At 44.4% G+C, this 57671-nt stretch carries 48 protein-coding genes and 2 tRNA genes (2 of these 50 running past the window's edge); 15 read left to right on the plus strand and 35 right to left on the minus strand.

Features of this window, described 5'->3' with window-relative positions:
* From AB4513_RS03695 to AB4513_RS03745, 11 genes are all read right to left on the minus strand, one after another.
* Window positions 1–235, minus strand: the start of a protein-coding gene (locus AB4513_RS03695; protein WP_102257751.1) for a phosphopentomutase. Its footprint begins 986 nt before the window's first position; the window shows 235 of its 1221 coding nt (coding positions 1–235); it begins with the start codon at window positions 233–235; its stop codon lies beyond the left edge, outside the window.
* Between the two features lie 76 nt (window positions 236–311).
* A complete protein-coding gene (deoA, locus tag AB4513_RS03700) occupies window positions 312–1640 on the minus strand; it encodes a thymidine phosphorylase (protein ID WP_102257750.1) in 1329 nt (442 codons plus the stop codon).
* Window positions 1641–1748: 108 nt separating this feature from the next.
* The gene (gene deoC / locus AB4513_RS03705) at window positions 1749–2525 is read right to left on the minus strand and encodes a deoxyribose-phosphate aldolase (protein ID WP_102257749.1); all 777 of its coding nucleotides are present in this window, start codon (window positions 2523–2525) and stop codon (window positions 1749–1751) included.
* Between the two features lie 537 nt (window positions 2526–3062).
* Window positions 3063–4325 (minus strand): NupC/NupG family nucleoside CNT transporter, encoded by a 1263-nt coding sequence (locus AB4513_RS03710; RefSeq protein ID WP_009847523.1) that lies wholly within the window; start codon window positions 4323–4325, stop codon window positions 3063–3065.
* Window positions 4326–4529: 204 nt separating this feature from the next.
* Entirely contained in the window at window positions 4530–5342 is an 813-nt protein-coding gene (locus tag AB4513_RS03715) for a TatD family hydrolase (RefSeq protein WP_050546535.1), read from the minus strand.
* The gene (locus tag AB4513_RS03720; protein ID WP_009847525.1) at window positions 5323–5478 is read right to left on the minus strand and encodes a DUF5363 family protein; all 156 of its coding nucleotides are present in this window, start codon (window positions 5476–5478) and stop codon (window positions 5323–5325) included. The genes AB4513_RS03715 and AB4513_RS03720 overlap by 20 nt, the downstream gene beginning before the upstream one ends.
* A 98-nt stretch (window positions 5479–5576) precedes the next feature.
* Entirely contained in the window at window positions 5577–7157 is a 1581-nt protein-coding gene (prfC, locus tag AB4513_RS03725; RefSeq protein ID WP_012604694.1) for a peptide chain release factor 3, read from the minus strand.
* Window positions 7158–7329: 172 nt separating this feature from the next.
* On the minus strand, window positions 7330–7785 hold the full coding sequence (gene rimI, locus AB4513_RS03730; RefSeq protein WP_009847528.1) for a ribosomal protein S18-alanine N-acetyltransferase: 456 nt from the start codon (window positions 7783–7785) through the stop codon (window positions 7330–7332).
* Complete coding sequence (locus AB4513_RS03735; RefSeq protein ID WP_009847529.1) at window positions 7778–8176, minus strand: DNA polymerase III subunit psi; 399 nt, start codon at window positions 8174–8176, stop codon at window positions 7778–7780. The genes rimI and AB4513_RS03735 overlap by 8 nt, the downstream gene beginning before the upstream one ends.
* Before the next feature lie 155 nt (window positions 8177–8331).
* A complete protein-coding gene (locus AB4513_RS03740) occupies window positions 8332–8835 on the minus strand; it encodes a GNAT family N-acetyltransferase (RefSeq protein WP_009847530.1) in 504 nt (167 codons plus the stop codon).
* A complete protein-coding gene (locus AB4513_RS03745) occupies window positions 8819–9346 on the minus strand; it encodes an SCP2 domain-containing protein (RefSeq protein WP_009847531.1) in 528 nt (175 codons plus the stop codon). The genes AB4513_RS03740 and AB4513_RS03745 overlap by 17 nt, the downstream gene beginning before the upstream one ends.
* 257 nt (window positions 9347–9603) lie before the next feature.
* On the opposite strand from AB4513_RS03745, the gene AB4513_RS03750 reads away from it, so the two are divergent.
* The 3 genes from AB4513_RS03750 (at window position 9604) to AB4513_RS03760 (ending at window position 13721) form a co-directional block, all read left to right on the plus strand.
* Complete coding sequence (locus tag AB4513_RS03750) at window positions 9604–11643, plus strand: bifunctional diguanylate cyclase/phosphodiesterase (RefSeq protein ID WP_009847532.1); 2040 nt, start codon at window positions 9604–9606, stop codon at window positions 11641–11643.
* A 167-nt stretch (window positions 11644–11810) separates the two neighbouring features.
* On the plus strand, window positions 11811–12824 hold the full coding sequence (locus AB4513_RS03755) for a peptidase U32 family protein (protein ID WP_009847533.1): 1014 nt from the start codon (window positions 11811–11813) through the stop codon (window positions 12822–12824).
* A gap of 18 nt (window positions 12825–12842) precedes the next feature.
* Window positions 12843–13721 carry a U32 family peptidase gene (locus tag AB4513_RS03760; RefSeq protein WP_009847534.1) on the plus strand — a complete coding sequence of 293 codons (879 nt, stop codon included), beginning with the start codon at window positions 12843–12845 and terminating at the stop codon, window positions 13719–13721.
* A gap of 84 nt (window positions 13722–13805) precedes the next feature.
* On the opposite strand, the gene AB4513_RS03765 is transcribed toward AB4513_RS03760, so the two are convergent.
* From AB4513_RS03765 to rlmE, 17 genes are all read right to left on the minus strand, one after another.
* On the minus strand, window positions 13806–15143 hold the full coding sequence (locus tag AB4513_RS03765; RefSeq protein ID WP_009847535.1) for an MATE family efflux transporter: 1338 nt from the start codon (window positions 15141–15143) through the stop codon (window positions 13806–13808).
* An 89-nt stretch (window positions 15144–15232) separates the two neighbouring features.
* Window positions 15233–15640 (minus strand): MarR family winged helix-turn-helix transcriptional regulator, encoded by a 408-nt coding sequence (locus AB4513_RS03770; RefSeq protein ID WP_009847536.1) that lies wholly within the window; start codon window positions 15638–15640, stop codon window positions 15233–15235.
* Between the two features lie 166 nt (window positions 15641–15806).
* A complete protein-coding gene (gene nlpI / locus AB4513_RS03775; protein ID WP_009847537.1) occupies window positions 15807–16730 on the minus strand; it encodes a lipoprotein NlpI in 924 nt (307 codons plus the stop codon).
* Between the two features lie 124 nt (window positions 16731–16854).
* A complete protein-coding gene (pnp, locus tag AB4513_RS03780) occupies window positions 16855–18975 on the minus strand; it encodes a polyribonucleotide nucleotidyltransferase (protein WP_009847538.1) in 2121 nt (706 codons plus the stop codon).
* Window positions 18976–19335: 360 nt separating this feature from the next.
* Complete coding sequence (gene rpsO, locus AB4513_RS03785; RefSeq protein WP_004734493.1) at window positions 19336–19605, minus strand: 30S ribosomal protein S15; 270 nt, start codon at window positions 19603–19605, stop codon at window positions 19336–19338.
* Window positions 19606–19823: 218 nt separating this feature from the next.
* The gene (truB, locus tag AB4513_RS03790) at window positions 19824–20777 is read right to left on the minus strand and encodes a tRNA pseudouridine(55) synthase TruB (RefSeq protein WP_009847539.1); all 954 of its coding nucleotides are present in this window, start codon (window positions 20775–20777) and stop codon (window positions 19824–19826) included.
* Window positions 20777–21190: a 30S ribosome-binding factor RbfA gene (rbfA, locus tag AB4513_RS03795; RefSeq protein ID WP_009847540.1), complete on the minus strand. Its 414-nt coding sequence runs from the start codon at window positions 21188–21190 to the stop codon at window positions 20777–20779. Before rbfA ends, truB begins: the two co-directional genes overlap by 1 nt.
* A 135-nt stretch (window positions 21191–21325) precedes the next feature.
* The gene (gene infB, locus AB4513_RS03800) at window positions 21326–24016 is read right to left on the minus strand and encodes a translation initiation factor IF-2 (protein WP_009847541.1); all 2691 of its coding nucleotides are present in this window, start codon (window positions 24014–24016) and stop codon (window positions 21326–21328) included.
* A gap of 22 nt (window positions 24017–24038) precedes the next feature.
* Entirely contained in the window at window positions 24039–25526 is a 1488-nt protein-coding gene (gene nusA / locus AB4513_RS03805; protein WP_009847542.1) for a transcription termination factor NusA, read from the minus strand.
* 35 nt (window positions 25527–25561) lie between these two features.
* Window positions 25562–26017 (minus strand): ribosome maturation factor RimP, encoded by a 456-nt coding sequence (gene rimP, locus AB4513_RS03810; protein WP_004734501.1) that lies wholly within the window; start codon window positions 26015–26017, stop codon window positions 25562–25564.
* 237 nt (window positions 26018–26254) lie between these two features.
* Window positions 26255–26331 (minus strand) — tRNA-Met (locus AB4513_RS03815).
* Between the two features lie 53 nt (window positions 26332–26384).
* A tRNA-Leu gene (locus tag AB4513_RS03820) sits at window positions 26385–26469 on the minus strand.
* Between the two features lie 16 nt (window positions 26470–26485).
* Window positions 26486–26818, minus strand: coding sequence for a preprotein translocase subunit SecG (gene secG, locus AB4513_RS03825; RefSeq protein ID WP_009847546.1), 333 nt, complete (start codon window positions 26816–26818; stop codon window positions 26486–26488).
* Window positions 26819–27096: 278 nt separating this feature from the next.
* Window positions 27097–28437, minus strand: coding sequence for a phosphoglucosamine mutase (glmM, locus tag AB4513_RS03830; protein ID WP_009847545.1), 1341 nt, complete (start codon window positions 28435–28437; stop codon window positions 27097–27099).
* Window positions 28438–28458: 21 nt separating this feature from the next.
* Entirely contained in the window at window positions 28459–29289 is an 831-nt protein-coding gene (folP, locus tag AB4513_RS03835; RefSeq protein WP_009847544.1) for a dihydropteroate synthase, read from the minus strand.
* 89 nt (window positions 29290–29378) lie between these two features.
* On the minus strand, window positions 29379–31337 hold the full coding sequence (gene ftsH / locus AB4513_RS03840; RefSeq protein ID WP_102257748.1) for an ATP-dependent zinc metalloprotease FtsH: 1959 nt from the start codon (window positions 31335–31337) through the stop codon (window positions 29379–29381).
* Between the two features lie 107 nt (window positions 31338–31444).
* On the minus strand, window positions 31445–32074 hold the full coding sequence (gene rlmE, locus AB4513_RS03845) for a 23S rRNA (uridine(2552)-2'-O)-methyltransferase RlmE (protein WP_009847548.1): 630 nt from the start codon (window positions 32072–32074) through the stop codon (window positions 31445–31447).
* A gap of 114 nt (window positions 32075–32188) precedes the next feature.
* Here rlmE and yhbY point away from each other — a divergent pair, with 114 nt between their 5' ends.
* Entirely contained in the window at window positions 32189–32485 is a 297-nt protein-coding gene (gene yhbY / locus AB4513_RS03850; protein ID WP_004734509.1) for a ribosome assembly RNA-binding protein YhbY, read from the plus strand.
* Window positions 32486–32609: 124 nt separating this feature from the next.
* Here the strand turns inward: yhbY and greA are convergent, their stop codons facing one another.
* Window positions 32610–33083, minus strand: a complete 474-nt coding sequence (gene greA, locus AB4513_RS03855; protein WP_009847549.1) for a transcription elongation factor GreA — start codon at window positions 33081–33083, stop codon at window positions 32610–32612.
* Between the two features lie 515 nt (window positions 33084–33598).
* On the opposite strand from greA, the gene AB4513_RS03860 reads away from it, so the two are divergent.
* Window positions 33599–34645 carry a porin gene (locus AB4513_RS03860; RefSeq protein WP_009847550.1) on the plus strand — a complete coding sequence of 349 codons (1047 nt, stop codon included), beginning with the start codon at window positions 33599–33601 and terminating at the stop codon, window positions 34643–34645.
* A gap of 112 nt (window positions 34646–34757) precedes the next feature.
* The gene (gene dacB / locus AB4513_RS03865) at window positions 34758–36191 is read left to right on the plus strand and encodes a serine-type D-Ala-D-Ala carboxypeptidase (protein ID WP_009847551.1); all 1434 of its coding nucleotides are present in this window, start codon (window positions 34758–34760) and stop codon (window positions 36189–36191) included.
* 108 nt (window positions 36192–36299) lie between these two features.
* On the opposite strand, the gene AB4513_RS03870 is transcribed toward dacB, so the two are convergent.
* Both AB4513_RS03870 and tyrS read right to left on the minus strand, forming a co-directional pair.
* Window positions 36300–37145, minus strand: coding sequence for a magnesium transporter (locus AB4513_RS03870; protein ID WP_009847552.1), 846 nt, complete (start codon window positions 37143–37145; stop codon window positions 36300–36302).
* A 426-nt stretch (window positions 37146–37571) separates the two neighbouring features.
* A complete protein-coding gene (tyrS, locus tag AB4513_RS03875; RefSeq protein WP_004734518.1) occupies window positions 37572–38759 on the minus strand; it encodes a tyrosine--tRNA ligase in 1188 nt (395 codons plus the stop codon).
* Between the two features lie 129 nt (window positions 38760–38888).
* Here tyrS and AB4513_RS03880 point away from each other — a divergent pair, with 129 nt between their 5' ends.
* On the plus strand, window positions 38889–40178 hold the full coding sequence (locus tag AB4513_RS03880) for a peptidoglycan DD-metalloendopeptidase family protein (protein ID WP_009847553.1): 1290 nt from the start codon (window positions 38889–38891) through the stop codon (window positions 40176–40178).
* Between the two features lie 96 nt (window positions 40179–40274).
* On the opposite strand, the gene AB4513_RS03885 is transcribed toward AB4513_RS03880, so the two are convergent.
* The 3 genes from AB4513_RS03885 to erpA all read right to left on the minus strand — a co-directional run bounded on the left by AB4513_RS03885 (window position 40275) and on the right by erpA (window position 45179).
* The gene (locus AB4513_RS03885; protein ID WP_102257747.1) at window positions 40275–43364 is read right to left on the minus strand and encodes an efflux RND transporter permease subunit; all 3090 of its coding nucleotides are present in this window, start codon (window positions 43362–43364) and stop codon (window positions 40275–40277) included.
* Window positions 43365–43374: 10 nt separating this feature from the next.
* The gene (locus tag AB4513_RS03890; RefSeq protein ID WP_012604711.1) at window positions 43375–44499 is read right to left on the minus strand and encodes an efflux RND transporter periplasmic adaptor subunit; all 1125 of its coding nucleotides are present in this window, start codon (window positions 44497–44499) and stop codon (window positions 43375–43377) included.
* Between the two features lie 338 nt (window positions 44500–44837).
* The gene (gene erpA, locus AB4513_RS03895) at window positions 44838–45179 is read right to left on the minus strand and encodes an iron-sulfur cluster insertion protein ErpA (protein ID WP_004734539.1); all 342 of its coding nucleotides are present in this window, start codon (window positions 45177–45179) and stop codon (window positions 44838–44840) included.
* Between the two features lie 296 nt (window positions 45180–45475).
* Between erpA and hemL the strand changes: the two genes are divergently transcribed.
* Window positions 45476–46771 (plus strand): glutamate-1-semialdehyde 2,1-aminomutase, encoded by a 1296-nt coding sequence (gene hemL / locus AB4513_RS03900; RefSeq protein WP_009847556.1) that lies wholly within the window; start codon window positions 45476–45478, stop codon window positions 46769–46771.
* Between the two features lie 140 nt (window positions 46772–46911).
* On the opposite strand, the gene AB4513_RS03905 is transcribed toward hemL, so the two are convergent.
* The gene (locus AB4513_RS03905; protein WP_009847557.1) at window positions 46912–47037 is read right to left on the minus strand and encodes a hypothetical protein; all 126 of its coding nucleotides are present in this window, start codon (window positions 47035–47037) and stop codon (window positions 46912–46914) included.
* 76 nt (window positions 47038–47113) lie between these two features.
* Between AB4513_RS03905 and AB4513_RS03910 the strand changes: the two genes are divergently transcribed.
* The 7 genes from AB4513_RS03910 to AB4513_RS03940 all read left to right on the plus strand — a co-directional run.
* The gene (locus tag AB4513_RS03910; protein WP_009847558.1) at window positions 47114–48199 is read left to right on the plus strand and encodes an AI-2E family transporter; all 1086 of its coding nucleotides are present in this window, start codon (window positions 47114–47116) and stop codon (window positions 48197–48199) included.
* A 110-nt stretch (window positions 48200–48309) separates the two neighbouring features.
* Window positions 48310–49332, plus strand: a complete 1023-nt coding sequence (rsmC, locus tag AB4513_RS03915) for a 16S rRNA (guanine(1207)-N(2))-methyltransferase RsmC (protein ID WP_009847559.1) — start codon at window positions 48310–48312, stop codon at window positions 49330–49332.
* Window positions 49333–49549: 217 nt separating this feature from the next.
* On the plus strand, window positions 49550–52939 hold the full coding sequence (locus tag AB4513_RS03920) for a response regulator (RefSeq protein ID WP_009847560.1): 3390 nt from the start codon (window positions 49550–49552) through the stop codon (window positions 52937–52939).
* Window positions 52940–53648: 709 nt separating this feature from the next.
* Window positions 53649–55331, plus strand: coding sequence for an ABC transporter substrate-binding protein (locus AB4513_RS03925; protein WP_009847561.1), 1683 nt, complete (start codon window positions 53649–53651; stop codon window positions 55329–55331).
* 169 nt (window positions 55332–55500) lie between these two features.
* Window positions 55501–56487 carry an ABC transporter permease gene (locus AB4513_RS03930; protein WP_009847562.1) on the plus strand — a complete coding sequence of 329 codons (987 nt, stop codon included), beginning with the start codon at window positions 55501–55503 and terminating at the stop codon, window positions 56485–56487.
* A gap of 2 nt (window positions 56488–56489) precedes the next feature.
* Entirely contained in the window at window positions 56490–57515 is a 1026-nt protein-coding gene (locus AB4513_RS03935) for an ABC transporter permease (protein ID WP_009847563.1), read from the plus strand.
* Between the two features lie 2 nt (window positions 57516–57517).
* Window positions 57518–57671: the start of an ABC transporter ATP-binding protein gene (locus tag AB4513_RS03940; protein ID WP_009847564.1), read on the plus strand. 830 nt of this gene lie beyond the right edge of the window; 154 of the gene's 984 nt are visible here — the first part of the coding sequence; it begins with the start codon at window positions 57518–57520; the stop codon falls past the right edge of the window.

A 57671-nucleotide genomic window follows, 5' to 3' on the forward strand; every position in this document is an offset into this window, starting at 1 on the left:
CATCCATACCAGGAGCAAAGCGACCTGTAGACTCTTTGTGAGCCATAGCTAAACCTAGCTTAGACAGGTTTGGCAGCGTTAGTGGACCTTTACGATCCGCATTGTCTGCAAGACCTTGATCACAATGGTCAGCAATGTGACCCATAGTGTCTGAACCTACATCACCGAATGTGTCCGCATCTGCTGTTTCGCCGATACCGAATGAATCTAAAACTAAAATAAATGCTCTTTTCATTTTCTTCACCAACTTATTGCTCTTTGCACCAGAACTCTGTTTATCGGCATACACAAGGTATGCCGATACCTGTTATTTACACGTCTTCAGAACGAATCTGACGGTAAACGTCTGGCGTTGCTGTATATTCTCCACCCACAGTGATTGCATTTTGTAATGCTTTTGCAGCTTCTTGCCACTGTTGTTCATTGCGAGCATGAATCATTGCTAATGGTTTATCGTCGCTTGCTACTTCACCAAGGCGAATGAAGCTATCAAAACCGACTGCGTAATCAATGCTGTCTGTTGCTACGCGGCGACCACCGCCCATACCAACGACAGCCATACCAATTGCACGCGTATCCATCGCCGATACTACACCGCTTTCTAGCGCATACACTGGTTTAACAATTTCTGCTTTTTCTAGGTAGTTATCGTAGTTCGTTACGAAATCAGTTGGACCACCAAGGCCCGCTACCATTTTACCGAAGCACTCTGCTGCTTTACCGTTATCCAGTACTGCCATCAGCTTTTCACGCGCTTCGTCTGAATCTTTTGCAAGGTTACTCAGAACCAGCATTTCAGCACACGATGCCATCGTAATTTCTAGCAAACGAGGGTTACGATATTCGCCGGTTAGAAATTGAACCGCTTCACGTACTTCTACTGCGTTACCCGCTGAAGAAGCCAGAACTTGGTTCATGTCCGTTAGGATTGCCGTTGTTTTAGTACCCGCGCCGTTTGCTACTGCAACGATAGATTTTGCTAACTCTTCAGACGCTTCGTAAGTCGGCATGAATGCGCCTGAACCTACTTTTACGTCCATCACTAGAGAATCAAGACCAGCAGCCAATTTCTTAGACAGAATTGAAGCTGTGATCAACGATATGTTGTCGACTGTTGCCGTGATATCTCGAGTCGCGTAAACGCGCTTATCAGCTGGCGCTAAATCGCCAGTTTGGCCGATGATCGCTACGCCAGCTTCTTTGGTTACAGCACCAAACACATCGTTGGTTGGTGTAATATTGTAACCAGGGATAGATTCAAGTTTGTCTAGCGTACCGCCAGTGTGACCTAAACCACGACCAGAGATCATTGGAACGAAACCACCACATGCTGCCACCATAGGGCCAAGCATCAGAGAAGTTACGTCACCAACACCACCAGTAGAGTGCTTATCAACGATTGGGCCATCAAAGTTCATGTGGCTCCAGTCAATCACCATGCCCGAATCACGCATTGCACACGTCAGTGCGATACGTTCTGGCATCGTCATTTCATTAAAAAAGATAGCCATTGCGAATGCTGCAATTTGGCCTTCAGAAACCGTGTTTTTAGCCACGCCTTGAATAAAGAAGTTAATTTCTTCAGTCGTTAGGACTTCACCATCACGTTTTCTGCGAATAATTTCTTGAGGTAGATACATTAGTGCCTCCCAAACTCTAGTGAGTATGGTTTGTAGGGAAAGAGGTAATATGGAGTGACTTAACACCACTCCATCAAACAGACTTTATTGTTATACCCGATAGGGAAATTAGTATGCTGCTGGATCAGCAGTTTGGTCTGTCACTTCTAATGTATTAAGAAGGTTAGTCAGTAGGCTTGAAGCGCCAAAACGGTAGTGCATGTTGTCTGCCCACTCAGCGCCTAGTAGCTCATCAGCCATTGCAAGGTAAGCTTGAGCATCTTCAGCTGTACGTACGCCACCAGCTGGTTTGAAACCAACTGTTTTAGCTACGCCCATGTCACGAATAACTTCAAGCATCATGCGTGCGTACTCAGGAGTCGCGTTTACTGGCACTTTACCTGTTGAAGTTTTGATGAAGTCTGCACCTGCTTCGATACAGATTTGAGAAGCTTTCTTGATCAGTGCTTCTTCTTTAAGTTCACCTGTTTCGATGATCACTTTAAGCGTGATGTCACCACAAGCGGCTTTACACTGTTTAACTAGCTCAAAACCCACTTCTTCGTTGCCAGCAATAAGAGCACGGTATGGGAATACTACGTCAACTTCGTCTGCGCCGTACGCTACCGCTGCTTTTGTTTCAGCAACAGCAATTTCGATGTCGTCATCACCATGAGGGAAGTTAGTTACAGTCGCGATGCGTACTTCTGGAGTACCTTGCTCACGCAACGCCTTTTTAGCTGCTGGGATGAAGCGAGGGTAAATACAGATTGCAGCGGTGTTGCCAACTGCAGTCTTCGCGTCATGACAAAGTGCCACTACTTTTTCAGTAGTATCGTCGTCATTTAGCGTAGTTAGGTCCATAAGTTTAAGTGCACGTAGAGCTGCTGCTTTTAAATCGCTCATTTCTATCTCCGATCAATATATTCAAATAGTTAACTACTTCACCATCCATCCAGTATAGATGGATATTTTAGTAATGCTCAGTAGTCACAAATGAACGGACTTGGTTCCCTGAAGACTTGATAACTTTCGCTACCAATTGCAATCCTTGTCACCGCACAGTACCAGTTTGGTCTATGGCACAACAAATCAGTCATGTTGTGTCTAACATCTATAGTGTATTGCTAATATAGCGTATTGCTAAGTTTGGCTTAATCCCAGAAGAATAACGTTCGAGCTAATCTCAATGTTACTTTCTTGCCAGCAGAGACATCCTATCCCTTTAGCTAATACATTATAGGTATCCATCAATAAATTGTAGTGCTCCTTAGAACGCAAACGGTTTGTATCTCAAAAAAACATTCTAGACCCATTTTCGACTCCAAGCATTCACTCATGCTAATGCTCAAAATCACTAGGCCCAAAAACAAAAAAGCCCCGCAGCAATTTCTTGCTACGGGGCGATATTATTATGGCGTCTATATATCGATTTCTAACTGATTAGAAAGACAGGAAGAAGCCAGCAATTGTTGCTGCCATCAGGTTAGATAGAGTACCAGCTACAACCGCTTTAACACCCATACGTGCGATGTCGTGACGACGGTTTGGAGCAATACCACCTAGACCACCTAGAAGAATCGCAATTGAAGAAAGGTTTGCGAAACCACATAGAGCGAACGAGATAATTGCTTGAGTCTTAACAGACATTACTTGACCAGTCGCTTCAACGATTTGAGCGTTTTCACCGATGTACGGTACGAAGTTTAGGTATGCAACGAATTCGTTAACAACTGTCTTCTGACCAATGAAAGAACCAGCAATAGTTGCTTCTTCCCATGGAACACCAATGATGAATGCTAACGGTGCGAAGATCCAACCTAGAAGAAGTTCTAGAGTTAGGTTTTCCATACCGAACCAACCACCGATGCCACCTAGGATACCGTTGATAAGAGCGATTAGACCGATGAATGCTAGTAGCATTGCACCAACGTTAAGTGCTAGTTGTAGACCAACTGACGCACCGCCAGCAGCTGCATCGATAACGTTAGCAGGCTTGTCGTCGCCACCGTCGATGTCTGAACCTAGGTTCTCGTCAACTTCATCAGTTTCAGGCTTGATGATTTTAGCGAATAGTAGACCACCAGGTGCTGCCATGAATGACGCTGCTACTAGGTACTCTAGAGGTACACCCATAGATGCGTAACCCGCTAGTACACCACCAGCAACAGACGCTAAACCACCACACATTACTGCGAATAGTTCAGAGTTAGTCATTTTAGGAACAAATGGACGAACAACTAGAGGCGCTTCCGTTTGACCAACGAAGATGTTTGCAGCTGCAGACATAGACTCGGCGCGAGAAGTACCTAGAGCTTTCTGAAGACCACCACCAAGAACCTTGATTACAACTTGCATCGCACCAATGTAGTAAAGTACAGAGATAAGAGCAGAGAAGAAGATTAGTGTTGGTAGAACTTGGAATGCAAAGATGAATCCGATACCGTCAACTGAGAAGTTAACAAGGCTACCAAATAGGAAGCCAGTACCATCTTTACCGTAGTCGATCACGTTTGCTACACCAGCAGAGAAACCTGCAAGTAGATCACGACCCCAAGGGATGTAAAGTACGAATGCACCAAGTGCGAATTGGATAGCGAAAGCGCCACCCACTGTTCTTAGATTAATTGCTTTGCGGTTGTCGGATAGTAGTACTGCGATTGCAATCAGTGCAACCATTCCGACGAGGCTCATAAACAGGCTCATAGTTTATGACTTCCTTATTAGTTATTTATTGGCGTGTTACAAAATGGGGCTATAAAGCGGAGGCAATTATACTCATGCGACCACTAATAAAGTAATGCCGTCCTCACACTTTCGTAGAAGATTCATGTACCATTCACACGTAAATGTGAGCCGAATCACAAGCCAAGTGCAATTTACGCAAACGATAAACAAAAACCTTCGATTTTATTCACATATACCGAATGCGCGATGGCTATTTTGCCAAATTTGCGCTGCAACCGATTGCTTCGGTTCTTTTCTAAGCAAAAACAGTTCATTTAAGATCGTAACTAAATACTTGGAATGATTAACATTTCCTTGTTTTCCATGCATGGGCATATCCGGGGCATCCGTTTCTAATACCAGGCACTCAAGAGGCAGTTTTGAGATAGTGGTGCGTGTTTTTTGTGCTCTTGGGTAAGTAATCGTTCCACCGACACCAATATAGAAACCAAGCTGAATCCACGCCAAAGCCTGCTGTTCGCTCCCTGAAAATCCATGAATCACGCCACCCAAAGTAAATTTATACTGCTTTATTAGCTCAATAAGTCGGTTAAAAGACTTCCTTTCATGGATGATTAAAGGCAGCTTAAACGCCTTAGCTAGCTCTATTTGTTGAATGAAAAAACGCTCTTGTTTCTCCCGTGCAACATCGACAAAAAAGTCGAGACCACACTCTCCTATCGCAACACATTGACTGGTTTTTGATGAGAGTAATTGGCGAAGTTCCGAAAATTGCTCGTCATTGGCTTGCTCTAAAAAGTAAGGATGAAAGCCTAATGCGTAATAAACATTAGGGTAAGATTGAGCGATTTCATCAAGCTTCCTCCAGTTACTTTGGCCAATAGAAGGGATGATTAACTTCTCGACTTGCGCCTGTTTCGCTTCTTTAACGTAACCTTCAATACCTTTATCAAGTGAAAAACCTTGCTCAAAAATGTCAAAGTCCGCATGGCAATGGGTGTCAAACAGCGGAAATTCACTTAATTCTGGTGTCATCTTCCCTACTCTCTGTTTGTTGTCCTTGAGGGTCACGGCGATAAGCCACGCAGCTGCGCTTATTTTCAGGCGTTAAGCCAAGCTCTTCGCACCACTTATCGTATTTCTTAATCCAAGCTTTTATCCAACTGAACATACTTACCTTAAGCCTCTAACCTCAAAAGACACGAATAAAAAAACGCCTATTGCAGAACAATAGACGTTTTTGTTTAACTCGAATAGAGCGCAGAGTAATTAGTGCTCGCGCGTCGCTCGGAACTGAACTTCTGGGAAACGTTCAGAAGCTAGGTTCAAATTCACCATAGTCGGTGCGATGTAAGATAGGTTATCACCACCATCTAACGCTAGGTTAGCTTGGCTCTTACGTTTGAACTCTTCTAGTTTCTTAGCGTCATCACATTCAACCCAACGTGCAGTTGCAACGTTCACACCTTCGTAAATCGCTTCAACGTTGTATTCCGCTTTCAAGCGCGCTACAACCACATCAAACTGAAGTACACCAACTGCACCAACGATCAGATCGTTATTTTGCAAAGGACGGAATACTTGAACCGCGCCCTCTTCAGAAAGCTGAACCAAGCCTTTTAGAAGTTGCTTCTGCTTCAATGGATCGCGCAGACGAATACGACGGAATAGCTCAGGCGCAAAGTTAGGAATACCTGCGAACTTCAAGCTTTCGCCTTGAGTAAAGGTATCGCCAATCTGAATTGTGCCGTGGTTATGCAGACCAATTATGTCACCCGCGTATGCTTTTTCAGCACGAGCACGGTCACCCGCCATGAAGGTTACTGCATCAGAGATACTGACGTTCTTACCAGTACGAACATGGTTCATCTTCATACCTTGGTCGTAAGTACCCGATACGATACGCATGAATGCGATACGGTCACGGTGTTTTGGATCCATGTTTGCTTGGATCTTAAATACGAAACCAGAGAACTTCTCTTCAGTCGCTTCAACATCACGCTCATTTGCTTGACGTGTTTGAGGCGCAGGAGCCCATCGAGTTAGGCCATCAAGCATATGGTCAACACCGAAGTTACCCAATGCAGTACCGAAGTAAACCGGAGTCAATTCGCCAGCAAGGAACAGTTCGTGATCAAACTCAGGACATGCGCCGATAACCAATTCAAGTTCTTCACGAACGCTGCTCGCCAGATCTTCGCCAACAGCTTCGTCTAGTTCAGGGTTATCTAGACCTTTGATGATGCGAACTTCTTGGATCTCATGGCCGTGGCCAGATTCATACAAGATCGTTTCATCACGGTGAATGTGGTAAACGCCTTTAAACTCTTTACCACAACCGATAGGCCAAGAGATTGGAGCACAAGCCATACCTAGCTCGCTTTCCACTTCATCTAGCACTTCCATTGGGTCACGAACATCACGGTCAAGTTTGTTCATAAACGTTACGATTGGTGTATCACGTAAACGCGTTACTTCCATCAGTTTACGAGTACGATCCTCGACACCTTTTGCAGCATCGATAACCATCAAACAAGAGTCAACCGCGGTTAATGTACGGTACGTATCTTCCGAGAAATCTTCGTGTCCAGGAGTATCGAGTAGGTTGACTAGACAATCGTTGTATGGGAATTGCATTACAGACGTAGTTACCGAGATACCACGTTCTTTTTCCATCTCCATCCAGTCAGATTTAGCGTGCTGGTTAGAGCCACGGCCTTTTACGGTACCCGCTTTTTGAATCGCGTTTCCGAATAAAAGAACTTTTTCAGTAATCGTGGTTTTACCCGCATCCGGGTGAGAGATAATCGCAAACGTTCTACGTTTGCTCACTTCTTGTTGGAAAGACATAGTCGCCCTTTGCTGATCTAAAGCGTAAAAAGGGCAAGTAGATAATACTTGCCCTTGAATTCTGTGTGCGGATTATACAGAAAGCGTGTCACTTTCTAAAGGGTCAGTTTACACCCTATTTTGTGGCTAATTCCGGAGCTAGCGGTCTAGTTCACGAAAAGACGTAACATGACTAGCTAAAAGACATAAAAAGATAGCTCATAATGATGGCGTCTTCGTTGCCTTGCTTGGTTGGATAATAGTTACGACGGCGGTCGACTTCATTAAAGCCAGCCTTCTCGTAAAGATTAAAAGCATTCACATTACTTTCGCGAACTTCCAGCCAAGCACTTTCCGCGTCAGCTTGTTCACACATATCGAGAAAGTGCTCAACCAAAGCCTTACCGTAACCTTTGCCTTGCTGCTTAGGGTCAACCGCTATCGTCAGCAAAGTAACCTCACCGACAATGTTCTGAGCATAGAAATAGCCGACCACTTGCCCATCGACTTCTAAAACACGGTGGCTGCCTCCACGACTATTAAGATCACGGATCATATTTTCAGACCAAGGATGAGAATGCGCGGTCTGCTCAATTTGCCAAATTGCGTCTAGGTGTTGTTCTGAAGTGGGTAAAAGTTGATTAGTCATAAGCACAAATTTGTTGCCATAAGTCGCGGCGATGTTGGTTATTACCGTTAATGTCAGACAGTAATGGAGATTGAAGTGTTTTTGCCTTCAGTTCATGGGCAGATTCGCAACCAGCAAACCATACCCATTCAACCGAACTTAAATCCACAGCAGACAAGTGTTGCGGTTGAAGGTGTAAAGCTTGAGATAAGTCGAGCTTGATACTTTTGAGTACTCGCTCAAACATCACGGCGAGATCATCCTGAGGTTTTTCTGGTGAAACCAACAGTAACTTGCAATCATTCGATAACAGAGTCAATTCAGATTCATAACCAGCCAAACGCTCTGGGTGACTTAACTCCCATTGGCTAATGCCCATCTCTTGTAGATATTGCGCGTGTGTTTGTGACATATCTAGCGGTCGTAACCTTTGGTTTGTTGGTATTAATATTCTTCGAGTGAACTTAAACGGTGCTCATTGGGGCTGATACTAACAAAAAATAAAGGAGCATCAAGCTCCTTTATTTAGACTAAATCAGTTTGTATCTTATTGAGTGGTAAATCAGCTTATAAGTCGTTGAACTCTGGGCTGTAAGCAATTTCACCAGAATGCCCAGCAAACGCCCCTTCTACCAACTCAATCGCTTGAAAAGCGCCTTCAGGCACATCCCAAACACAACTCAGGCCAAATTCGCTCGCCGCCTTGAAACCAAAACGACCGTAGTAAGCAGGATCACCGAGTACAACACAGGCTGGGTAACCAAAATCTACCAAAGTAGAAAATGCGTCTTCAACCAGTGATTTGGCAATGCCTTGATTGCGGAACTCTTCTTTCACGGCGAGAGGTGCGAGCCCCTGCCAGTTATGATCGTCACCATCAAGAGTAAGAGGGCTAAACATCAGGTGACCAACCACCTCCCCTTCATCAGAACAAGCCACCAGCGATAGCGTTAAATGGCTATTCTCACGCAAGCTCATAACCAAATTAGCTTCTGCATCCGTTTCAAAAACAGATTTCAATAAACGATCGATGACAAGTATATCTGCCGGTGCTTCAGTTCGAATAAGCATTCATTACCTCACTTTGTGTATCTGGGGATTGTACTCCCTTCTGCACAAAATCAGCTAATTGATTTAACAAAGTTTTCATAGGAGTCGGCAATAAGTCTAAATCGACGCTATCCATCAAATTTTTCACTTCCAAGCCTAGCTCGGTATCGCCCTCAATAGACAGTCGACGTTGGAAGAAAAGCGTATCTGGGTCTTCTTTTCGCCCAGCAATCAACACGAGATCATTTAGATTGCCACTAAAACTCACATCTTCATTGACCTCTTTATCAGCGACAACTAGTTGCTCATTTTTGTAGCTAATACACCAACTTAACCCCATATCTTTTATTGAAACTTTAAGCCACTTGTCTTCTAAGAACTCAAAATCACCATCCTCTAAAGCCTCCTTGAATACATTTTTCAATGCTTCTAATAAGGCTTTTTTTTGTACTGATTTTGGTAATAACTGGACTGGAGATCGCAAAATTGATGCGGCATTTTGAACTAGTTGAGTGCGTATCTTGTTTATCACGTGACTTATCCGTAACTTTGTCAATAATATAGAAAGCATCATAGATGATGTTGAGATCTCAGTTACTGTTATGTATCAAATTAATTCAGTTTGATGCTCGACCTTTAATATATTGATAATCACAGTTATAGTAACTCTGGTCATGAAAATCACAGCGAATCGCTGCACTCACAAGTAAACATCGATAGCTGAACAAAAAGCAATCAATGTTTATCGATAGTGAATATTCAAGCTCTTGGAGAATTGGTAGTACTTTGATGCCTCCCCAGCAACTACAACATTGGTTTACACAGCTTACTGCAAACAGCCCGTTCTTTTTTGCGGTACTTGATGCTCAACATAACTATTTTATGGTGAATGAGCGTTACTGTGATATTGCTGGTTTAAGTAAAACAGAGCTTGTAGGCATGAATGACCGCCAAACCTTGGGCGAGCAATTCTATCAACACCTAAAGCCTTACTATGAGCGTGCATTCAATGGCGAAACGATTGAGGCCGAAATCACCCTAAACGAAACGGCTTTAGACACTAGCCTTCATTTCAGCCTATCTCCGCTTACCAATGGTAAAAAGACTGAATACATCATCTTTCACGCCTTCGATACATCTGAAAACCAAGTACTTGTCCGTTCTTTAGAAGAGTCTGAAGCGAAATTCCACAAGCTATCTCACCTGCTCCCAGACGGATTGCTATTAGTTGAAAACGACTACATTCTGTCTTCGAACCCTGCAGCTGCGCGCTTACTTGGTTTTAACTCCACCACAGAATTGATTGGCGAAGAGTTAGGCCGATTATTTATCGATGAACAAACCAAAACAGTCTTTAATAATGACCTCAGCTCCATTATTTCTGAGTCTGGCTTGGTTTGTTTAACGGGTGCTCGATGTGGCTTTGAACGTAAAGTTCAGTTAAATATCGACTCGACGGTCATTCTTGGAAGCAGTACCCAACTCGTACTTATTCAAGACGCTCAAGAAACAACAAAACAATACACCCCCGCTAACAGTGAAGATGCCTACATCGATACACTGACTAAGCTCTACAACCGACTTGGGTTTACCAAAAGCCTTGAGCAGTTCATTCACAACAAGACCCCTGTTGTGATGCTCTACTTAGACATCGATAACTTCAAAAATATCAATGACTCACTTGGCCACCACATCGGTGATAAAGTGATTAAAGAGGTCGCATCTCGCTTAAAACGACAACTGCCTCGTCAAGCTATTATTGGCCATTTAGGCGGTGATGAATTTGGTATTATTCTACCTGAGCCTGAACACCCACGAACACCTGAAATACTCTCTGAAAAGATCATATCTCTGATCAACCAACCCTTCGATCTCCACCATTTTAGCAAGCGTTTAGCCTGCTCGATTGGTAGTGTGAGCTTTCCTCACGATGGCAGTGACGCACGTATCTTGCTACAGAATGCTGACACCGCAATGTATGAAGCTAAGGATCGTGGACGCAACCGCCTGATCAAGTTCAACGAACAGATGAACAAAGAAGCGCGAATGCGACTGTGGCTTGAGATAGAACTGCAAAAAGCACTGCAACAGAACGGGCTTGAGGTTTGGTACCAACCAAAAGTAAATGCGCGTGACTTCACCATTAACGGAGCAGAAGCTCTGGTACGTTGGAAACACCCCGTAGAAGGTTATATTAGCCCTGCCGCATTTATTCCTGTAGCGGAACGAGCTGGCCTTATTGAACAACTTGGTCGTGTGGTAATGCGCGAAGTATTTGCCACGGTGAAACGTTGGAAGATGCAAGGTATTTTACCTGGTCGCGTCGCGATCAACCTTTCACCAGAGCAGTTTGGTAATCCAAAATTGATTGATTTCATGGAGAAGTTGCTGCGTTCTACTGAGCTAGATCCAAGTGCGATTACCTTTGAGCTTACAGAAAGTGCCGTAATGAGTGATAGTGAGCACACGCTTCAAATGCTGAACGCGATTAAGAGACTTGGCTTTGCGTTATCCATCGATGACTTTGGTACGGGTTACTCTTCTCTATCTTACCTTGCTCGCTTTCCGATTGATGAGCTTAAAATTGACCGGGCTTTTATCTCAGATATCGATACCTTACCAAAGCAAATTACCGTAATTGAAAACATCATCAACCTTGGGAAATCTCTCGATTTAACCGTGGTTGCAGAGGGTGTCGAAACCAGTGAGCAAGCAACCCTGCTGTCTAACCTCAACTGTGGTTCAATTCAAGGTTTCCACTTCTATCGCCCTCAACCAAAACAAGAGGTTGAAGAACTGTTCGCCCAAAACCGTCGTCACAAGAATTAATTAAACACGCCCTCCAACACCAAGCTAAAGCGTAAATTCGCCATTCGTCAGTACCTCAAATGGGGTAAAAGCAGATTTATCCATCTAAACCTGCCTTACATCAATTCCGTCATTCATAATTCTTCATAAAATACTCGCTTCAATTTTATTCTATTGGTAGTGAGCAAATGGAACTCTTATGCCCAGCGGGTAACTTACCTGCTTTGAAAACCGCTATTGATTGCGGTGCGGATGCTGTCTATATCGGATTCAAAGACGATACGAATGCCCGACACTTCGCAGGACTTAACTTTGCGGGTAAAAAGCTCGATCGTGCTGTGCAGTATGTGCATGACCGCAACAAGAAAATTCACGTTGCCTTAAATACTTTTGCTCACCCAAACGGCTTCGAACGCTGGACTAACGCTGTAGATAACGCCGCCGCACTAGGCGTTGATGCGCTGATCATCGCTGACATTGCGGTGCTCGAGTACGCTGCAAATAAATATCCAGAACTAGAGCTGCACTTATCAGTACAAGCATCTGCGACCAATGCAGCCGCTATCGACTTCTATCATAAAAATTTCAACGTTAAGCGTGTGGTATTGCCGCGCGTATTGTCGATCCATCAGGTCAAACAGCTTTCTCGTAACATCACTTCTGACGTTGACCTCGAAGTATTCGCTTTTGGTAGCTTATGTATCATGGCAGAAGGCCGTTGCTACCTCTCTTCATACATGACGGGTGAATCGCCAAATACGGTTGGGGCATGTTCTCCAGCAAAATACGTTCGCTGGCAAGAAACGGATGGCGGACTTGAATCTCGCTTGAACGAAATCCTTATCGACAAGTATGAAGCAGGTGAGAACGCAGGTTACCCAACGCTATGTAAAGGCCGATTTGAAGCAGAAGTAGATGGTGAGCGAAAGCGTTATCACGCACTTGAAGAGCCAACTAGCCTTAACACACTATCTATGTTGCCTGAGCTTTTCGCCGCGAATGTTGCTTCTGTGAAGATTGAAGGTCGCCAACGTAGCCCTGCTTATGTCGAGCAAGTCACTCGCACTTGGCGCGCAGCCATCGATCGCTACTTAGCGAACCCTGAACAATACCAAGTGGAACAAGCTTGGAATGCGACACTGGCGAATGTATCTGAAGGTACACAAACCACGCTTGGCGCTTACCACCGTAAATGGCAATAGAGCCAAATGGAGAACTCAATGAAATACGCATTAGGCCCTCTACTTTATTTTTGGCCAAAACAAGATGTTGAAAGCTTCTATGAGCAAGCAAAATCAAGCTCTGCCGACATCATCTACCTCGGTGAAGCGGTGTGCTCAAAGCGCCGTGAGATGAAAGCAAAACACTGGATGGACATAGCAAAAGAGCTGTCTGATTCAGGTAAGCAAGTGGTACTTTCAACCATGGCATTGCTAGAAGCCCCAAGCGAAGTCAACATCATGAAGAAGTACATTGATAACGGTGACTTCGCCATTGAAGCCAATGATGTATCTGCGATTCAACTGGCAAGTGAAAGTAAGGTGCCTTTTGTTGTTGGCCCTGCGGTGAACACCTACAATGCACGCACTCTGAACCTGTTCTTGAAACAAGGTATGACGCGTTGGTGTATGCCCGTTGAGCTTTCTCGCGAGTGGCTAAGCAACGTAATGAAACAGTGCGAAGAGCTTAATATTCGTAATAAGTTCGAAGTAGAAGTGTTTAGCCATGGCTACTTACCTCTTGCTTACTCTGCACGTTGCTTTACAGCCCGAGCAGAGAACAAAGCCAAAGACGATTGCGAAACCTGCTGCATCAAATACCCAACAGGTCTACAGGTCGAAAGCCAAGAAGGCCAATCGGTATTTAACCTTAATGGTATCCAGACGCAATCAGGTTACTGCTACAACCTAGTCAATGATCTACCGAGCATGCATGACTTGGTCGATGTCGTTCGCCTGAGTCCATTGGGTATCGACACTTTCTCTGAAATCAATAACTTCAGAGCGAACGAGCAAGGTCAAAAACCAATGAAGATTGAAAGCCGCCAGTGCAATGGCTACTGGCATCAGCTTGCGGGTTTAGACGTTAAAAACATCTAGTTTCTAGAGTTAAACCCATCAGCCACAGAGACAAAAAGGTCTAGCATTCGCTAGACCTTTTTAATTCTACTTAAGAAATACGACCTATGCCGCCGCTGTATTCATCGGTGAGACATCGAGCTTCTTTACATCTTTGTAGAGCATCACCATCACCACCACGCTTAGCGCAATATTAGACAGTGGGTACGCAACCCAGATCCCCGGCACACCGTACAACTTAGGCATAATGTACAAGAAAGGTAACTGGATAAGCATATTACCTAGCATGACAAACATCGCTTTACTGCCTTTGTTGACCGCCTGATAGTAAGCACCCGCTACCACTAAGAAGCCATCAAGCGCCAGTGCAAACATGTGCAATCGAATACCCAACACGGTGTACTCAACTAGCTGAGGTTCATCTGAGTTAAAGACTGACACAAACTCTCGTGGGAACGCGTTCAGAAGCAGCACGAACGCCACACCAATCAATACCGAACTCATCATCGCAATCTTAAGTAGCTTACGGATATTCGCTTGGTTACGCGCACCATGGTTATAACTCACCAATGGTTGCATGCCGTTGGCGATACCTTCAGCCGTGAGATAATAAACCGTCACTATGTAGCCCAAAATCGCGTAAGCACCAATCATCAACTGGTCGCCATATTGAGAGAACAACGCATTGTGCAGCGCAACCATCATCGAACCGTAAGCGTACATAAAGAAGCTTGATGTACCAATGGCAAAGATTTGTGGAATCACATCAAGCTTCAGTCTCAGTTCATTCCAACGCAAGCGCAGGTTTGCTCGACGTGAGAAGAAGTAAGCTAACCCCAAACCTGTTACTACAAACTGAGCAATCGCGGTTGCCAATGCAGCACCCTTCAACTCCCAACCAAGCTGAGCAATAAACAGATAATCCAGAGCTATATTGATCACCGCACCGACAATCATCAGTATGGTGGCCAAGTTCGGGCTGTCATCGTTACGCAGTAAAAACGGCATCGCGATCGAACCTAGCGTGAAGACACTCGCGCCAATCAGAATGTGTAAGTATTGTAGGCCAAGTTCATACACTCTCCCTTCTGCGCCCTGCCAAAGCAAGAAGTTATCAGCAAACAAAAACAGCAATGCAGAAACAATAGGTGTTATCGCCAACAACAAGGTTAAACCTGTTGCTAAGATCTCCTTAGCGCCTTGAGTATCTTTTTCACCTTGGCGAATCGAGACAAGCGCACCTGTACCTACACCCACCAACATACCAATACCGAGAATCGAACCAATCACAGGCCACGCAACATTGATACCTGCAAGTCCATCAGCCCCCACATAGCGGCCAATGAAGATGCCATCCACCACTTGGTAAAGGCCATTAACCAACATGGCAGCCACAGTAGGGATTGTGTATCGCCAAAACTGACGACTAATTGAGTTACTCATTTCTTACTCTACTTTCATCTGTGAGTCGCATATCAACAAGATATGACTCGAAAAATTAGTTAACAAGGCTAACTAAATATCTAAATTATTTACTTCAAAGCTTTATTTAATAATAGGTTTAGCTGCTGAGACTCTTGCTCAGACAAACGACTTTCCAATATCTGTGCCATGACCTGATAGATCTTACTTTCTTCTTCTAAGCCGACTTCAGCTTTGCTGGTCAATACGACCAACTTAGACCTCGCATCTTCGAGCGAAGCTTTACGCTCAACAAGCCCCTTTCTCTCTAGTCTCTGAACCATAGTGGTTGCTGAAGGCTTGGTCACCTGCATCTCAATCGCAAGATCAGTCAATCGAATCGGTTCAGGAGAAGATTGAATGACCTTCAAATAGTCATACTCATTGAAGCTCAATTGGCAAATAGGATCTTCATTTACCTGAGTTCGCCATATCTTAGAGGCGAAGCGCTCAATCTTTTCTAAATTCTGGTTCAGCATACTCACCTAATCAAGAATGGCATTTAGTTAGCAAGGCTAACTATTTTAGTGTTGTTTAAATAAAAAGCAATCAAAAACGAGCCCCCCCCCCCACCACCTGTTTATAAAAAAGGAACATAAAAAAACCGCTGACAGGCAGCGGTTCTTCGGAATCAAAATATATCGTTTACTTTGTGTCGGCTTTTTCTTCGGCCTCAGCCAACTTAACTTTTGCTAAGTGCTCGGCTTTAAGAGTAGTAAATATACGGCTTAGCTCTAAGAAAGAGTAACGATGCTCTACATATTCATACACATTGAAAGACACTGACAACTTGTACAGAGAGATCGCATTCGCGTAGTCCCCATTCATGTGGTAACGCTTAGCAAGGTAGAAATATGTCTCAGTTAGGCGCTGCGCAAGTAACGTGTTGTCACGAGTACCGGTCAAGATGGCCTTAAAAGCCTGCTCTTCAGTAATGTCATCAAGCATAATCGCGACTAATACCCAACCCCACTGCTCATCACGGCTCTCGTAACGTTTTTGCAAATCAAGCTTGGCTTGCTCTGGCGTGAGTTCGTGCTGAATGATATACAACCAAAGCGCACGGAATGGATCACTTGGGTCATCGGTATAATGCTTCGTCATCTCTTCATTGGCTAAATCATAACGTTCGCCGTAGTAGAGTGCGATAGAGCGGTTTCTTTCTGCGTAAGAGTTTGCAGGATCAAGCTCTAACGTAGAATCAAAAGATTCATAAGCCGCATCAAACTCCCCTACCTGCGTAAAGTAAACCCCCAAAAGGTTGAAGATATCAGGTTGAGCAGGGTTCAATGAAAGAGATTGGTTGAAGTCGAGACGTGCTAGATCACGCAGGCCAACACTATCGTAGTAGTTACCACGTTCAAACAGCATCTTAGATCGAACTTCATCATTCAAGTCCGGGCGCTGTAATAATTGACTAAGACGTGCAATTTGAACCTCTTGCTGAACGCTTGGTTGCAGCGGTACAGCCATTGGTGGATAAACCCAACGTGAGGTGTTATCTGATGTTGTCGCACAACCTGTCAGTACAAGCAGTAAACACATACTCGCGGTTTGAAACCATTTCACAAATAATTACTCCTGTTATGACCGCAATAAAAAAGGGGAGCGATATGCTCCCCTTTATAACATGCTTTTTTACCAATGGGTTAGAAATCACTAAAAAGCGATAGTCCCATTAATAGGCTAAGAATTACTCAGCAGCAGGTGCTTCGCCTTCAGCTGGCGTTTCAACTGCTTCTTTCATGCTTAGACGTACACGGCCTTGACGGTCAATTTCAAGAACCTTAACTGGTACTTCTTGACCTTCAGTTAGGTAGTCAGACACTTTCTCAACGCGCTTATCAGCGATTTGAGAGATGTGTACTAGACCATCTTTACCTGGAAGGATAGTAACGAATGCACCGAAGTCAGCTAGACGAGCAACTTTACCTTGGTAAATGCGGCCAACTTCAACTTCAGCAGTGATCTCTTCGATACGACGGATAGCTTCTTTAGCAGCTGCGCCTTCAGTAGCAGCAATCTTGATTGTGCCATCGTCTTCGATTTCGATTGTAGTACCCGTTTCTTCACAAAGAGCACGGATAACTGCGCCGCCTTTACCGATAACATCTTTGATCTTATCAGAGCTGATTTTCATTGTGTGGATACGTGGAGCGAATTCAGAGATATCTTCACGAGCACCAGAGATAGCTTCATCCATTACAGAAAGGATGTGCTTACGTGCACCTTGCGCTTGGTTAAGAGCAATTTGCATGATCTCTTTAGTGATACCTTCGATCTTGATGTCCATTTGAAGTGCAGTGATACCAGCGTTAGTACCTGCTACTTTAAAGTCCATATCACCTAGGTGATCTTCGTCGCCAAGGATGTCAGAAAGAACAACGAAATCGTCGCCTTCTTTAACAAGACCCATTGCGATACCCGCAACAGAAGCTTTGATTGGAACACCAGCATCCATAAGTGCTAGAGATGTACCACATACAGAAGCCATTGAAGAAGAACCGTTAGATTCTGTGATTTCCGATACAACACGAACTGTGTATGGGAATTCGTCAACAGAAGGCATTACTGCTTGGATACCACGTTTAGCAAGCTTACCGTGACCAATTTCACGACGCTTAGGAGAACCAACGAAACCAGTCTCACCTACACAGTATGGAGGGAAGTTGTAGTGTAGAAGGAAGTTGTCTTTCTTCTCACCCATTAGGCTGTCGATGATTTGTGCATCACGTTGTGTACCAAGCGTTGCAGTAACAAGTGCTTGAGTTTCACCACGAGTGAATAGAGAAGAACCGTGTGTACGTGGAAGAACACCAGTACGTACGTCTAGCGCACGAACCATGTCTTTTTCACGGCCATCAATACGTGGGTTGCCAGCAATGATGCGGCTACGTACTACGTTTTTCTCTAGAGAACCAAGCATGCCGCGGATTTCGCGCTCATCTAGGTTTTCGTCTTGTGCAATTAGAGCTTCAACAGTGTCGTTCTTGATTGCGCCAACTTGCTCGTAACGAGCCATTTTCTCAGTGATCTGGTACGCGTCAGATAGACGTGTTTCAGCTTGCTCAGCAACTTTAGCTTTAAGCTCAGTGTTAACTGCTGGCGCTTCCCAGTTCCAAGATGGAGTTGCAACTTCAGCAGCAAACTCGTTGATTGCTTTGATTACAACTTGTTGTTGGTCGTGACCGTAAACAACAGCTGAAAGCATTTCTTCTTCAGATAAGTTATCTGCTTCAGATTCAACCATAAGTACTGCGCCTTCTGTACCAGACACAACTAGGTCTAGTTTAGAGTTTTCAAGCTCAGTATTTGATGGGTTAAGAACAAGTTCGCCGTCGATGTGACCAACACGTGCAGCACCGATAGGACCATTGAATGGAGCACCAGAGATAGCAAGTGCAGCAGACGTTGCGATCATAGTGATCATGTCTGGGTTTACGTCAGGGTTGATAGAAACAACCGTAGCGATAACTTGAACTTCGTTTTTAAACGCACTTGGGAAAAGTGGACGAATTGGACGGTCAATCAGACGAGCTGTTAGTGTTTCGCCTTCAGATGGACGACCTTCGCGCTTGAAGAAACCACCAGGGATTTTACCCGCAGCGTATGTACGCTCTTGGTAGTTAACTGTTAGAGGGAAGAAATCTTGACCCGCAACAGCTTCTTTTTTAGCAACAACAGAAACGAATACTGATGTATCGTCCATAGTCGCCATTACAGCAGCAGTAGCTTGACGTGCCATTACGCCCGTTTCTAGAGTAACGGTGTGGTTACCGTACTGGAATGACTTTACAACTGGTTTTTCAAACATTGTATATCCTTCATCTGAAAATCTCTTTTCAGAATAAGTGAATGAATGCTCAGCAATAACTAATCGCGACTAGTAAAAAAAGACGAGAAGTTCAATCAGACTAAACATCTGCTTTTAATAGTCGCGACCTATTGGCCGACATCTGTGACTGTTATTGTTGAGCTAATTAGGGTGCGAAATAATCAAACAATTATTCGCGTGCGAGAGTATAAACTATTTTCTTGGTAAGAGACATTTTCACGATTAAAAATCAGGTTAACCGCACAGAGAACCTTCATTTTTAACATTAAAAATATAACAGGCACAAAAAAAGGAGCATAAATGCTCCTTTTCTTCAAACTGTCTTTGCAGACATCGCTATTAGCGACGTAGGCCTAGACGCTTGATTAGGTCTTGGTAACGAGTAAGGTTTTTGCCTTTCAAGTAATCAAGAAGCTTACGACGGCTAGAAACCATACGTAATAGACCACGACGGCTGTGGTGATCGTGTTTGTGCGCTTTGAAGTGACCTTGTAGGTGGTTGATAGAAGCAGTAAGTAGTGCTACTTGTACTTCTGGTGAACCTGTGTCGCCTTCAGATTGTGCGTATTCTGCAACGATTGCTGCTTTAGTTTCTGCATTCAGAGACATAAATCTCTCCTGATAAGAGTAAGTTTATATTTGTAGCAGCCAATCTCTGATTCAGCCGCTACGCGAGTCGAGGATTATAGGGAAGTTTACGAGTTGGTGCAATAACAATCGAACTGATGAAAAACGAAAAAAGCGAACCATTAAAATTAAGGGCTCGCTTTCTATATTATTGATTCGCTTTTCCAGGCTAAGCGCCAATACCTAACTAGGTTTCAGCGTTATGGTTGTGGCTCTTCATCTCTGAAAACAACCAAACGCTTCGGTGCAACTCGGCCATCTTCAGCAATCTGAGCAACACCAACAAACAGTTTCTCTTCACCACTTGTCATGCGAACCGTACCTTCAGTTGGCGCACCAGAAACCTGAACGGGCATACCGTGCTGAACTAGGTCAGTCAGTTCCGCGTTTAAGTTAACTTCTGGTAAGTCTTCAACGGCTGTGTCCATTGGCATTAATAGTGGATCAAGCAGTTCTTTGGGTGCAATTTCTTGCGCCTGCGCTTGCTCTAGGATCTCGTTCAACTGCTCCAAAGTCACCATACGATCGTACGGATACTTAGCAACACCAGTACGGCGAAGCATGGTCACGTGGGCACCACAACCTAGCATTTCACCAAGATCGTCGGTAATTGTGCGGATGTAAGTGCCTTTTGAACAATGCACTTCCATCTCAACTTCATCACCTTCAAAGCGAAGCAGTTCAATAGAGTAAACAGTGATTTTACGAGATTCACGAGGCACCTCGATACCTGCACGTGCGTATTCATACAAAGGCTTACCTTGATACTTCAATGCTGAGAACATTGACGGAATCTGGTCGGTTTCCCCTTTGAAGCTTGCAATGCAGCGTTCAAGTTGCTCTTGAGTCACGTTAACATCTCGTGTCTCTACCACTTCACCATCAGAGTCAGAAGTATTGGTACGCTCACCAAGCTTAGCGATTACTACGTAGCGCTTGTCAGAATCTAATAGAAACTGAGAAAACTTCGTTGCTTCACCAAGACAAATTGGCAGCATGCCAGTCGCAAGAGGATCAAGAGCACCGGTGTGCCCTGCCTTCTCTGCAAAGTAAATACGTTTTACTTTTTGCAGTGCATCATTAGACGAAATGCCCGTTGGCTTATCTAACAGAATTACCCCGTTGATAGGGCGACCTTTACGACGGCGAGCCATTACTCTTCGCCCTTAGACTGAGTTTCGTCAGTTCGGCCAGACTCTTCTTGCTTACGCTTATCGTCGTTTAAAACTTCACTTACTAAGTTAGACATACGCATGCCTTCTACTAGTGTGTTGTCGTAAGTAAAACGCACTTCAGGCGTTAGACGGTGACGAATACGCTTACCAAGAGCCATACGAACTGGCACTTCATGCTCTTTAAGAGCAGCAAGACATGATTCAGGTGTTTGCTCACCGATACATAGGAAAGTAACGAACACTTTTGCGTAAGCAAGGTCACGAGACACTTCTACGTCTGAGATAGTTACCATACCGATACGTGAGTCACGAACTTCACGTTGTAGGATAAGCGCAAGCTCCTTTTGAAGCTGCTGAGACACACGTTGTGTGCGGCTAAATTCTTTTGACATTTTCTTTTCTCACTTAGAAAGATGGGGGGCTTGGTAATTACCAGCCCCCCATGGTGTATTCAACAACCGATTACCTTATTACCTTTATTAGTAATGTTAGTAACCTTAGTCAATATGTCGAGTCGTACAGACTGATTAGTCTAGAGTACGTTTAACCTCAACGATTTCGAATACTTCGATCTGGTCACCAACGCGAACGTCATTGTAGTTCTTAACGCCAACACCACACTCGTAACCATTCTTAACTTCTTGAACGTCATCTTTAAAGCGACGAAGTGACTCTAGTTCACCTTCGTAGATAACAACGTTTTCACGAAGTACACGGATTGGGTTGCTACGCTTAATCGTACCTTCAGTAACGATACAACCAGCGATTGCACCAAGTTTAGGCGACTTAAATACGTCACGAACTTGTGCAAGACCAATGATTTCTTGACGGAATTCAGGAGCAAGCATACCGCCCATTGCCTGTTTAACTTCGTCAATCAGTTGGTAGATGATTGAGTAGTAACGTAGATCTAGGTTTTCGTTCTGAACTGTATTACGCGCAGTTGCGTCAGCACGAACGTTGAAACCAAGGATGATAGCGTTAGAAGCTGCAGCAAGCGTTGCGTCAGTTTCAGTAATACCACCAACACCAGAACCTACGATGTTCACTTTAACTTCGTCAGTTGACAGTTTCAGTAGAGAGTCAGCAATCGCTTCTACAGAACCTTGAACGTCAGCTTTAAGTACAACGTTAAGTTCAGCAACTTCGCCTGCCGTCATGTTCGCGAACATGTTCTCTAGTTTCGCTTTTTGTTGGCGAGCTAGTTTAACATCACGGAATTTACCTTGACGGTAGTTTGCAACTTCACGCGCTTTACGCTCATCACGTACAACAGTCGCTTCATCACCTGAAGCAGGAACGCCAGAAAGACCTAGAATTTCTACAGGGATAGATGGACCTGCAGTTTCGATGTCTTTACCGTTTTCATCACGCATTGCACGAACACGGCCGTACTCTTGACCACAAAGAACGATATCGCCTTTGTTTAGAGTACCAGACTGAACTAGTACTGTTGCAACTGGACCACGACCTTTATCAAGGCGAGATTCAACAACAACACCAGATGCCATGCCTTCTTTAACCGCTGTAAGTTCAAGAACTTCAGACTGAAGAAGGATAGACTCTAGAAGACCATCAATGTTTGTACCCTGTTTTGCAGAGATGTGAACGAAGATGTTCTCACCGCCCCATTCTTCAGGAATAACGTCGTATTGAGCTAGCTCATTCTTAACGTTGTCTGGGTTTGCACCCTCTTTGTCGATCTTGTTCACAGCAACAATCAGAGGAACGCCTGCCGCTTTCGCGTGCTGGATTGCTTCGATTGTTTGTGGCATTACGCCATCGTCTGCAGCAACAACAAGTACAACGATATCTGTCGCTTGAGCACCACGAGCACGCATAGCAGTAAAGGCCGCGTGTCCAGGAGTATCAAGGAACGTGATCATGCCGTTGTCAGTATCTACGTGGTAAGCACCAATGTGCTGCGTGATACCGCCAGCTTCGCCAGAAGCAACGTGTGCTTTACGAATGTAGTCAAGTGTTGAAGTTTTACCGTGGTCAACGTGACCCATGATAGTAACAACAGGAGCACGACCTTCAGCGATAGCATCGCTATCACGGTCAGCTAGTACTGCTTCTTCAAGTTCGTTTTCTTTACGTAGGATTACCTTGTGACCCATTTCTTCAGCAACAAGTTGTGCTGTTTCTTGGTCGATCACTTGGTTGATAGTCGCCATAGCGCCCATCTTCATCATTACTTTGATAACTTCAGTTGCTTTAACTGACATTTTGCTAGCCAGTTCAGAAACAACGATAGTTTCGCCGATAGCAACGTCAGATTTTGCAACAGTCGCTGACTTATCGAAGCCTTGCTGCATTGAAGTTGGTTTAGCAAGCTTACCTTTACCGCCACGACCACGTTGGTTACGACCACCACGGTTATTGCCAGGTTGAGTTGCTGGAGCTGGTTTCTTCTTGCGACGACGAGGTGCTTTCTCATCTTTTTTGTCTGCCGCATCTTCAGCTTCACGAGCGTAAGTAGAAGTCGTCACATGGTAATCCGCAGATTTCTCTTGCTCTTTCTTCTTCTTCTCTTCTTCAGACCAACGTTCTTGGTTCTCTTCTGCTAACTTACGAGCTTCTTCAACAAGCTTAGCTGCTTCAGCTTCGGCTTTACGAGTTGCTTCTTGCTCTTGACGAGCTTTAAGTTCATCCGCTTCTTTTTTCGCTTGTGCGTTAGCGTCTGCATTTTTTGAATTCATGTCTTTTTTAGCCTTTTCAGCTTGTGCGCGTTGAGCCTTCTCTTCAGCTTCACGTTTTGCATCCGCTTCACGTGTTACTTTTGCTTCGGCTTCGCGCTGTGCTTTCTCTGCAGCATCACGTTTCGCTTGCTCTTCAGCATCGCGTTGTGCTTTCTCTTCCGCTTCACGATTAGCTACTTCCTCAGCTTCACGTTTCGCTTCATCTTCAATAGTGCTGCGCTTCACGTAAGTACGCTTTTTACGTACCTCAACTTGAACATCCTTACTCTTACCGCCTCCAGCGGCAACACTTAGCGTGCTGCGGGTCTTGCGTTGAAGAGTTAAACGAGTCGGTTCTGTTTCACCAGAAGTATCGCCGTGCTCCTTTTTAAGGTGCGTTAGCAATGTTTGCTTCTCTGAATCAGTCACTTGGTCCGACCCTGCTTTCTTCATGCCTGCATCAGCAAGTTGTTCAATTAAGCGGTCAACTGGCGTACCAATCTCTTCACTCAGTGCTTTAACTGTTAATTGTGTCATACCGCTCTCTCTCCTTGCTGAATTATTCTTCGTCGCCGAACCAACAGATGTTACGCGCAGCCATAATTAGCTCGCCTGCACGCTCTGCAGTTAGGTCTTCGATGCCTTCTAGTTCATCAACGCCTTGGTCAGCTAGGTCTTCCAATGTCGCAACGCCTTTTGCTGCTAGCTTGTAAGCCATTTCACGCTCAAGACCTTCAAGTGCAAGTAGGTCTTCAGCTGGCTCAACACCATCGAAAGTTTCTTCTTTCGCTAGCGCTAGAGTTGTCAGTGCGTCTTTCGCGCGGTTACGCAATTCTTCAACGATACCTTCATCTAGACCATCTACTTCAAGAAGCTCGTTCACAGGAACGTAGGCTACTTCTTCAAGCGTAGAGAAGCCTTCTTCAACAAGCATTTGAGCAAAGTCTTCTTCGATATCTAGGTGCTTCATGAAGTTTTCAATAGAAGCAACTGCTTCTTCTTGGTGCTTCTTCTCTAGATCAGCAACAGTCATTACGTTCAGTTCCCAACCAGTAAGTTGAGACGCTAGACGTACATTTTGACCGCTACGACCGATAGCTTGCGCTAGATTGTCAGCTTCAACCGCGATGTCCATTGAGTGCGTATCTTCATCAACGATGATAGAAGCAACATCAGCAGGAGCCATTGCATTGATAACGAATTGCGCCGGGTTATCATCCCAAAGCACGATATCGATACGCTCACCGCCAAGGTCGTTAGATACAGCTTGTACACGTGCGCCACGCATACCAACACACGCACCAACAGGGTCAATACGTTTGTCGTTTGTTTTAACGGCGATTTTAGCACGAGAACCAGCGTCACGTGCAGCACCTTTAAGTTCAATTAGCTCTTCACCAATCTCAGGCACTTCAACACGGAATAGTTCAGCTAGCATTTCTGGCTTAGAACGAGTAACAAAAAGCTGGAAACCACGAGCTTCTGGCTTAACTGCGTATAGAAGACCACGAACACGGTCACCTGGACGGAAGTTTTCACGAGGAAGTTGGTCATCACGAAGGATTACCGCTTCAGCATTGTTACCTAGATCTAGAATCACTGTGTCACGGTTAACTTTCTTAACTGCGCCAGTGACTAGCTCGCCTTCGTTATCAATAAACTGTTCAACGATTTGAGCGCGTTCAGCTTCACGTACTTTCTGTACGATAACTTGCTTAGCTGTTTGAGTCGTAATACGGTCAAACGTTACTGATTCGATATCATCTTCGATGAAACCGCCAAGTTCGATCTCTGGATCATCGTACTTTGCAGCTTCAATAGAGATTTCTTTTGTTGGGAATTCAACTTCCTCAACAGCTTCCCAACGGCGGAAAGTTTCGAAATTACCCGTTTTACGGTCAATCTCAACACGAACTTCGATTTCTAGTTCGCTTTTCTTTTTTGTTGCCGTTGCAAGCGCGATTTCAAGCGCTTCAAAAATACGCTCACGAGGAACTGCTTTCTCATTAGAAACAGCTTCTACTACCGCCAAAATTTCTTTGTTCATTAATCTAGCCTCTTAAGCTCTTCTCTCTAGGAGAACTAAAATTTAGGGATCAGGTTAGCTTTCGCAATATTGCTCAGGACGAATTCTTCTTCTTGTCCTTCAACCAATACTTTCACTGTCTCGCCTTCGATAGATTGGATATCACCTTTCCATTTACGACGGTTGCCGACAGCCATTTTCAAAACGATGCTTACCTCGTGACCAATAAATTGTTGGTAATGCTCAGCTTTGAACAGTGGTCTCTCTAAACCTGGTGAAGACACTTCAAGGTTATAAGCCACTGAAATTGGATCTTCAACGTCCATTACGGCACTTACTTGGTGACTAACTTCAGAGCAATCATCTACATTGATACCATTTGGTGAATCGATGTAAATGCGTAGCGTTGAGTGCTCACCAGCACGAATAAATTCTAATCCAACTAACTCATAACCTGATGCTGCTACTGGAGCGTCAAGCATTTCAGTAAGTTGTCTTTCTAAACCAGTCATTTAACCACTCCAGAAACAAAAAAAGGGCTCAAAGCCCAATTTAAATTCCAAGCAAACATTATCATCTAAATGCATTTATAAATGCTTAGATAACAAAAAACCCCGTATAAGCCGGGGTTTTTGTTGCTGGACCCTTATATGTTAAGTGTCATCATATTTGATATCACACTTAACTCACAGTGAGGTTCACACTGTGCAAACTTGCTACCAATACAAGCTATATAATAGCATTGAAATTGGTTGCGGGAGCCGGATTTGAACCGACGACCTTCGGGTTATGAGCCCGACGAGCTACCAAACTGCTCCATCCCGCGTCCGACTTGTGAGCATTATACGCCCAACAAGATGTTTTACAAGTTTGTAAACATGGTGCCGAGAGAGGGACTCGAACCCTCACACCCTAAGGCACTAGCACCTCATGCTAGCGTGTCTACCAATTTCACCATCTCGGCATCAAATCTTTACAGATTATTGTGGAATTTCGTCGCCTTGCGCCGGAACTTCACTCACTGCATCTTCAGCTTGTTGAATCACCTGACCTTGAGTCGGGTCAATCCACTGTGACTCAGTTTTATGTGTAGACATATTACCAAGCACTAAGCTAAGGATAAAAAATGTAGTTGCAAAAATTGCAGTCATTCGGGTAAGGAAATTTCCTGAGCCACCAGCACCAAACACAGTGTTTGAAGCGCCAGCACCGAAAGAGGCTCCCATATCTGCGCCTTTACCTTGTTGAATCAACACTAGGCCAATTACACCAAGCGCTGCCAACAGGTAAATCACAAGTAGAACTGTAAACATTTTTCCACCTATGTTCCTAATTGTTGAGCCAGCGCCGTTCAAAAAACTATTTTTAAGAACAAGGCTAGCGACCTCCTAACTGAAGGCCGAGCAATACTAGCGAATGCGACGATGACTGACAAGGGGAATTTACTAAAAAATAAGCCTTTACCAAGCAAGTGGTCAAAAAAAGGGCAAAAGGGACACAAAACTCATTTGCGTCCCTTTTTAATCATCACATAACTAAAACCCGGCCCCCACAAGTGAGACCGACTTCGCCTGTTACGGCAAACGTTTTATTAGCAATTCGCTTTTACTGCATCAGCAATTTTCAGTGCAGAACTCTGAACAAGTTCAGCATCTTCACCTTCGACCATTACGCGCAGTAGTGGCTCAGTACCCGATTTGCGTAATAGCACACGACCTTTCTCACCGAGTTCCGTCTCGACTTCAATAACAGCCGCTTTCACAGCCTCTGCTTCTAGTGGGTTTGAATCACCACTGAAACGAACATTTTCTAGAACTTGAGGGTATAACGTCATACCTTGAGAAAGCTCATTCAGTGTCATTTCACTATCGACAACTGAGGCCAATACTTGCAGAGCAGCGACGATAGCATCACCTGTCGTCACTTTATCTAATAGGATAACGTGCCCCGAGTTCTCAGCACCGATCTTCCAGCCTTTAGCTAGAAGTTGTTCCATAACATAACGGTCACCAACAGCAGCACGTACAAATGGAATACCTAATTGCTTAAGGCCATTTTCCATCCCAAGGTTGGTCATTAGTGTACCAACAACTCCGCCTTTCAACTCACCACGGCGCAGTGCATCGCGAGCAATAATGTAAGCGATTTGGTCACCATCAACTTTATTGCCTAGCTCGTCAACCATGATGATACGATCACCATCACCATCAAAGCCAAGACCTAACGCCGCTTTTTCTTCAACGACTTTAGCTTGCAGAGCGCGTACATCAGTCGCACCTACTTCATGGTTGATGTTGGTGCCATTTGGCTCCACACCAATCGCAACAACCTCAGCACCCAGCTCTTTAAATACAGCCGGCGCAATGTGGTAAGTCGCACCATGCGCGCAATCCACCACAATTTTCATACCAGCTAGCGTCATTTTGTGTGGGAATGTACTTTTACAAAATTCAATATAACGGCCTGCTGCATCATTTAGGCGCACCGCTTTACCTAATTCAGAAGATTCAACGCACTCGATATCTTTGTCTAGCTCAGCTTCGATGGCGAGTTCAATCTCATCCGACAATTTAGTACCTTCAGACGAGAAGAACTTGATGCCGTTGTCATAGAAGGGGTTGTGCGATGCAGAGATAACAATCCCCGCTTCAGCACGGAAAGTTTGTGTTAGGTAGGCAACAGCCGGTGTCGGCATTGGCCCCGTAAACGTAGCTTGAAGACCAGCAGCAGCTAAGCCAGCTTCTAAAGCAGACTCAAGCATGTAGCCAGAAATACGAGTATCTTTACCAATGATCACTTTCTTTGTGCCCTGCTTTGCAAGAACACGACCAGCAGCCCAGCCAAGCTTCAAAACAAAATCAGGTGTGATTGGGTACTGGCCCACTTTTCCACGTACACCATCTGTGCCGAAGTAACGTCTTTTATCAGACATATTGATTTTCCTTAATTATGATTAGTGATTGTTATTCATCACTTCGATTATCTTCATCGCTTCCAATGTATCTTCAACATCGTGAACGCGAATAATTTGTGCACCTTTCATTGCTGCGATTGTTGCGCAAGTAACGCTAGCGACCATGCAGTCAGCTGGGACTTTGTCTAGTAGCTTAAAGATCATCGATTTTCTCGACATCCCCGCTAAGACAGGCAAACCAAGCGTATGAAACTTTTCAAGGTGCGCTAATAAATGGTAATTGTGTTCGATGGTTTTACCAAAACCAAAACCAGGGTCAAGAATCAGCTGCTCTTTTGATATACCGACCGCCTCACAAGCTTCGACCCTTTCTTGTAAAAAGTCTTCGACATCTGTTAGAACATCTTCGTAGCTTGGATTGGCTTGCATGGTTCTTGGCTGACCTTTCATGTGCATCAAGCAAATAGGTACATTAGCCTCTGCGGCCACTTCTAGAGATCCGGGCTCTTGCAGTGCGCGTACATCATTGATCAAATCTGCCCCTGCATCAACAGCCTGGCGCATCACCTCAGCTTTGCTGGTATCAATCGAGATCCAAACATCAAACTTGGCGCGAATCGCTCTAATCGCCGGGATAACTCGAGCTAACTCTTCCTCTAAGGACACCTCTGGAGCACCTGGACGAGTCGACTCACCACCAATATCAATAATGCTAACACCAGCCTGAATCATTCGCTCTGCTTGCAGTAAAGCATTATCTAATGAATTGAATTTTCCGCCATCAGAGAAAGAGTCAGGCGTAACATTGAGGATACCCATCACATGTGGGCGGTCTAAAACGAGCGTTTTATTGTGTGCTTTTAATATCATGGAAGGTGGGTCTTAAAGGTAAAAAATATCTTGGGCTAGAAACAGAAAAACCCTGAGCGTACTCAGGGTTTTAATTTAAAGCTTAGCAATTAAGAATCTTTGTTTTGAGCATCATCTGATTCAGATTTAACTTCTTCAACTGTCGACTCTTCAGCTTTTGGCTCGGCTTCTGATTTAGCTTCAGGTTTAGCTTCTTCCTTTGCAGGTTCTGCTTTCGCCTGATCACCCCAACCAGCAGGCTCACGAATGTCAGTCTTACGCTCCATGAGGTCATCAATCTGACCCGCATCGATCGTTTCGTACTTCATAAGCGCATCTTTCATCGAGTGCATCAAATCCATATTATCTTCTAGAATTTGCTTAGCTCGAGCGTAGTTGCGGTCGATAAGAATGCGAATTTCTTCATCGATAAGTCGAGTTGTATCGTCAGAAACATGTTTCGCCTGGCTCATGCCGCGACCTAGGAAAACTTCGCCTTCTTCTTCAGCATAAAGAAGAGGACCTAGTTTTTCCGAGAAGCCCCACTGCGTTACCATCTTACGAGCAATATCAGTTGCACGCTCGATATCGTTTGACGCACCGGTCGAAACTTTGTCTTTACCGTAGATAAGTTCTTCAGCAAGACGACCACCGTACAAGCTAGAGATCATTGATTCTAGATGCTGGCGAGACATGCTTACGCGGTCTTGCTCAGGTAAGTACATAGTTACACCAAGCGCACGACCACGTGGGATGATTGATACTTTATACACTGGATCGTGTTCAGGTACCAAACGACCAACAATTGCGTGACCTGCTTCGTGGTAAGCCGTTGACTCTTTCACTTCCTCAGACATCACCATTGAACGGCGCTCTGCACCCATCATAATTTTGTCTTTCGCAAGTTCAAACTCAACCATAGATACATTGCGTTTGTTACCACGAGCAGCAAAAAGAGCCGCTTCGTTAACAAGGTTCGCAAGGTCTGCACCAGAGAAACCTGGAGTACCACGAGCAATCAGAGATGGTTCAACATCACCTGACAGTGGCACTTTACGCATGTGTACTTTAAGAATCTGTTCACGACCCCGTACATCAGGTAGACCAACCACAACTTGACGGTCAAAACGACCAGGACGAAGTAATGCAGGGTCTAGTACGTCTGGACGGTTAGTCGCAGCGATAACAATAATACCTTCGTTACCTTCGAAACCATCCATCTCAACCAGCATTTGGTTAAGTGTTTGCTCACGTTCATCGTGACCACCACCAACACCAGCGCCACGTTGACGACCTACCGCATCGATTTCATCGATAAAGATGATACAAGGCGCTGCTTTCTTCGCTTGTTCGAACATGTCACGCACACGAGATGCACCAACACCAACAAACATTTCAACGAAGTCAGAACCAGAGATAGTAAAGAACGGTACTTTCGCTTCACCAGCAATCGCTTTTGCAAGCAATGTCTTACCCGTACCAGGAGGACCTACCAACAGGATACCTGTCGGGATCTTACCACCAAGCTTTTGGAAGCGGCTTGGGTCACGAAGGTAATCCACAAGCTCTTTCACGTCTTCTTTTGCTTCGTCACAACCAGCAACATCAGCAAACATCGTTTTGATTTGTTCTTCGCTCATCATTCGAGCTTTGCTCTTACCAAAAGACATTGCGCCTTTACCGCCGCCGCCGCCTTGCATTTGACGCATGAAGAAAATCCACACACCAATCAGTAAGATCATTGGGAACCATGAAATGAAGATAGTGCCAAGCAGGCTCTGCTCTTCAGGTGGTGTACCCTGAACTTTTACGTTTTGATTAATTAAGTCATCAAGTAGCTTTTGATCATAAACAGGCATGTAAGTTACATACTTAGAGCCACCACCACGACGTGTGAAAGTGATTTCGCTGTTATTGAACTGTGCGTCTTGAATCTGGCCTTGGCCAACTTCCTGTACAAACGTGGTGTAATCTACTGCTCTGCCGTTACTTTCCCCAGGGCCGAAGCTCTGGAATACCGACATCAACACTACCGCGATAACAAGCCACAGAATTAAATTTTTTGCCATGTCACTCAAGGTGTAAGCCTCTCGATAACTAATTGTAATTAAAGGTAGGGTACTACAGTTTGTAACCTGTAGCCATGTTGTTAACTCTCACTCTTGGAAGAGAATCGTTAACCTTTGTAACCAGTTGCTACGATAAACACTTCACGAGAGCGAGCTCGAGAAGAGTCGGGTTTTCTAACTTTGACTGTTTTAAACATCTCACGGACGTCCTTAACATATTGGTCAAACCCTTCGCCTTGGAATACTTTTACAACAAAACTACCATTGGTAGCTAGAACTTGTCGACACATATCCAAAGCTAATTCAACTAAATACATAGCTCTTGGCTGATCCACAGAATTGTTGCCTGCTATATTAGGTGCCATATCAGACATCACGACATCAACCATGTTTGGTTGTATACGTTCCAGCAACGCATCTAGCACAGCTTCTTCGCGGAAATCGCCTTGTAAAAAGCTCACTCCAGCAATCGGATCCATTGGTAACAAGTCACACGCAATGATTTGACCGTTGTCTCCGATAATCTTAGCAGCATATTGAGACCAACCGCCAGGCGCTGCACCCAAATCCACAATGGTCATCCCTGGAGTCAGCAATTTATCTTTCGTTTGAATCTCTTCCATTTTGAAATAAGCACGCGAACGATAGCCTTTTTTTCTGGCTTCATTTGCGTACTTGTCGTCGAAGTGTTCCTTCAACCAACGGCCCGAACTGGCCGAGTGTTTCTGTTTGCTCATTGGATACCTAAATTGGAGGAAAGTACTAATTGCTGAATAAATTATAGTCTTCAGCTTTAGATGGCGTTAAAATAGGTTTTTTCAACCCTAATACTAAATAAAATTGGCCGCGTAATGAACCTAAGTACCAAACAAAAGCAGCATCTAAAGGGCCTAGCTCACAGTTTAAAACCTGTTGTGCTAATGGGCGCAAATGGACTTACTGAAGCTGTTCTAGCGGAAATCGAATTAGCTCTAGACCACCACGAACTGATCAAGATTAAAGTTGCATCAGAAGACCGTGAGACTAAGCAACTGATTATCGATGCAATTGTACGTGAATCTAAAGCTGAGAAAGTACAGACTATCGGTAAAGTTCTAGTACTGTTCCGTCAGTCAGAAGCACGTAAAATCGAGATTCCACGCAAGTAAGCGAGCTTGATATAAGCTAACTTCATTAAAAGAAAGCCACTGCGCTTAGCTTTTAGTGTAGCGTGAGAAACGAAAAAGGTCGCATTAGCGACCTTTTTACTTATCAAAAACAAAGAAAATTCAATTAGATGTATTCTACTTTGTCGATTTCGAAGTCTTTATCACCACCTGGGGTAGAGATCAGTACTTCATCGCCTTCCATCTTACCGATAAGGCCACGTGCAATTGGGGATTTCACAGAAATGCGACCCGTTTTGATATCGGCTTCATCTTCAGAAACGATTTGGTAGCGGAATTCTTCATCCGTATCTACGTCAATCAAAGTCACTGTCGTGCCAAAGATAATCTTACCTGTGTTATCCATCTGCGTTACATCGATGATCTGAGCCAGTGATAGCTTATATTCAATATCTCGAATTTGAGCTTCACAGATACCCTGCTCTTCACGAGCGGCGTGGTATTCAGCATTCTCTTTCAAGTCACCGAGTTCACGAGCTTCACCAATAGCTGCTGAAATAATAGGACGTAGCTTAAGTAGGCGATCTAATTCGTCACGTAGCTGCTGAGCGCCACGTACTGTCATTGGAACCTTTTCCATTTTTTACCTCTATGCCAAAGCTTTCTTTGGCCAACATAAATCCACCCAACATACTTATTGGGTGATAGAAACAAAACGATTTGGCTTAGTGTAAACAAACTTTATGGCTAAATCACCTTTATTCCACTTTGCGTTATAAAAGCTTTATCTAGGTCTAAATTACAGACATCACAAAAATGAATAATAACCTCACCATCAATAAGTTAGCGATGAAATATCTAAAAAAAACAAAAATAAACCAAATAAACACAGATCACACTTTTATAAAAATCATATAAAAACAAATACTTAAACACACGCAAACTCAATAAAACAGTGTTCATAATTTTTATTGATATCATTTTACTACCTGATGGTGGAACTTTAGGGGTAAAAAGTACCCCACGGATTGCTCTGGCAAGTTTCACGCTTTTGTTCTAAGCATGATTATGAAGCTTGATTAATACGAGCAATATACAAAAAGGATTCAAATCCTTGATAAATACCTTTATGGACAGTAATTAGGAATTAATAACATGAACAAGACTATGATCGCGCTTGCTGTATCTGCTGCAGCTCTTGCTACTGGTGCTAACGCTTCAGAACTATACAACCAAGACGGTACTTCTCTAGAAATGGGTGGCCGTGCGGAAGCTCGTCTATCTATGAAAGATGGTAACGCTCAAGACAACTCTCGTATCCGTCTTAACTTCCTAGGTCAAGTTGAAATCCAAGATGGCCTATACGGTGTTGGTTTCTACGAAGGCGAGTTCACAACGGCTGAAAACGGCGCAGGCACTGACAAAAACAGCGACAGCTTAACTAACCGTTACGCTTACGCTGGACTTGGCGGTACATTTGGTGAAGTAACTTACGGTAAAAACGACGGCGCTCTAGGCGTAATCACTGACTTTACCGATATCATGGCTTACCACGGTAACTCTGCAGCAATGAAAATCAATGCTGCTGACCGTGCTGACAACATGCTTTCTTACAAAGGTCAATTCCAAGACCTAAGCGTTAAAGCAAGCTACCGTTTTGCTGACCGTACAGAACTAAAAGCTGACGGTACTCCAGCAGGCGAAGGCGATGCTGTTGCTTCTTACAGCGACAACAGTGCTGATGGTTACTCTCTATCTGGTATCTACGCAATCGGTGAAACTGGTGTTAAACTAGGTGCAGGTTACGCAAGTCAATACTCTGGTAACAACGCACAAGACGAATACATGCTTTCTGGTTCTTACACTATGGGCGACCTATACTTCGCTGGTGTATTTACAGATGGTCAAGTTGCTAAGAACGACGGTGATTACACTGGTTACGAAGTAGCAGCGGCTTACACTCTAGGTCAAACAGTATTCTCATCTACATACAACAACGCTGAAACTAATGGTGAAACGTCTGCTGACAATATCGCTGTTGATGCAACGTACTACTTCAAGCCTAACTTCCGTGGCTATGTATCGTACAACTTCAACCTAATCTCAGCGGGTGACCAGTTCGGTACTGCTGGCGGCAACCTTGCTGCAACTTCAGCACAAGCTGAAGACGAGCTAGCTCTAGGTCTACGTTACGACTTCTAATTCTGATTATCTAATTGATTAATTAGTTAATTGAGAATCAAAACGCCCGCTCTATAGCGGGCGTTTTTTATATCTGTATACTGAAAACATCAGTCATCCAAGAAAACCTTCTATGCGCCTTCTATCCCGCTTACTCCTATGTGGTTTGTCACTGTGTAGCTATTCAATTAGTGCTTTCGAATACCTCCCTCTAGATAAACTGCCCGATGGCAGTAGCACAAGCTTGATACTGAAGTCATTGAGTGATGATTCGAGTGAGTTGAACACCAATAGCGATGGCTTTTACCCTCCCGCCAGTACGTTAAAGCTAGTCACCGCTTTGGCAGCCAAATTGGAGTTAGGAGATAATTTTAACTACACGACCAGCATTGCGCGTTCTAATAAAGATGTCGTGATCGCATTCAGTGGTGACCCTACACTACAAAGAGAGCATCTAAAAAATCTTTTAGATCAATATGCTAAATCGCAATCTAAAACAATCAAGGGCAACTTATACCTCGATAACTCAGCTTTTACTGGCTATCAACGAGCGGTTGGTTGGCCTTGGGACATTTTAGGCGTTTGTTACAGCGCTCCCTCTAGTGCAATGACCTTAGACAGTAACTGCGCACAAGCCTCTATTTATACAAAAGATAACGGTACAACACGCGTATATATCCCAGCTCACTATCCGATAGACGTGACAACCTCAGCAGCCACGGTAACTCGCTCTGGCCAAAAGGCAACGCAATGCGACTTGGAGCTTATTACTACCCCAGATAACACTTACAAGCTCTCTGGTTGCTTAGTTGAACGTAAGAAACCACTGCCGCTCAAGTTCGCGATTCAAAGTCCAGAACTTTACACCTATCAAGTCGTTACATCGATTCTTAAAGAACTGAGAATTGAAGTAAAAGGCAATGTGGTCGTTGGCAAAAAAGCTAAAGCAGGCAAAAGCACGTTAATCGCAAGTCACAGCTCAGAGAAACTTCCCGAACTGATTAATATCATGCTCAAGAAATCAGACAATCTAATAGCAGACAACCTAACCAAAACACTGGGTGCGACATTTTATGTTCAACCGGGCAGCTTTAATAACGGCACTGAAGCGATAAAGCAGATATTACTGACCAAAGCCAATATTGACCTAAGCCAAGCACAGTTGGTCGATGGTTCAGGGCTATCCAGAAATAACCGCATGACCTCGCAAACCATGGCTCAGGTACTTCGTTATATCTGGGAGAACGATAAACAGCTCAACCTGATTGAGGCTATGCCTACATCTGGCACTGATGGCACGCTCAAATACCGTCAAAGCATGAGAAAAGCACCAATCCAAGGCAACATTATTGCCAAAAGTGGTTCTTTGTATGGGAGCTACAACATGGCAGGCTTTGGTTTAGATAAAGCGGGAAAACCGAACTCTCTATTTGTACAGTTTGTCCGTGATTACTTTCCTGACACACCAGATCCAGAAAAACCAGTAGAAGCACCCATCACCCAGTTTGAACGAGCTTTCTACACAGATGTAGTTGAATTCAGTCAAACACAGAGCAAATCTAAGTAATGTTCAACTCTGTTTAAGCTTCTACTTAAGCAATAAAATGGCGCTGAAGATCTTGAATCTTCAGCGCCATTTTTTTCTCTAAGGTGTTTTTAGCTATTTTTATAAACGCTAAGCGATCCCTAAGAATGAATTAACCACAGTGAAGTAGATCCACATTCCAGAGATATCCACTATCGAAGCCAGTACAGGGCTCACTAACACAGCAGGATCAAGTTTGAAGAATCGAGCGACTATCGGTAACCCGCCGCCGAGTACAGTTGATATGGTCACTTGAATAAACAGAGCAACAGCAATCGCGTAAGCAATCATATTAATGTCGTAACCCCCCGTTGACTGGTTGTCACTGAATAATAAGATTCGGCCAATCATCACTAAGGCGATCGCAAGAGCTAAACAGATAGCAACTCTAAGCTCTTTCCATAGAACGTTGGCCCACTGGCGTTTCTTCAATTCCCCTGTGGCTAAGGCCCTAATGACCAAAGTCGCAGCTTGTGTTCCTGTGTTGCCACCCGCGGCAGCGATTACCGGCATATAGATCGCCAGAAGTACTAGCTGGCTAAGAATGTCTTCATACTGAGCAATGATAAGCCCAGAGACAATGCCCAGCAGTGCTAAGGCAATAATCCAACCGATACGCTGCCTAACATGGCTAAGCACTCCAGTTGAAAGGTAACCCTGTTGTGGTTCAACCTCTGAGTAGATCAGCCCTAATTGGTGAGCTAGATGTCGAGAGCGCTTCTCAAAGCCCTGCTCTTCTAGCTCACTAAGTAAAGTCTGAATCGTACTAAGAGAGCATTGCCCAAGCACTAACACCGCATCTTCAAGTGGCATTCGGTTTAAAAGGTTAATTTGTTGCTCACGTCCGTACTGTTGAAAAGCATTCGATACAGCTTGGATGTCTTGCTCTGAGTACAGAGCTTCAATAGATAAAAAAGTGTTGTTCATTACCGTCATGGCGAATCTCCCGATTGGCAAAGGTAACGACCATCAAAACAAGTAGCCTATAGAGAGTACCCCGAGAGTATAAAGCGGTGTACACCAAGAGCGTATAGCTATATACATCAAGAACATACAACTAAGCGCACCAAGAGCTTAAAGCACTGATGTGTCTACTTGTTAGAATCTAGAGTGTGGAAAAGAATGAGGGGGAAAACAAAGATACCCTACCCGAACGGCAGGATAATAGATCAATACCGAGACAGGTTATTCTTCTCCATTCAAACTAGGAGGATGGTCGGTATTGTTCATAAAAATCTCCAAAATTACTGTCAATATGACAGCGCGCATAGTGTAGCAATGCACGTTCAAAAACTTCGTCAACTTTGTGTCAATAAAAAAGGCATCCGTGGATGCCTTTTGTTCAATTATTGATGTGTGTTATTACTTAATAGTAATACGAGCAAACTTACGCTTACCTACTTGGTAAACTGCAGTACCTGCTTCAGGTACAAACTTGCTGTCTTCAATCTTCTCGCCTTCAAGCTTAGCAGCGCCTTGCTTGATCATACGCATCGCATCAGAAGTCGAGTTTACAAGACCCGCTTCTTTTAGAACGTTCGCAATCGGTAGGCCGGCTTCGAATTCAAATTCAGGCATTTCATCAGGAACTTGGTTCTTAGCAAAACGGTTAACGAACTCTTGCTCAGCCGCTTCAGCATCGGCTTCGCTGTGGAAACGAGCAATGATCTCTTTAGCAAGAAGTACTTTCACGTCACGAGGGTTTTTGCCCGCCTCAACGCCAGCTTTCAGTTCCGCAACTTCTTCAAGAGGACGGAAAGACAGTAGCTCGTAGTAGCTCCACATTAAATCGTCAGAGATAGACATAATCTTACCAAACATCTCGCTTGGTGCTTCGCTGATACCGATGTAGTTGTGCGCAGACTTAGACATCTTCTTAACGCCGTCTAGACCAACAAGTAGTGGCATCATCAGTACCGCTTGTGGTTTTTGACCTGCTGCTTTTTGCAGTTCACGACCCATAAGAAGGTTAAACTTCTGGTCAGTACCGCCAAGCTCAACATCGCTCTCTAGTGCAACAGAGTCGTGACCTTGAAGAAGTGGGTACATGAATTCGTGGATTGCGATCGGTTGACCACCAGCGTAACGCTTTTTAAAGTCATCACGCTCAAGCATACGAGCAACAGTTTGGTTAGAAGCAAGACGAATCATGCCTTCTGCACCAAGCTCAGATAACCACTCAGAGTTGAAACGAATTTGCGTTTTCGCAGGATCTAGAATCTTGAATACTTGCTCTTTGTAAGTTTCAGCATTCTTCAATACGTCTTCACGGCTTAGCGGTGGACGTGTTGAGTTCTTACCTGATGGATCACCAACCATTGCTGTGAAATCACCGATAAGGAACGTCACTTCATGACCAAGCTCTTGGAAAGCACGAAGCTTGTTAAAGATAACCGTATGGCCTAGGTGGATATCTGGAGCGGTTGGATCGGCACCCAGTTTAATGCGTAAAGGACGACCTTCTTTTAGTTTCGCAATCAGTTCGTCTTCTGGAATCAGTTCTTCTACGCCACGTTTGATCTCGGCTAGTGCAGCTTCAATACTCGCCATTCTTGTTCACTCCCACAGATTTGGCAAAAATATAATAATTAGACATCTTACTTGAATAGCGATGTATTTTGAAACCAGTTACACTATTCCGTCGTCTATTTTCATAATATTTACAGAACGAACCGGAACATGTTGTCTATTTTTGCACGCCTTCCCATTTTGCACCGGGCATTTATCGCATTTTTTAGTGCCGTAATTTTTATCGCTATTTTCTTACTCCCCGACGTCAACAGCTTACGTGACGATACGGGAGCTTTAGTCGTTGGAAAACACTACCCACTGACGATCAGTGCATCAGCACTTGTTAGCTCAAGTGACGCACCACCGACGGCAGTACTCAAATGGGAGAAATACACCGTTCGCTCTGGCGAAAGCACCTCTGTTTTATTTGAACGTATTGGCCTTTCATACCGTTTACTGATCACTCTACTCAATACCAACAACGATATTAAAAAGCAGCTGTCCAATCTAAGACCTGGCGACGTATTACAATTCGGCTTTGATGAAAACAACGACCTTATTCAGTTGAAGCGACAACTTAGTGCGTTTGAAAGCTTCAAAATCACTAAGTCTGGCGATTCATTCTCCTCTAGCTTCGACAAAAAGGAAGTGGCCTACCAATACAACTATGCCGAAGCCAACATCACGTCTAACTTCTGGAACGCCGGCGTCAATGCAGGCCTAACTGCAAACCAAATTATGGAACTGGCGGGCATCTTCGGTTGGGATATCGACTTTGCGTTGGATATTCGCAACAACGACAGCTTTAAGATTTTGTACCAAGAGAAAGTCGTTGAAGGCGAAGTGATTGGTCGCGGCAAGATCATGGCGGCAGTATTCAAAAACCAAGGTGATTCATTTACCGCGGTATTAGATGATAGAAGCGGCAACTACTTCGATGAAAATGGTCGTGCTATGAAGAAAGCCTTCTTGCGCTCACCGATTGATTTTCGCCGTGTAACATCGAACTTTAACCCTCGTAGAAAACACCCAGTAACCGGTAAGGTTCGAGCTCACCGAGGCACCGACTACGCAGCCCCTGTTGGCACACCTATCTGGGCAGCCGGTGACGGTATTGTTCAGAAATCGGGTTACAACCAATTCAATGGTAACTACGTGTTCATTCGCCACAGCAACACCTATATCACTAAATACCTGCATATGAAGCGACGTATGGTGAAAACAGGTCAGCGCGTAAAACAAGGCCAAACCATTGGTACTTTGGGCGGTACAGGCCGTGTGACTGGCCCGCACTTACACTATGAATTCTTGGTCAATGGCGTACATAAAAATGCGCGAACCGTGAAATTACCGCAATCTAAGTCGTTAACCGGTAAAGCAAAAGCAACCTTTATTGCCAACTCAGAGATTCGACTGAATAACCTTGAGCGATACGGCCAGTTGCTAGCGACTAATTAGGCAACTAGATACCAATTAGGTTAAGAGCCCTATAAACCAACGAAAAGAGCGCCCACCAAGGCGCTCTTTTTTATGTTCATCGAACCACTGTATCTACTATTTTTCAGGCTTCTTATCTCGCCCTAGCATCAGCAAACAAGGCGTCAGCACCAAGGTTAGTACTGTCGCAAATGCCAAACCTCCCGCAATCGCCGTAGCGAGTTGCGACCACCATTGCGTACTCGGCGCGCCAAACTCTATTTTTTGATTAATCAGATCGATGTTCATTTCTAACACCATCGGCATCAAACCTAATATGGTAGTGACCGTAGTAAGCATCACTGGTCTTAAACGCTGAACACCGGTTCTCAGAATTGCATCGCGCTTATCTAAGCCTCTTTTGATTAACTGATTATAGGTATCAATCAGCACGATATTGTTGTTCACCACTATACCTGCCAGTGCAATCACTCCAATACCGGACATCACGATACCAAACGGACGTTGGAAGATAAGCAGACCAACAAACACACCAACCGTAGAGAACAGCACCGCACTAAGAATCAGGAATGCTTGATAGAAACTATTAAACTGAGTAATCAAAATCAACGCCATTACCGCCAGTGCAACCATGAATGCACTTTGTAAGAAGGCAGAAGAGTTTTCTTGCTCTTCATTTTGACCACGGATACGAAATTCTACGCTATTAGGTAGCCCCAATTCACTTAACGCTTGCTCAATCTTTGGCAGTTCGAGGGCAAGGTTATAGCCCTCTTCCATATCCGCCATGATGTTCACTACGCGCTTACCATCGAGGCGTTTAATCGTATCTTGCTTGTGGTCGGGAACAATCTGAGCAAAGTTGGTGATCGGCACCAAGCCAGCAGGTGTTTTGACTCTCAACTGGTCAAAGCGTCCGATATCTCTTTTATCATTAGGGTAACGCACCAAGATATCGACCTCTTCTGATGAGTCATCAGGCAGGTAATCACCAATCTTGAGACCATTGGTAACGAATTGAACGGTATTACCCACCAAGGTCGCATCAGCGGAAAAGCGTGCGGCATCGTCTCGGCGAATATCCACTTTCCAATCAATGCCATCTTTGCTTGCTGTATCACTGATGTTAGTCAGAGCTTGATTACCATCCGCCCAGTTTCTTACAATTTTTGCAGCCTGATTCAGCTGTTCTGGTGTTGTTGCTGACAGCTCAATCACTAAATCATTTTCAACCGGAGGCCCTGCATCTGGAAACTTATATTCAATCTCAACACCAGCGTATTGATCGGTTTGCACCTTCAATTCATCAATAATCGCTTTAACACTACGACGATATTGCCAATCAACAGGAGTAATCGAGATCAAGCCAATCTGGTCGTCCCCCCCCGTGCGTGTGTAAACAGTATCGAACTCATCATGATTAAGCATCATTTGCTCAATATCGCGCATGATGTCATCTTTTTCTTGAATAGAAAGATCACCATGTGAGCGAACTTTGACATTAAAGAATGGTGGATCAACCTCAGGGAAGAACTCTGCACCTAGGCCCGCTTTGGAGTAAGTAAAACCAACTGCAACCGCGAGCAATATCGCACTGAACAGAATCTTAAAGGGATGCTTAATCGCAATCGAAAGCGTGTGGTAATACGCCTTGGTTAAGCCCGTTGCTTGTGAAAAATCACCATTATGCAGTGCCACCATTCGAGCTTGGCTCTTGGGCGATACGTATTGAGGTTTGCCAATCAAGCCACCTAATACCGGTACAAACAACAACGCCATAATCAATGAAGCGGTTAGCGTTGCAATCAGTGTTAGTGGCAGAAACTTCATGAATTCGCCTGTCACATCCGGCCAAAACAGTAACGGAGCAAATGCAGCTAAGGTTGTCGCTGTCGATGCGGTTATCGGCCACGCCATCCGTTTCGCTGCGTCTCGGTAAGCTTCTTTTCGACCTTCACCTTCTTGCATTCGCCTATCGGCAAACTCGGTAACAACAATCGCGCCGTCGACCAACATACCAACGGCCATGATCAAAGAGAACAGAACCACAATGTTGACGGTTAGACCAAACACAGACAACACCAACAATCCCGTGAGGAATGATCCAGGTATTGAAATTCCAACCAATAACGCGGTTCGAACACCAAGAATGGCGATGATAACGATCACCACTAAAATGATGGCGGACAAGATATTGTTTTGAAGATCGTTGAGCATGATCTTCACATCTTTAGATTCATCCCAGGTGTATTTAACCAATAAGTTATTGGGCCATTCCGCTTGTTGTTGAGCACCAGCCATAACCGCTTTAACTAACTCTACGGTTTCGATGATATTTTCACCCGCACGCTTCTTGATATCCAAGACCACCGCAGATTTACCATCTAAACGGGCAAAGCTATCAGGATCTCGAAACGCTCGACGAACCGTGGCCACATCACCAAAGGTTACGACCTGTTTACCATCCACTTTGATAGGTAACTCAAGTACGTCTTTTAAAGAGTTAAACACCGAAGGAACTTTGACTGAGAAACGTCCGTAGCCAGTGTCAACAAAACCAGCGGCGACCACTCGATTGTTCAGAGCGATCAGGTTATAGATATCCGCTTGATCTAAGCTGTAGCTCTCCATCAACAGCGGATCGACAATGATCTCAACAATGTCATCGCGATCGCCTGCAATATCGACCTCTAGAATTTGGCGATAGCTTTCGAGCTTATCCCCAAGCTCTCGAGCAATTTGCACTATGGTGCGCTCAGGAACGGTACCAAACAGAACAACTGACAACACTGGCTGCTCAGACGCGAGCGTCACCTCATTCACGGTCGGCTCATCACTGTCTTCTGGTAATTTTGGTTTGGCTAAATCGACAGCATCACGCACATCAGCCATCGCTTTGGTGAGATCAACGCCAACATTAAACTCCAACACAACTGAGGCGTGGCCTTCTGCTGCGGTTGCGGTCATCTCTTTTACGCCTTCAATCGACCTCAGCTCTTGTTCTATCGGTCTAACCAATAAGCGTTCTGCATCGGTTGGCGAAATACCTTGGTGCCCAACAGAAACGTAGATAATCGGGATGGTAATGTCGGGGCTCGATTCTTTGGGGATCGTGATATAGGTAACGACACCTGCGACCAATATGAGTGCCAAAAGAGAGAGCATTGTTCGAGCGCGAGACAAGGCTGCATCAATAATTGAATACATCGGTTATCTCCTACTCTGCAGTTACGTTAGAGAGTTCAACACCTTGCTCAACAGCAATCACCGAGTCACCATCACGAACAAAACCTTGCCCCACAGTGATGATATCGACACGCTGACCTAACCCCGTCAGCCACACTCCATCTTGCTCAGCTTTCACCAGTTGAATGCCGACAAATTTCACGATTGGTGAGTCGTCAATTGAAACCAAAGTTTTGACCCCAAGATTACCGGCCTCATCCAGTGCCAACATGGCAGGCGTCACTTTGATAGCGTCTCTTGTTTCTAGATTAAGGGTGACTTCAGCACTAACACCCGCAGGTAACAGGCCATCTGAGTTGTCGATTTCAATCTCAATAGGGAAGGTATTGGTTGAGGCAGAAGAGATTCGAGAAACATAGCGCAGACGACCTTCCGCTTCTTCTCTCCCTAACAGGCGAACCAAAGCTGATTGATTGACTAGCAAATGCTGGATATGACGCTCACTGACATCGGCCTCAATAACCAAAGGATCGAGGTCAATCACGCCAGCAACAGGATCGCCAACACCAACGAAATCACCGAGCTCCACCATCAAATCTTGAACCACACCGGAGAAAGGCGATGTGATGACTGTATTTTTTAGAGCCAGTTCAGCATTACGCTTCATAGCCTTCGCTTCAGTTAACGAAGCCTCAGCTGTGGTGTAGGCTATCTCGCCTTGCAGCCCTCTTTTTTTCAGCGACTGCGCCGCCTTAAATTCTTTCTGCTTCAATCGATATAAAGCCGAAGCTCGCTCTAGCTGAATCTCTAAGTCACCTTTATCTATCTGAGCAATGGCTTGCCCTACTTTAACCGTATCGCCTTTCACAACGTTCAACCTAACAATCTTGCCCGCGACTTCCGCTCCCAATCGAGCATGCCTATCGGGAGCTGTGCGACCATAAAGATCTATGGTTTTAAAGGTGGGGGATGAAGTGAATGTTTGAAAGGAAACCTTAGCCAGCGGAATTTCTGTCGCTTTTTTTGCTGGTGACTCTTCCGCTTGCCCCACTCCTAAACCAAGCCAAATCGACAACAGTACAACTAGAACCAGAGAAACCAACCACGGCTGCTTCAGTTTCTGAAAAAATGGAGAGTTAGAAAATAGAGTGGGCATAGCAAATCCTTTTGTCCGATGTGATTAAGGCGCGCTAATTAGCTTAACACCGTCATATGCAACATCCTGATGCACAGAGGTAACTTTAACAGACCCACACCCAACGAAGTTGGACGCTATCGACAGTTTAAAAAATATGGCGTTTACTATAAAGCAAATGAATAAAGTGAAAGCTTAAGTATAACCACCCAAAATAACCTTGGCGTACATGCCTAGAATAAGTCGACTTACTGTCTGTTTTGTATGGTGTATTTTTTACAAACAAAAACACCGAGCATTGGCTCGGCGTTTAAAATATTTCTAATGTAGCTTTCCGTTCAAGCTACCTTTCGTGCACGCTAAACGCTAAATGATGCGCCACAACCACATGTTGTTGTCGCGTTCGGGTTGTTCACAAAGAAACGTGCGCCTTCTAGGCCTTCAGTGTAATCAACCATGCCGCCCATTAAGTACTGTAGGCTCATTGGGTCAACAACCAGCGTCACACCGCTATTTACAATGGTAGTGTCGCCATCATTTACTTTTTCATCAAATGTGAAGCCGTACTGGAAGCCACTACAACCGCCGCCTGTAATGTATACACGCAGTTTTAGCTCTGGGTTTTCTTCTTCAGCAATTAGCGTTTGTACGCGGGTAGCTGCTGCATCAGAAAAGGACAATGGGATATTTACTTCGCTCACGACAACCTCTCTTACCTGTGTCAAAAACAACATGATACAAATCTAAATCGAGACCATAGTTGTTGAGTATTTTCTTATATTCTGGTGATTATCTAATACCTGACTGAAACGTTCAAGTATTCACCACAGGATCGTTCCTTTTACTGCTGTAAACTCGCTAATATCTGACAATTAAAACGCGTAACCACACAAAACAACCAGATTCGGGTGATTATATCAGCGAAGGCATTCCTAGTTGGATTCCGGATAGGTACAATGCGTGCCAATTGGTCCGACAGTCAAAAGAGGATATATCAATGACCAAATCAGCAGAGCTGTACGAAAAAGCACAGCAAACTATTCCTGGTGGCGTAAACTCTCCAGTTCGTGCATTCAATGGCGTAGGTGGTTCTCCTATCTTCGTTGAACGCGCTGATGGCCCACTTATTTTTGATGCTGATGGTAAAGCATATATCGATTACGTTGGCTCTTGGGGTCCAATGATCCTTGGTCACAACCACGTTGTTATTCGTGACGCTGTTACTGCAGCAGCTCAACGCGGCCTTAGCTTTGGTGCTCCAACCGAAACTGAAATCAAGATGGCTGAACTTGTATCTGAGATGGTTCCATCAATGGAACAGCTGCGTATGGTGAGCTCAGGTACAGAAGCAACAATGAGTGCGATTCGTCTCGCTCGTGGCTTTACTGGTCGTGACAAAATCCTTAAGTTTGAAGGTTGTTACCACGGTCACGCAGACAGCCTACTTGTAAAAGCAGGTTCTGGCGCACTGACTTTAGGTCAACCAAGCTCTCCAGGCGTACCGGCTGATTTTGCGAAACTAACGCTAACTGCAACTTTCAATAATCTAGATTCAGTACGTGAAATCTTCGCAGCAAACAAAGGTGAGATCGCGTGTATCATCGTTGAGCCTGTCGCGGGCAACATGAACTGTATCCCACCAGTAGAAGGCTTCCACGAAGGTCTACGTGAGATCTGTGATCAAGAAGGTGCATTGCTAATCTTTGATGAAGTAATGACAGGTTTCCGCGTTGCTGAAGGTTGTGCTCAGGCTTACTACAACATCAAGCCAGACCTAACGTGTCTTGGTAAAGTGATTGGCGGCGGCATGCCAGTGGGTGCTTTTGGTGGTCGTAAAGACGTGATGCAATACATCGCACCAACGGGGCCTGTTTACCAAGCAGGTACGCTTTCAGGTAACCCTGTTGCAATGGCTGCTGGCTACGCATGTTTGAATCTTCTAAGAGAAGAAGGCAACGAAAAGCGTCTAGCGTCTAAAACTAAGCAGTTGGCAAATGGCTTCAAGCAACTTGCTGACAAGCACGGCATCCCTATGCTAGTTCACCAAGTTGGCGGTATGTTTGGTTTCTTCTTCACAGACCAAGAAACGGTGACGTGCTACGAAGATGTAACTAAGTGTGATGTAGAACGCTTCAAGCGCTTCTTCCATCTAATGTTAGATCACGGTGTTTACCTTGCACCTTCAGCATTCGAAGCAAGCTTTACTTCTCTTGCTCATGGTTCAAAAGAACTGGATGCAACACTAGAAGCTGCTGACCGATCTCTTGCGATCATTGCTGCTGAAAGCAAATAATCGAAAGCACTTTATAAGTAGCTAACCGATTGAATTTAGGGCTGCATTAACGCAGCCCTTTTTAATGCATCGACTAAATTAAACTCGAGTATTTCCGCTTAATTACCCGTCAATTTATTCGAAAACCTAACGAAAAACGTCTAACGTTCCCAGAAAAGAAAAACCAACAACATCAGCGTACCTAGGAACATTCTGAACCAAGGGATCTCTTTTTTTATTTGCTGTTCTTCGTCTTGGCATTTCTTATCTTTATTACAGCATCCCATTATCAAAACTCCTCATTGCTAACTCTCTGTTTTGCAGCCATTATAAACTCAGAACGCAAATATAGAGACCATTAACGTGTCAGAAAAACTCAAAATCAACACCAGCCACTGGGTGATCATCATTGCCCTACTTGCGGCGGCTTATGCTTGTTACTTGCTTATCGAGCCTTATGTAAATTCCATAGTAATGGCATTCATCATCTCGTTGCTGATGTTTCCAATTCACGAATGGCTTGAAAAGAAGATACCGAATAAAGAGAACGTAGTCTCTCTACTTTCTTGTGTGATCCTGACTTTCATTATTGTTATCCCTTTATTGGCAGTATTTGCAGCAATTGTTCAGCAAGGCTCTCTGTTCTCTCAGAACACGTACCAATGGGTGACACACGGCGGTATTCAGACTCTGTTTGCACACCCACTTGTGGTCAAAGCGCTGTCGTTTGTGAATAACTACCTGCCTTTCGACAACATTGAGCCCCAAGCCATCGCACAGAAAGTCGGAGAATTCGCGACAAGTTTTGGTTCTAAACTGGTTGGTATCAGTGCGAAAATCCTTGGTGATGCGACCAACTTCTTAATGGATTTCTTCTTGATGCTGTTTGTTCTGTTCTTCTTATTAAGAGATCACGACAAAATCATCAGTGTGGTTCGTCATATTCTTCCGCTATCTCGTAGCCAAGAAGACAAGCTCCTCACTGAGATTGAGCAAGTTTCTAAGTCTGCCGTTATGGGCTCATTCTTAACCGCAATAGCGCAAGGTTTTGCGGGTGGTTTAGGTATGTGGATTGCTGGTTTCCCTGGGTTGTTCTGGGGCACTATGATGGGCTTTGCCTCTTTCATCCCCGTGGTCGGTACCGCTCTAATCTGGATCCCAGCCGCAACCTACTTATTCCTAACCGGTGATACCACGTGGGCAATTTTCCTAACGGTTTACTGTGTCGCGATTGTTGGCTCAATTGACAACCTACTGCGCCCGCTGCTGATGCAAGGTAGTGCAGGCATGAATACCCTAATGATCTTCTTCTCACTGTTGGGTGGTATTCAACTTTTTGGCCTAATTGGTCTTATCTACGGCCCACTGATCTTTGCTATTACTATCGTTCTTTTCAATATTTACGATGAAGAGTTTAAAGACTTTTTAAACCAGCAAGACAAGAGTTGATCAACTGTTCAGCAACTTGGTTGCCGAACCCGTATTAAACACTTCAAGCTTTGGGCGGATTATGCGAAAATCCGCCCTCATTTTTTGCTAACGATTCAATAGAGTGTCCTATGTCAGCTTATATTGCCCCAAGCCAAATTGCTCAACGTCAACTCGCCTACTTTGAAGGCAAACATGTTTTAGTTGCAGGTGAGGCAGAAGACTTATTCCCTGTTGAATTAGCGAAACATTGTGAATCAGTCACCGTGTTTACTTCTAATTACAGCTACTACCGTCAATTAGAAGGCTGCAGCACCATCCAACGTTTTTATGGTGCGGAGTTTACCGAAGAGACCAAAGCCGACTTAGTGATGCTGTACTGGCCAAAGGCCAAAGCGGAAGCGGAATTTCTGTTGGCGATGTTATTTGCCAAGTTAGGTAAAGATACCGAGATTGTCGTAGTTGGCGAAAATCGTTCTGGTGTTAAAAGTATCGAGAAGATGTTTGCTCCTTACGGAAAAGTCGTGAAATACGATTCAGCGCGTCGTTGTTCTTTCTACTGGGGTCAATGCTTCGAGCAACCACCAGCCTTCAACCTACAAGACTGGTTTAAAACCTACACGGTTAACATTGGTGAGCAATCACTGACCGTGAAAAGTCTTCCAGGCGTCTTCAGTCATGGTCAATTTGATGTTGGTAGCCAACTATTACTTGATACCCTGCCAAAACTGAAAGGTAAAGTACTGGATTTCGGTTGTGGTGCAGGCGTATTGGGCGCGGTAATGGCATCTCGTCACCCTGATATCGAACTGGAAATGTGCGACATCAGTGCATTTGCCGTGGCGTCTAGCCAAGCAACGCTAGAAGCCAATGGTTTAACAGGTAATGTCTTCGCCTCAGATGTCTACTCTGACACATCAAAAGATTACCAATTCATCATCAGTAACCCACCATTCCATTCTGGTTTGGATACAAGCTACAGTGCGACTGAAACCTTACTTGCTCAGGCTCCTAACCACATGAAGCGTTCTGGTGAGATGATTATTGTTGCGAACAGTTTTTTAAAATACATTCCAATTATTGAGCAAGCTTTTGGAAAATGCGCGACTCTAAATAAGACCACCAAATTCGCGATCTATCACGCAAGCAAATAGCCTATCTAACACAGCGCAGGGTCAATATCTGCGCTGTCTGTTCATATTTCTATCAAAAGCCCATAAAAATGAGCTTTTGCACACGCTTTAAATACCACTTACTTGTCAAAGTAAAAAAACTCGTTAATTTCGTTAAATTGGAACCCGTTAATTCTATTCTCTGTACTTGTTTTCATCCCTTTCAAGCAGTACATCAAAGGAAAGTAGTACCCAATTTATGTTTAGATTCTATCGTAAGCAGAAGTTTAAGCGCCTTCAAAATACCCTAATGCTGGCATTTCTTGTCCTTAGTATTACCCCAGTAACACTTATCGCGATATTTTTCCTCCAATCGCACAGTCAGGATCTTCAGGAACAAAGTACTTCGCACCTTGTTTCCGTCCGTGATACTAAACAGCAGCAAATTGTCGATTACCTACAAGCTCAAGAATCCCAAGTGATGGGTTTTGTTCGCTCAGAGCTTGCCAATGCCAGTGGCGGACGATTCTATGGTTTGATCAATGCATTCCAACGCCTAGGGTTAGACATTGACGAAGCACGCGCTAATGCGCAGCAACGCTACATTCAAGGATCGGGCGATCAAATCAAAACATCGATTCTCCCTGAATCCAGCAGCTTTATTGGCAGCGAGCGCTATCGCCTATTGCACAAGCGCTACCACAACTCTTATTTGGAGCTGCTTAAGCGTTCTGATTTTGACGACATTTTATTGGTCGACATTAACGGCAACATCGCTTATTCAGTTTTTAAGCGCGATGACTACGGCACCAACTTGCTGACAGGTAAGTACAAAGATGCAAACCTCGGCAAAACCTTTCAACGCCTGGAAAAGGACGTAAAAGACAAACGCAAATCCAACGAAGACTACACGCCGGTTATCGTTTCTGACTTTAAAGACGAAAATGGTAAACAGACCGCATGGTTAGGCGCACCTATCGTTCAACAGGGCTACCTACACAGTTACGCCATGTTTAGACTGCCCATCAATGGTATTACTAAGCTTATTGCCGATCTCAACAAGAGTTCGAATATTCAAACCTTGCTTGTCGGCGATGATCATCTGCCACGTAGCCTTGCCCATTCACAAGAGTCGATTAATCTGAGTTTAGATGTTGTTGATAAAGCTCTGGCAGGAGAAACGGCCGTTGGCACCTTCGACAACGCTCAGGATCAAGCGATCATCGCTGCATATACTCCAATTGAGCTCAAATATGCGACTTGGGCACTCGTCGTCGAGCTTCCAGAAAAAGAAGCGTTTGCCCGTATTCATCAGTTAGAAAAGATCTTTGTGATCGTGATGTTGACGGCGATTATTCTTGTATTTGTCGCATCCCATTATCTGTCTAACTTCATCACATCACCGTTACTCAAGCTCACATGGGCAGCAGAGAAAGTCTCTGCGGGTGACCTTGATGAAACCATGATTAATACCGAACGAAAAGATGAGATAGGCCGCCTCGCGGTAAGCTTCGAAAGAATGCAACGTTCGATTCGTGAAAAGATGCTGCTCATTAAGAGCCAAAATGATGAGCTTGAGGACAACCTTAAGACCATTCAAAAACAAAATGAAGAGTTGCAACTGGCTAACAAACTTAAAGATGAATTCTTAGCAACAACATCACACGAATTGAGAACGCCATTACATGGCATGGTAGGTATCGCTGAAGCGCTAATATCTGGTGCAAACGGTCCTATTCCTGCCAACCAGAAGTACCAGTTGGATATCATCATCAATAGTGGCCAGAGATTGGCAACACTGGTCGATGATCTACTTGATTACCACAAAATGCGCTACGGCAGTTTAGACATAAATAAATCTGCTGTTGATTTATCTGCTGCTACCAGCTTGGTACTAGAATTGTCACATCATCTGTTGGGCAATAAGCCAATCCGAATTATTAACCAAGTACCCAGTGACTTAGGGTTGGTTTCGTCCGATCCTCAACGATTAGAACAAGTGATGTATAACTTGGTGGGCAATGCCATCAAGTACACATCAGAAGGTAAAATTGTTATCTCAGCAAGCGTTATCGACGACAACATTCGTGTACAAGTTGTTGATACAGGCCAAGGCATACCTGCTGAATACTTAGAACACATCTTTGAGCCACTGATTCAAGCAGGACAGGACTCAAGTAACTATCGCCAAGGTGCAGGGCTTGGGTTGTCCATAAGTCGTCAATTGATTGAACTGATGGGCGGTTCACTGTACGTAAGTAGCCAACCAATGCTTGGCACGACGTTCAGCTTTACCCTACCTTTAGCCACCCAAGAAGAATTGGATAACTACAGTGATTCAGGAAGCTATTCGCACTTCCAAGCGCCAGATTTAATTGATAACAGCCAACAAGAAAATAGTGTTATCAGTGAAGATCCAGACGGTCCGTTACTGGTTATCGCCGACGATGAACCAGTAAATTTACGCGTGCTAGACAGTTTCTTGAAATTGGAAGGTTATCGAGTGCGCACCGCATGTGACGGCCCAGAAACCATTGAACTGATTGAGAAAGAGAAGCCAGAGTTACTTCTGCTCGATATTATGATGCCAGGTATGAGTGGCTATCAGGTGTGTGAAGCACTGCGTAAGCAATACGATCATGCACAGTTGCCAATCATCATGCTCACAGCTCTTAATCAAGCAGAAGACCGTGTTCGTGGCTTTGAAGCTGGTGCCAACGATTACTTGTCTAAACCGTTCAACAAACAAGAGCTGGCGGCGCGAATTACGGCTCACTTATCAGCAAGTAAAGCTGAGCAAAGACGTCTTGAGAATGATCAATTGCAACTGGAGCTTAAACACAGAGCCATGGTTGAAGCGAACCTGCTAGAAACTCAAGGGCGCTTGCTAGAGCAGCTAGAATCAGCCCCTGAGGCCATCATCTGTATTCGTGATGACCAACGAATTCGATTTGCCAACGAAGCTGCAGCAAAACTATTTAGGCGCGGGCAAGAGCAGCTTAAACGCTCTATGGCCGATGAGATCATTGCGCCTAAATACCTTAAGGTGGAACAAGCTCACTACTGTGGTGATATTGACATCTATATAGACGACACTCGTCAGCGAATACCAAGTGATATCCTTAAGCTACCTGAAGGCTCAGGGCTCGACACCATGTATATCTTTAATGTTGGTGGTGGGGTTAACTCAAACCGAGTCAATAACCTTGAAACGGCGGTTGAGGCACTTTCAAGCTACGCCTTTGAGGGTGACAAAGATAAACTTCAACAACTGAAAGAACTTGGCGGTGAATTTACTCGCCTCGCAGATAAAGCAACCGGTGAAGGTAAAAACAAACAAGAGCTGATGCGTGAAGTGCTGGTCGATGTCATGACCAATGCCATCATCTACTGGGAGTCTGTTACAGGGGAAACCAAGTTTGCCTTCGCAGAGAAGAGTGGCTTGTGGCGCGTCTACCTAGACCGCAGTACCCTGCAAACTAGAACGCTAGACAAATATCTACGTGTAGAAACTCTACCGAAAACGCCTCGCTGGCGAACGGTACTGAGCTCTATCGAGTTTATACTTGAGCACTGTAAAGAACAGACACCTGAAAGAACTCATATTGAGACCCTAAGGGATAAGCTACAAAAACTACTGACCAGTTAGCTCTGAAGTAAGCTCAAGCTACTGTAAATAATGAAGCCCACCTAGCGTGGGCTTTTTTGTGAATATCGTACGCGACCAAAGGACAATGACGTCGATTCAAACACACTTCTTTTACGGCATTAAACAAGCAAAATGACACGTTACTCAATCTTAAACAATCACCAGTTCAGTTACTATTTTGAGCCTTATTCTTGGCTGAATTTCACATTCCTCCGGCTCTTTGTTGCAGTTTGAGAAGCGAGTCACAACAGAACGGCAGATTTAATTTTCTAGAAAAATTTAACGTAAAACAGGTAAGTGACCGAGATCTACAATTACATCACCGTAAGATAAACCCCTATAATTAAAAGCCGAAAAGGTTAGTGACCACTTACAAAAAGCTACCACCACAAAACCAAATGCGAGTCACATCACCTTAACAATTACGCACAAAAAACCACCAAAGCAAGCTATTTTGACGTTAATGACGTGGTGCTGTGTGTTTTTAACGTTTTTGACGGGAAACGAGTTTGATTAATTCATCGATAAGGTGTTTTCTTACTCCTGCCAAAGGCCTACAGGCCACTCTTACCACTTCTCAGAATCAAAGATGAATCTGGAGCAACGAAGAAGAGGTAGGCCTTTAACTAGAGTGTGTATCTACTAACTAATTAGCGACAGATAACATTCAATCCATTAGTGAAATGAAAGCAAATAGTAAGGAACAGCTATGCTTGCCAATATAAAAAAAACAGCAATAGCAACAGCAATTATTGCAACTGCTACAACAGGTTTTGCATCAGTAGCAACAGCTGCAGAGCGCAGCGAACTGACCGTTCACCCGAAAGAGTACACTACATTCGTACGTAACTTTAACCCGTACCTTGGTGCTACTAACCTACATACTACAACTGACTTCATGTACGAGCCTTTAGTAGTATTTAACGAAATGCACGGTAACACTCCGGTGTTCCGTCTAGCTGAAAACTTCAAAATGTCAGATGATCTGATGAGCGTTGTTTTCGACATTCGTAAGGGTGTTAAATGGTCTGATGGAGAAACTTTCTCTGCTGATGATGTTGTTTTTTCTTTCAACCTTGTAAAAGAGAAGCCAGAGCTTGACCAATCTGGTATCAACTCTTGGGTAACTTCTGTAGAAAAACTGAACGACAACCAAGTTAAGTTCACACTAACAGAAGCAAACTCAAACGTACCTTACGAGATTGCTAAAGTACCTGTAGTACCTAAGCACATCTGGAAAGACGTTAAAGATCCATCAACGTTTACCAATGAGAACCCTGTAGGTTCTGGTCCATTTACAGAAATCGATACGTTTACAGCGCAACTGTACATCCAGTGTGCAAACCCGAACTACTGGGATGCAGACAACCTAGATGTTGACTGTCTACGTGTTCCACAAATTGCGAACAACGACCAGTTCTTAGGTAAAGTTGTAAACAGTGAAATGGACTGGACGTCTTCTTTCGTTCCTGATATCGATCGTACATACGCTGCAGCAAGCCCTAAACACCACTACTGGTACCCGCCAGCAGGTACACAAGCATTCATCGTTAACTTCAAACACCCTGATGCTGCGAAGCATGAAGCATTGAGCAACGTTGAATTCCGTCGTGCTTTCTCTATGGCTCTTGACCGCCAAACTATCATCGACATCGCATTCTACGGTGGCGGTACTGTGAACGATTTCGCATCGGGTCTTGGCTACGCGTTTGAAGCTTGGTCTGATGAAAAAACTCACGACAAATACAAAGGCTTCAACACTTACAACGCTGAAGGCGCGAAGAAGCTTCTTGCTGACGCTGGCTTCAAAGATGTAAACAAAGATGGTTTTGTTGACACTCCATCAGGCAAATCTTTCGAACTAATGATTCAATCGCCAAACGGCTGGACTGACTTCAACAACACAGTTCAACTTGCGGTAGAGCAACTAAACGAAATCGGCATTAAAGCGAAAGCTCGTACACCTGACTTCTCTGTTTACAATCAAGCAATGCTTGAAGGTACATACGACGTAGCATACACAAACTACTTCCACGGTGCGGATCCATACACGTACTGGAACAGTGCTTACAACTCATCACTACAATCTGGTGATGGTATGCCTCGTTTCGCTATGCACTTCTACAAAAATGACAAGCTAGATGGTCTTCTAAACAGCTTCTACAAAACAGCTGACAAGAACGAACAGCTAGATATTGCACATGGTATCCAGCAAATTATCGCTGCAGACCAAGTGACAATCCCTGTGATGTCTGGTGCTTACATGTACCAATACAACACAACTCGATTCACTGGTTGGTGGAACGAAGAAAATCCAAAAGGCCGTCCAAACATTTGGGCTGGTATTCCAGAGCGTCTACTTCATGTACTGGACCTAAAACCAGTTAAATAAGTAATCGTTCAATCTTTGCGGCGTAACTTCTTACGCCGCTTATAAAAATCCCCACACTATCAATTGAAAGTATGGCGCTAGTCGTCAGGGGATTTTTCGTTCCAAATTTCGCTAGGAGCGACCTGAATCCAGAAACAGGGAAACAATCTGGGTGAGTAAGGTGTGAGTTATGGGTTATTTTTTAAGACGTTTGTCATTTTATTTTGTCGCGCTATTAGTTGCAGCGACGTTAAACTTTATTATTCCAAGAGCAATGCCTGGTGACCCAGTTACCATGATGTTTGCGAACGCTTCTGTACAAGTTACTCCTGAGCGTATTGCTGCAATGAAAGAACTATTAGGCTTCGTTGATGGCGGCTTACTGGTTCAATACGGCGCATACATGAAGAACATTCTAAGCTGGGAGCTTGGTACATCAATTCAATTCTACCCACTTTCTGTAAATACTCTGTTGGGTGGAGCATTTGGTTGGTCGCTATTCTTAGCAGGCACCGCCGTTATTCTTTCTTTCTCTATTGGTTCAATCCTAGGTATTTTTGCAGCGTGGAAACGTGGCAGCAAATACGATGCCTTTGTGACTCCCGGGATGCTGATTTTACAAGCCGTTCCTCAGGTTGTTATTGCCATGATTGCGCTGTTTACCTTCGCAATCGGCTTGAAATGGTTCCCAACAGGTTACGCCTATACCGCGGGTACGATTCCAGATTGGACAAGCTGGGCATTCATTAAAGATGTCGCTTACCACGCCTTCTTACCTTTGCTATGTGCATCTATTGTTCAAATTGGTGGCTTCCTAGTAAACATGCGTAACAACATGATCAACCTGCTAGCTGAAGATTACATCACCATGGCGAAAGGCAAAGGCCTTAGCGAAAACCGAGTGGTATTCAATTACGCAGCTCGTAACGCGATGCTACCAAGTGTGACAGCACTTTCTATGTCGCTAGGTATGGCAATCGGTGGTCAGTTAATTATCGAAATCATCTTTAACTACCCAGGCCTTGGCAGCGTACTTTTCAACGCAATTAACGCTCGTGATTACCAAGTACTGCAAGGTCAACTGCTTATCATGACGCTATTCATGCTGTTCTTTAACCTAGTTGCAGACATGCTTTACGTTGTTCTTGACCCTCGTCTTCGTAAGGGTGGTAAATAATCATGAAAGATATTCTAAAACTCATTTGGCGTAACCCGATGGCCTTAACCGGCGTCATCATCCTAAGTATTTTTATTCTTGGTGCGATTGCGGCTCCATTGATCACAAAACATGTGCCAGACAAACGTACAGGTAATCCACACGAATACCCTGGCTTCGTGGTTAAGTCTGCACAAACTAACCCTGATGGCTGGGTTGCTCAAAACCTAGCAGACGATCGTCGTACGTTGATAATGTCTAAGAAGGCAGACCACGTACTGGGAACAACTCGTATGGGTCGTGACGTTTGGTCACAAGTGGTATACGGCGCACGCGTATCTCTTGCTGTAGGTTTTGGTGCGGGTCTTACCGTATGTTTACTAGCAACGGTTATTGGTGTTTCCGCAGGCTACTTTGGCGGCCGTGTCGATGATGTTCTGACAGCCGCAATGAACATCATGCTGGTTATTCCTCAATACCCATTACTGTTCGTAGTTGCAGCCTTTATCGGTGAGGCAGGGCCACTCACCATAACCTTGGTTATCGGCTTTATGTCCTGGGCTTGGGGCGCGCGTGTTGTTCGTTCCCAGACCTTAGCACTGCGTGAAAAAGAGTTTGTAAAAGCCGCTGAAGTTCTGGGTGAATCTTCATTCCGTATTATCTTCGTAGAGATTCTTCCAAACCTTATCTCTATCGTTGGCGCGAGCTTCATCGGTTCGGTGATGTACGCAATCATGATGGAAGCAACGATTTCGTTCCTAGGTCTTGGTGACCCGAACACAATCAGCTGGGGCATCATGCTTTACAACGTTCAAACCTCTTCATCAATGCTGATTGGCGCTTGGTGGGAACTGTTGGCTCCTTGTATCGCATTGACACTACTTGTAACTGGTCTTGCTCTACTTAACTTCGCTGTCGATGAAATTGCCAACCCGCAACTGCGTTCTCACAAAGGCATGAAGCGTTGGAAGAAATTAGCAGCACAAGACAAAGAAGAACGTGAACCTGAACTACCACCACAAAATGCACTTTGGAGCGGAGATAAATAATCATGTCTGAACCACTAATTTCTATCCGCAATTTATGCGTGGATTACATCACAGAGTCTGGCGATGTACGTGCGTGTAACAACGTAAGTTTCGACATTGCTCCAGGTGAAGTATTCGGCCTAGCTGGTGAATCTGGCTGTGGTAAATCAACTGTTG

Source organism: Vibrio sp. 10N.222.54.E6 (genome assembly GCF_041473955.1).
Taxonomy (GTDB): Bacteria; Pseudomonadota; Gammaproteobacteria; order Enterobacterales; family Vibrionaceae; genus Vibrio; species Vibrio tasmaniensis_A.

Bases quoted from the DNA above. Each gene is read 5' to 3' on its own strand.
- pnp (WP_009847538.1), bottom strand. From the start codon at position 18,975: ATGTTTGAAAAACCAGTTGTAAAGTCATTCCAGTACGGTAACCACACC.
- AB4513_RS03770 (WP_009847536.1), bottom strand. From the start codon at position 15,640: ATGCTGAACCAGAATTTAGAAAAGATTGAGCGCTTCGCCTCTAAGATA.
- glmM (WP_009847545.1), bottom strand. From the start codon at position 28,437: ATGTCTGATAAAAGACGTTACTTCGGCACAGATGGTGTACGTGGAAAA.
- AB4513_RS03925 (WP_009847561.1), top strand. From the start codon at position 53,649: ATGCTTGCCAATATAAAAAAAACAGCAATAGCAACAGCAATTATTGCA.
- truB (WP_009847539.1), bottom strand. From the start codon at position 20,777: ATGGCTCGCCGTCGTAAAGGTCGCCCTATCAACGGGGTAATTCTGTTA.
- AB4513_RS03880 (WP_009847553.1), top strand. From the start codon at position 38,889: ATGTTGTCTATTTTTGCACGCCTTCCCATTTTGCACCGGGCATTTATC.
- deoC (WP_102257749.1), bottom strand. From the start codon at position 2,525: ATGAGCGATTTAAAAGCAGCAGCTCTACGTGCACTTAAACTTATGGAC.
- AB4513_RS03760 (WP_009847534.1), top strand. From the start codon at position 12,843: ATGAAATACGCATTAGGCCCTCTACTTTATTTTTGGCCAAAACAAGAT.
- rpsO (WP_004734493.1), bottom strand. From the start codon at position 19,605: ATGTCTCTGAATGCAGAAACTAAAGCAGCAATCGTTGCAGAATACGCA.
- hemL (WP_009847556.1), top strand. From the start codon at position 45,476: ATGACCAAATCAGCAGAGCTGTACGAAAAAGCACAGCAAACTATTCCT.
- AB4513_RS03710 (WP_009847523.1), bottom strand. From the start codon at position 4,325: ATGAGCCTGTTTATGAGCCTCGTCGGAATGGTTGCACTGATTGCAATC.
- AB4513_RS03715 (WP_050546535.1), bottom strand. From the start codon at position 5,342: ATGACACCAGAATTAAGTGAATTTCCGCTGTTTGACACCCATTGCCAT.
- greA (WP_009847549.1), bottom strand. From the start codon at position 33,083: ATGGAAAAGGTTCCAATGACAGTACGTGGCGCTCAGCAGCTACGTGAC.
- AB4513_RS03750 (WP_009847532.1), top strand. From the start codon at position 9,604: ATGCCTCCCCAGCAACTACAACATTGGTTTACACAGCTTACTGCAAAC.
- AB4513_RS03765 (WP_009847535.1), bottom strand. From the start codon at position 15,143: ATGAGTAACTCAATTAGTCGTCAGTTTTGGCGATACACAATCCCTACT.
- rlmE (WP_009847548.1), bottom strand. From the start codon at position 32,074: ATGAGCAAACAGAAACACTCGGCCAGTTCGGGCCGTTGGTTGAAGGAA.
- infB (WP_009847541.1), bottom strand. From the start codon at position 24,016: ATGACACAATTAACAGTTAAAGCACTGAGTGAAGAGATTGGTACGCCA.
- AB4513_RS03755 (WP_009847533.1), top strand. From the start codon at position 11,811: ATGGAACTCTTATGCCCAGCGGGTAACTTACCTGCTTTGAAAACCGCT.
- deoA (WP_102257750.1), bottom strand. From the start codon at position 1,640: ATGTATCTACCTCAAGAAATTATTCGCAGAAAACGTGATGGTGAAGTC.
- rbfA (WP_009847540.1), bottom strand. From the start codon at position 21,190: ATGTCAAAAGAATTTAGCCGCACACAACGTGTGTCTCAGCAGCTTCAA.
- rimP (WP_004734501.1), bottom strand. From the start codon at position 26,017: ATGACTGGTTTAGAAAGACAACTTACTGAAATGCTTGACGCTCCAGTA.
- nusA (WP_009847542.1), bottom strand. From the start codon at position 25,526: ATGAACAAAGAAATTTTGGCGGTAGTAGAAGCTGTTTCTAATGAGAAA.
- AB4513_RS03930 (WP_009847562.1), top strand. From the start codon at position 55,501: ATGGGTTATTTTTTAAGACGTTTGTCATTTTATTTTGTCGCGCTATTA.
- prfC (WP_012604694.1), bottom strand. From the start codon at position 7,157: ATGTCTTTCCAACAAGAAGTGAGCAAACGTAGAACGTTTGCGATTATC.
- folP (WP_009847544.1), bottom strand. From the start codon at position 29,289: ATGATATTAAAAGCACACAATAAAACGCTCGTTTTAGACCGCCCACAT.
- yhbY (WP_004734509.1), top strand. From the start codon at position 32,189: ATGAACCTAAGTACCAAACAAAAGCAGCATCTAAAGGGCCTAGCTCAC.
- tyrS (WP_004734518.1), bottom strand. From the start codon at position 38,759: ATGGCGAGTATTGAAGCTGCACTAGCCGAGATCAAACGTGGCGTAGAA.
- rsmC (WP_009847559.1), top strand. From the start codon at position 48,310: ATGTCAGCTTATATTGCCCCAAGCCAAATTGCTCAACGTCAACTCGCC.
- rimI (WP_009847528.1), bottom strand. From the start codon at position 7,785: ATGACTAATCAACTTTTACCCACTTCAGAACAACACCTAGACGCAATT.
- AB4513_RS03870 (WP_009847552.1), bottom strand. From the start codon at position 37,145: ATGACGGTAATGAACAACACTTTTTTATCTATTGAAGCTCTGTACTCA.
- AB4513_RS03935 (WP_009847563.1), top strand. From the start codon at position 56,490: ATGAAAGATATTCTAAAACTCATTTGGCGTAACCCGATGGCCTTAACC.
- AB4513_RS03740 (WP_009847530.1), bottom strand. From the start codon at position 8,835: ATGCTTATTCGAACTGAAGCACCGGCAGATATACTTGTCATCGATCGT.
- AB4513_RS03905 (WP_009847557.1), bottom strand. From the start codon at position 47,037: ATGGGATGCTGTAATAAAGATAAGAAATGCCAAGACGAAGAACAGCAA.
- ftsH (WP_102257748.1), bottom strand. From the start codon at position 31,337: ATGGCAAAAAATTTAATTCTGTGGCTTGTTATCGCGGTAGTGTTGATG.
- AB4513_RS03860 (WP_009847550.1), top strand. From the start codon at position 33,599: ATGAACAAGACTATGATCGCGCTTGCTGTATCTGCTGCAGCTCTTGCT.
- AB4513_RS03720 (WP_009847525.1), bottom strand. From the start codon at position 5,478: ATGTTCAGTTGGATAAAAGCTTGGATTAAGAAATACGATAAGTGGTGC.
- AB4513_RS03890 (WP_012604711.1), bottom strand. From the start codon at position 44,499: ATGCCCACTCTATTTTCTAACTCTCCATTTTTTCAGAAACTGAAGCAG.
- AB4513_RS03920 (WP_009847560.1), top strand. From the start codon at position 49,550: ATGTTTAGATTCTATCGTAAGCAGAAGTTTAAGCGCCTTCAAAATACC.
- AB4513_RS03735 (WP_009847529.1), bottom strand. From the start codon at position 8,176: ATGTCACAAACACACGCGCAATATCTACAAGAGATGGGCATTAGCCAA.
- AB4513_RS03885 (WP_102257747.1), bottom strand. From the start codon at position 43,364: ATGTATTCAATTATTGATGCAGCCTTGTCTCGCGCTCGAACAATGCTC.
- secG (WP_009847546.1), bottom strand. From the start codon at position 26,818: ATGTTTACAGTTCTACTTGTGATTTACCTGTTGGCAGCGCTTGGTGTA.
- dacB (WP_009847551.1), top strand. From the start codon at position 34,758: ATGCGCCTTCTATCCCGCTTACTCCTATGTGGTTTGTCACTGTGTAGC.